The sequence below is a fragment of the Pseudobacteroides sp. genome (assembly GCF_036567765.1).
Taxonomy (GTDB): Bacteria; Bacillota; Clostridia; order Acetivibrionales; family DSM-2933; genus Pseudobacteroides.
In genome coordinates this window covers 1-51,682 of record NZ_DATCTU010000133.1, presented here as the reverse complement: position 1 = coordinate 51,682, position 51,682 = coordinate 1, and the positions used below count along the sequence as shown (strand labels likewise).

40 protein-coding genes and 3 pseudogenes are annotated in these 51,682 nt (G+C 37.2%); 30 read left to right on the top strand and 13 right to left on the bottom strand.

Translation table 11 applies throughout. From position 1 onward, the window contains the following. The 4 genes and pseudogenes from VIO64_RS22850 to VIO64_RS22835 form a co-directional block, all read right to left on the bottom strand. Positions 1 to 465, bottom strand: a pseudogene (locus VIO64_RS22850) (2-isopropylmalate synthase); the annotation flags it as partial. A gap of 360 nt (positions 466 to 825) precedes the next feature. After that, positions 826 to 1,116 carry a metal-sensitive transcriptional regulator gene (locus tag VIO64_RS22845; protein ID WP_331922061.1) on the bottom strand — a complete coding sequence of 97 codons (291 nt, stop codon included), beginning with the start codon at positions 1,114 to 1,116 and terminating at the stop codon, positions 826 to 828. An 87-nt stretch (positions 1,117 to 1,203) separates the two neighbouring features. Continuing rightward, complete coding sequence (locus VIO64_RS22840; RefSeq protein ID WP_331922060.1) at positions 1,204 to 1,671, bottom strand: GerW family sporulation protein; 468 nt, start codon at positions 1,669 to 1,671, stop codon at positions 1,204 to 1,206. A 159-nt stretch (positions 1,672 to 1,830) separates the two neighbouring features. Continuing rightward, positions 1,831 to 2,313, bottom strand: a complete 483-nt coding sequence (locus VIO64_RS22835) for a hypothetical protein (RefSeq protein ID WP_331922059.1) — start codon at positions 2,311 to 2,313, stop codon at positions 1,831 to 1,833. A 310-nt stretch (positions 2,314 to 2,623) separates the two neighbouring features. Between VIO64_RS22835 and bcp the strand changes: the two genes are divergently transcribed. From bcp to VIO64_RS22800, 7 genes and pseudogenes are all read left to right on the top strand, one after another. Continuing rightward, positions 2,624 to 3,085, top strand: coding sequence for a thioredoxin-dependent thiol peroxidase (gene bcp / locus VIO64_RS22830; protein WP_331922058.1), 462 nt, complete (start codon positions 2,624 to 2,626; stop codon positions 3,083 to 3,085). Between the two features lie 16 nt (positions 3,086 to 3,101). Next, on the top strand, positions 3,102 to 3,755 hold the full coding sequence (locus VIO64_RS22825) for a cobalamin B12-binding domain-containing protein (protein WP_331922057.1): 654 nt from the start codon (positions 3,102 to 3,104) through the stop codon (positions 3,753 to 3,755). Between the two features lies 1 nt (position 3,756). Next, positions 3,757 to 4,920 carry an ABC transporter permease gene (locus VIO64_RS22820; RefSeq protein WP_331922056.1) on the top strand — a complete coding sequence of 388 codons (1,164 nt, stop codon included), beginning with the start codon at positions 3,757 to 3,759 and terminating at the stop codon, positions 4,918 to 4,920. After that, on the top strand, positions 4,913 to 5,599 hold the full coding sequence (locus VIO64_RS22815; protein ID WP_331922055.1) for an ABC transporter ATP-binding protein: 687 nt from the start codon (positions 4,913 to 4,915) through the stop codon (positions 5,597 to 5,599). The genes VIO64_RS22820 and VIO64_RS22815 overlap by 8 nt, the downstream gene beginning before the upstream one ends. A gap of 524 nt (positions 5,600 to 6,123) precedes the next feature. Further along, positions 6,124 to 6,978, top strand: a complete 855-nt coding sequence (locus VIO64_RS22810) for an alpha/beta hydrolase (RefSeq protein ID WP_331922054.1) — start codon at positions 6,124 to 6,126, stop codon at positions 6,976 to 6,978. Between the two features lie 182 nt (positions 6,979 to 7,160). After that, positions 7,161 to 8,540: pseudogene (locus VIO64_RS22805) on the top strand (DUF6557 family protein). A gap of 361 nt (positions 8,541 to 8,901) precedes the next feature. Next, on the top strand, positions 8,902 to 9,189 hold the full coding sequence (locus VIO64_RS22800; protein ID WP_331922053.1) for a hypothetical protein: 288 nt from the start codon (positions 8,902 to 8,904) through the stop codon (positions 9,187 to 9,189). Between the two features lie 110 nt (positions 9,190 to 9,299). Here the strand turns inward: VIO64_RS22800 and VIO64_RS22795 are convergent, their stop codons facing one another. Then, positions 9,300 to 9,779: a hypothetical protein gene (locus VIO64_RS22795; RefSeq protein ID WP_331922052.1), complete on the bottom strand. Its 480-nt coding sequence runs from the start codon at positions 9,777 to 9,779 to the stop codon at positions 9,300 to 9,302. 275 nt (positions 9,780 to 10,054) lie between these two features. Between VIO64_RS22795 and VIO64_RS22790 the strand changes: the two genes are divergently transcribed. From VIO64_RS22790 to VIO64_RS22745, 10 genes are all read left to right on the top strand, one after another. Next, positions 10,055 to 11,632, top strand: a complete 1,578-nt coding sequence (locus tag VIO64_RS22790; protein ID WP_331922051.1) for a stalk domain-containing protein — start codon at positions 10,055 to 10,057, stop codon at positions 11,630 to 11,632. A gap of 73 nt (positions 11,633 to 11,705) precedes the next feature. Next, on the top strand, positions 11,706 to 12,083 hold the full coding sequence (locus VIO64_RS22785; RefSeq protein ID WP_331922050.1) for an iron chaperone: 378 nt from the start codon (positions 11,706 to 11,708) through the stop codon (positions 12,081 to 12,083). A 523-nt stretch (positions 12,084 to 12,606) separates the two neighbouring features. After that, positions 12,607 to 14,997, top strand: a complete 2,391-nt coding sequence (gene secA2 / locus VIO64_RS22780) for an accessory Sec system translocase SecA2 (protein WP_331922049.1) — start codon at positions 12,607 to 12,609, stop codon at positions 14,995 to 14,997. An 89-nt stretch (positions 14,998 to 15,086) separates the two neighbouring features. Then, entirely contained in the window at positions 15,087 to 15,563 is a 477-nt protein-coding gene (locus tag VIO64_RS22775; RefSeq protein WP_331922048.1) for an NAD(P)H-dependent oxidoreductase subunit E, read from the top strand. 23 nt (positions 15,564 to 15,586) lie between these two features. Then, positions 15,587 to 15,973, top strand: a complete 387-nt coding sequence (locus VIO64_RS22770; RefSeq protein WP_331922047.1) for a (2Fe-2S) ferredoxin domain-containing protein — start codon at positions 15,587 to 15,589, stop codon at positions 15,971 to 15,973. 45 nt (positions 15,974 to 16,018) lie between these two features. Then, positions 16,019 to 17,812 carry an NADH-quinone oxidoreductase subunit NuoF gene (locus VIO64_RS22765; protein WP_331922046.1) on the top strand — a complete coding sequence of 598 codons (1,794 nt, stop codon included), beginning with the start codon at positions 16,019 to 16,021 and terminating at the stop codon, positions 17,810 to 17,812. A gap of 22 nt (positions 17,813 to 17,834) precedes the next feature. Next, positions 17,835 to 19,577 (top strand): NADH-dependent [FeFe] hydrogenase, group A6, encoded by a 1,743-nt coding sequence (locus VIO64_RS22760; protein WP_331922045.1) that lies wholly within the window; start codon positions 17,835 to 17,837, stop codon positions 19,575 to 19,577. A gap of 355 nt (positions 19,578 to 19,932) precedes the next feature. Then, entirely contained in the window at positions 19,933 to 20,361 is a 429-nt protein-coding gene (locus VIO64_RS22755) for a hypothetical protein (protein ID WP_331922044.1), read from the top strand. Between the two features lie 272 nt (positions 20,362 to 20,633). Further along, positions 20,634 to 21,215 carry a DUF2179 domain-containing protein gene (locus VIO64_RS22750; RefSeq protein WP_331922043.1) on the top strand — a complete coding sequence of 194 codons (582 nt, stop codon included), beginning with the start codon at positions 20,634 to 20,636 and terminating at the stop codon, positions 21,213 to 21,215. Between the two features lie 224 nt (positions 21,216 to 21,439). Next, positions 21,440 to 22,201: a stalk domain-containing protein gene (locus VIO64_RS22745; protein WP_331922042.1), complete on the top strand. Its 762-nt coding sequence runs from the start codon at positions 21,440 to 21,442 to the stop codon at positions 22,199 to 22,201. Between the two features lie 80 nt (positions 22,202 to 22,281). Here the strand turns inward: VIO64_RS22745 and VIO64_RS22740 are convergent, their stop codons facing one another. The 3 genes and pseudogenes from VIO64_RS22740 to VIO64_RS23200 form a co-directional block, all read right to left on the bottom strand. After that, complete coding sequence (locus VIO64_RS22740; RefSeq protein WP_331922041.1) at positions 22,282 to 23,217, bottom strand: dockerin type I domain-containing protein; 936 nt, start codon at positions 23,215 to 23,217, stop codon at positions 22,282 to 22,284. A 180-nt stretch (positions 23,218 to 23,397) separates the two neighbouring features. Then, positions 23,398 to 24,258: a hypothetical protein gene (locus tag VIO64_RS22735; protein WP_331922040.1), complete on the bottom strand. Its 861-nt coding sequence runs from the start codon at positions 24,256 to 24,258 to the stop codon at positions 23,398 to 23,400. A 225-nt stretch (positions 24,259 to 24,483) separates the two neighbouring features. After that, positions 24,484 to 24,639 (bottom strand): annotated as a pseudogene (locus VIO64_RS23200) (DUF4352 domain-containing protein); the annotation flags it as partial. A 257-nt stretch (positions 24,640 to 24,896) separates the two neighbouring features. Between VIO64_RS23200 and VIO64_RS22730 the strand changes: the two are divergent. The 4 genes from VIO64_RS22730 (at position 24,897) to VIO64_RS22715 (ending at position 28,231) form a co-directional block, all read left to right on the top strand. Next, entirely contained in the window at positions 24,897 to 25,775 is an 879-nt protein-coding gene (locus VIO64_RS22730) for an SPL family radical SAM protein (RefSeq protein WP_331922039.1), read from the top strand. Between the two features lie 82 nt (positions 25,776 to 25,857). Beyond that, entirely contained in the window at positions 25,858 to 26,730 is an 873-nt protein-coding gene (locus VIO64_RS22725; protein WP_331922038.1) for an ABC transporter ATP-binding protein, read from the top strand. Between the two features lie 54 nt (positions 26,731 to 26,784). Next, positions 26,785 to 27,582 carry an ABC transporter permease subunit gene (locus tag VIO64_RS22720; RefSeq protein ID WP_331922037.1) on the top strand — a complete coding sequence of 266 codons (798 nt, stop codon included), beginning with the start codon at positions 26,785 to 26,787 and terminating at the stop codon, positions 27,580 to 27,582. A gap of 13 nt (positions 27,583 to 27,595) precedes the next feature. After that, on the top strand, positions 27,596 to 28,231 hold the full coding sequence (locus tag VIO64_RS22715; RefSeq protein ID WP_331922036.1) for a TetR/AcrR family transcriptional regulator: 636 nt from the start codon (positions 27,596 to 27,598) through the stop codon (positions 28,229 to 28,231). A gap of 16 nt (positions 28,232 to 28,247) precedes the next feature. On the opposite strand, the gene VIO64_RS22710 is transcribed toward VIO64_RS22715, so the two are convergent. Further along, positions 28,248 to 28,442, bottom strand: coding sequence for a hypothetical protein (locus VIO64_RS22710; RefSeq protein ID WP_331922035.1), 195 nt, complete (start codon positions 28,440 to 28,442; stop codon positions 28,248 to 28,250). A 7-nt stretch (positions 28,443 to 28,449) separates the two neighbouring features. Here VIO64_RS22710 and VIO64_RS22705 point away from each other — a divergent pair, with 7 nt between their 5' ends. From VIO64_RS22705 to wecB, 6 genes are all read left to right on the top strand, one after another. Continuing rightward, positions 28,450 to 29,778, top strand: coding sequence for a DUF5050 domain-containing protein (locus tag VIO64_RS22705; protein ID WP_331922034.1), 1,329 nt, complete (start codon positions 28,450 to 28,452; stop codon positions 29,776 to 29,778). 172 nt (positions 29,779 to 29,950) lie between these two features. Continuing rightward, positions 29,951 to 33,862: a carbohydrate-binding protein gene (locus tag VIO64_RS22700; RefSeq protein ID WP_331922033.1), complete on the top strand. Its 3,912-nt coding sequence runs from the start codon at positions 29,951 to 29,953 to the stop codon at positions 33,860 to 33,862. 237 nt (positions 33,863 to 34,099) lie between these two features. After that, complete coding sequence (locus tag VIO64_RS22695) at positions 34,100 to 35,371, top strand: GGDEF domain-containing protein (RefSeq protein WP_331922032.1); 1,272 nt, start codon at positions 34,100 to 34,102, stop codon at positions 35,369 to 35,371. A gap of 410 nt (positions 35,372 to 35,781) precedes the next feature. Continuing rightward, on the top strand, positions 35,782 to 38,001 hold the full coding sequence (gene glgB, locus VIO64_RS22690; RefSeq protein ID WP_331922031.1) for a 1,4-alpha-glucan branching protein GlgB: 2,220 nt from the start codon (positions 35,782 to 35,784) through the stop codon (positions 37,999 to 38,001). Positions 38,002 to 38,212: 211 nt separating this feature from the next. Beyond that, positions 38,213 to 39,328, top strand: coding sequence for an NAD-dependent epimerase/dehydratase family protein (locus VIO64_RS22685; protein ID WP_331922030.1), 1,116 nt, complete (start codon positions 38,213 to 38,215; stop codon positions 39,326 to 39,328). A gap of 5 nt (positions 39,329 to 39,333) precedes the next feature. After that, positions 39,334 to 40,464 (top strand): non-hydrolyzing UDP-N-acetylglucosamine 2-epimerase, encoded by a 1,131-nt coding sequence (gene wecB, locus VIO64_RS22680; RefSeq protein WP_331922029.1) that lies wholly within the window; start codon positions 39,334 to 39,336, stop codon positions 40,462 to 40,464. A 101-nt stretch (positions 40,465 to 40,565) separates the two neighbouring features. Here the strand turns inward: wecB and VIO64_RS22675 are convergent, their stop codons facing one another. The 3 genes from VIO64_RS22675 to sigI form a co-directional block, all read right to left on the bottom strand. Further along, positions 40,566 to 41,495 (bottom strand): copper amine oxidase N-terminal domain-containing protein, encoded by a 930-nt coding sequence (locus VIO64_RS22675; RefSeq protein ID WP_331922028.1) that lies wholly within the window; start codon positions 41,493 to 41,495, stop codon positions 40,566 to 40,568. 158 nt (positions 41,496 to 41,653) lie between these two features. Next, the gene (locus VIO64_RS22670) at positions 41,654 to 42,880 is read right to left on the bottom strand and encodes an anti-sigma factor domain-containing protein (RefSeq protein ID WP_331922027.1); all 1,227 of its coding nucleotides are present in this window, start codon (positions 42,878 to 42,880) and stop codon (positions 41,654 to 41,656) included. Beyond that, the gene (gene sigI, locus VIO64_RS22665) at positions 42,877 to 43,590 is read right to left on the bottom strand and encodes an RNA polymerase sigma factor SigI (RefSeq protein WP_331922026.1); all 714 of its coding nucleotides are present in this window, start codon (positions 43,588 to 43,590) and stop codon (positions 42,877 to 42,879) included. Before sigI ends, VIO64_RS22670 begins: the two co-directional genes overlap by 4 nt. A 262-nt stretch (positions 43,591 to 43,852) precedes the next feature. On the opposite strand from sigI, the gene VIO64_RS22660 reads away from it, so the two are divergent. Together VIO64_RS22660 and VIO64_RS22655 are read left to right on the top strand one after the other, a co-directional pair. Further along, entirely contained in the window at positions 43,853 to 44,569 is a 717-nt protein-coding gene (locus tag VIO64_RS22660) for an N-acetylmuramoyl-L-alanine amidase (RefSeq protein WP_331922025.1), read from the top strand. A 414-nt stretch (positions 44,570 to 44,983) separates the two neighbouring features. Further along, on the top strand, positions 44,984 to 47,218 hold the full coding sequence (locus tag VIO64_RS22655; RefSeq protein WP_331922024.1) for a glycoside hydrolase family 48 protein: 2,235 nt from the start codon (positions 44,984 to 44,986) through the stop codon (positions 47,216 to 47,218). Positions 47,219 to 47,451: 233 nt separating this feature from the next. Here the strand turns inward: VIO64_RS22655 and VIO64_RS22650 are convergent, their stop codons facing one another. Further along, positions 47,452 to 49,368, bottom strand: coding sequence for an ABC-F family ATP-binding cassette domain-containing protein (locus VIO64_RS22650; RefSeq protein ID WP_331922023.1), 1,917 nt, complete (start codon positions 49,366 to 49,368; stop codon positions 47,452 to 47,454). Between the two features lie 268 nt (positions 49,369 to 49,636). Between VIO64_RS22650 and VIO64_RS22645 the strand changes: the two genes are divergently transcribed. Further along, positions 49,637 to 50,314: a redox-sensing transcriptional repressor Rex gene (locus VIO64_RS22645; protein ID WP_331922022.1), complete on the top strand. Its 678-nt coding sequence runs from the start codon at positions 49,637 to 49,639 to the stop codon at positions 50,312 to 50,314. Positions 50,315 to 51,682 lie beyond the last annotated feature (1,368 nt).

Sequence of the window (51,682 nt, the reverse complement as noted above, 5' to 3'; positions counted from 1 at the left end):
AAAAACATAATCCGGTGAATTCATCATACCATTTGACCAATCTTCCAGATATACATTTACTTTTATATTTTTCTGGGCAGCGTAATCAATAACAAACTTGACGTCCTCTAGATGCTGCTCTGGTGCTTTGCGGAGCTGGTTGGTTACATGATTTAAAGAACCCTTGCATAAAAGGTTCATAACCCTTGCACCCGATGATACTATCCAATCGACAGATCTGGTCTTATCAGCGAAGCCAAGCACTTCTACCTTATCGAGGCAGCCCAACTTCTGACACATTGAAGATATGGCCTGTACAGAAGCCAATTCTCCTGTAGATACATTTGCTGAAGCTACTTCTATCCTGTCCACTTTGACATCTTCCAATAATGTCTTTGCTATGGTTAGCTTTTCGTGCTGAGTGTAGGCAAGGCCTGGGGTTTGCTCCCCATCTCTCAAGGTTGTATCCATAATTTCAATTCTCATACAATTCATACCTCCATTCAAATTTAAAAATCACAATTTATTTTTCATAAGTATTTTCAGAGAAATAAATAAAGGCCTTCGCCCTATAACAGGACGAAAGCCTAAAATTTCGTTAACCACCTGATACAACATACAAACATATGCGTTCCTTTTAACGGTAGAAAACCGTCAGCACCTACTAGTATTCGGCCTGAAGCTCAAGGAGGATATTCAATACTTACATACTAAGACTGGGCTCCCACCATTCCCAGTTCGCTGTGCTTTTTTGAAAGTATCTACTGTTCCTGTCATTGCTTTTTTAGAATATAATCATATACTTTAATGATAATATTAATAAAATTTTACTACAGCCATGATTAATTAGTCAACAAATTTTAAAAATTTTTGAACAGCATTCATAAGTTCGTTAAGTACTTTTTCCTTATCATCGGAGTTTACTGCATTTTCCATGCATTCACTGGAATACATCTCAAGAACCATACCACCAACCTTGTTTATTGCAGATCTTACGGCAGCTACTTGAGTCAATATATCAACACAATTTTTTTCCTCATCTATCATTCGCTGAATACCCTTAACCTGGCCTTCAATTCTATTTAGGCGTTTTCTAACATCTTCTTTAAAGCCATAGCACTTGTTGTTATCACTCATAAAAACCTCCTATACCCTTCTGGGGTATAGGAGTATTATACAACACTTATTTTAATGGTACAAGACTTTTACAGCTTATACTATAAATTACTGCTGCTGGTTCTGGGCTTGATCTTGCTGCTGGTTTTGCTGTCCCTGTTGCCCCTGCTGTCCCTGTTGCCCCTGCTGTCCTTGTTGGCCTTGTTTGTTCATTCCACTCAATATCTGAGGTATCTTGTCCATAAGCTGGCTGCCACCGGTAGCCGTATTTACAGGTATAACAGAAACATTGTCCTTATCTATAAGAAGAACAGCATCTGTACTGAGCCTTGCTCCAAGACCTAATGCACCACCTGCCATATTTGATGCCATGCCTGTTTGGGCATTGGCAGCGTTTGCCTGGTTCTTTCCTGCCGTATTACCGGTTCCGTACCCTAAAGTTACTGATATTACAGGTATAAATGTTTTGTCGCCATAGCTGACAGGCTTACCGATTAATCCTTCATTTTGAGTAAAGTTTTCCAAGTTTGAGAAAAGCGTATCTACATTCTGTGTTAATGATGAATTGATATCCATAAAATATCCTCCTGAAATTTAAATTTTTTTAATTTCTCATGACTACGATCAAGGTTGCAAAATAGCAAGCGATCTTCTACTATTTAAATGTTTAAATTCTTGCTTGTAATGAGTTGTATAATAATTATCACAAAATGGTCATACTTCAGGGCAGTGTTGTCAGGTCCGTAAAAGCTTTATAAGTGCATTGCCTAAGTTTATTTTTGCTGAGGCGTCTACATAAATGTAGTCCTTGGAGGCTGTAAAATCAGGGCAATGTCTTACTGTTGCAATATCAACCAAACTTGAGATGGCACCCAACAATCCTGTGGTAATACCTGTGGAAAATGGATCTCTAAAACCATAGTATGCATTAATAACAAACTCTTGTGGGTTGACTTTGTTAATTATCTGAGTATCAAAATGTTGTTTTTTGCTCTTTAATGTTTTTGAAAGCAATCTCTTGTTCAAAACAGTAACAGTTAGCACTGGCTTTGTATCAATAATTTCCATTACTGCTTTAAATAAGGGAGGAAGCCAAAACAGTGTCATATACATGTTAGATTTTTCCGTATCAAATATAAACCTTGCTCTTAGTGATATGGTGAATATCATAAATATAAAAAGAGCTAAAATGCCCAGAATAATGACTGTGATAATCATGTTTTACACTCCAATTCAAGCATCAGATTCGTCATAGTGTAATGAAAAGTGACCGATATAAGTAAATAGCACTTCTCACTATGATAAATGATAAATTTATCTATGATGTATCTATTGTTTACACAAGGCAAAAATTTTATTATTGAAAAATTTGCATTTATATGAAAAATCCAAGTTTAAAAAATCGATCTCTTTTAATATAAATTATTAACTGATGTTAATTTTTATTAAAATGTTGGGATAACTAATCATCACTCAATTTTAGTCATGAATTATAAAAATTTAAACTACTACAAATCAGGAGGGTATTATGATAGAAGCGGGAAATAAGGCACCGGATTTTAGGCTGAAGGATGAAGATGATAATGATGTAAGCTTATCGGATTTTAAAGGCAAAAAGGTAGTATTATATTTTTATCCCAGGGACAATACTTCGGGCTGTACAAAGCAGGCTTGTAGTTTCAGAGATGTTTATGACGATATTTTGGAAACGGGTGCAGTAGTCATTGGCATTAGCCCGGACAAGCCTTCGTCTCATAAGAAGTTCAAGGAAAAACTTAATCTGCCGTTTTATCTCTTATGCGATGAAGAACATAAGGTGGCCCAAGGCTTTGGAGCCTGGGGAGAAAAGAAGATGTACGGCAAGACATATATGGGAATAATAAGATCGACATTTATAATCGATGAAAACATGATTGTTTTAAAGGTTTATCCAAAGGTAATTCCTGTGGGACATGGAGATGAGATATTAAGGGCTTTAAAAGATATATGAAAAAGGTGATATTGAAATGAATAAATTCTATAATGAGTTTTTGGGGCATTTGGAAAAAGAGGACAGATTTGCTTGTGTAGAGTATGCAGTTTCCAAACTTTCTTCAGGTGAGTTGGATGTGGTCACTCTTTATGAAGATGTTGCAGGGCCGGCACTAAACAGTATAGATTGCAATATAAATGATAAAGGCTTATGCATATGGAGAGAGCATGTCAGAAGCTCAATTGTAAGAACGGTAATTGAAAACTGCTACACCTATGTAATCAAAGAACGGGAAAAAAGGAAAATCAGTGGTAAAGCAGGGACAGCAGTTGTTATTTGCCCTGATGGTGAATACCATGAAATCGGAGCAAGAATTGTAGCCGACTTTTTCACAATGTGTGGACTCAATGCAACATTTGTAGGAAGCAGCACCCCAAAGGAAGAGTTTATAAGTGTTTTGGAATATTTAAAGCCTGATTTTATTGCAGTAAGTGTTACAAATTATTATAATCTGGTATCGGCCGGAAAGGCTATTAAGGAGATAAGGTCCAGGTACAAAGGCAATTTGAAAATACTTGTAGGCGGAAACGCGTTTTTGAAAAACCCCAATACTTATAAGGAAATAGGTGCGGATACACATGTAAGAACTTTTAATGAAATTCGCAATTACATTGGGGGAGGATGGTAATATGGTATTTTCTGCAAAGGTAGCTATGAGGTTTTTAAAGTCAGGCAAAAGTCAGACAATTTTTATAGCTTTAGGAATAGCAATAGGTGTTTCGGTACAAATATTTATAGGCCTTTTGATACAAGGACTGCAGCAAAGTCTTATCAATCGAACCATAGGCAATTCGCCGCAGATAACAGTTACATCATTAATGGATAATAAGCTTATAGAGGACTGGGAAAGTCTATTTGACAGGGTCATGGATGAAAAAAGGGTGGAAAAGATATCCCCTGTTGCCGATTCTGCAGCCTTTATAAAATATAATAGTAAAAGTGAGCCTGTTGTGGTAAGAGGTTTTTTGCCCGACAAAGCTGACGAGATTTATAACATCAAGGAAAGGATTTTTGAGGGTGAGCTTTTTACAGGCGACAGGGAGGTGCTTGTGGGCAAGGAGCTCAGGGACAAGCTAGGCCTAATGCTTGGACAGGAAGTGGAAATAATTACTTATGATGGTAAAAAGGCAGGTCTTAAGGTAAAAGGATTTTATGACCTAAAAGTTTCATCCATAAACAAGAGTTGGTTGATGGTAAGTCTTAAAACATCACAGGATATTCTCGGATTTGATAATAGTATTACAGGCATTGAAATGCAGGTTGGATATTCGGATGTGTTTAATACAAAAGAGATTGCAAAATCCATTGACAACCTTTTAAATCACAGTAATTTGAAAACAGATGAGTGGCAGTCTCAGAACGCAGAACTGCTAAGCGGTCTCAATGGCCAAAGTGTATCTAGTATTATGATTCAGGTCTTTGTTTTGGTATCTGTGCTTCTTGGTATAGCCAGTGTTCTTGCAATTACCGTTATGCAGAAGTCAAAGCAGATAGGCATCCTTAAGGCAATGGGTGTTAAGGATAGGCAGTCAAGCATGATTTTTATGCTTCAGGGCTTTTTTCTTGGAATTTTAGGATCTGTACTGGGTGTTTCGTTAGGATTGGGTCTTATTGTTATGTTCACAAAATTTGCACTTAACCCGGATGGGACTCCTGTTGTGCCAATCTACATGAATTACGGGTTTATCACATTTTCTGGTGTGATAGCCGTAGCAGCATCTGTAGCAGCGTCCCTGATACCTGCAAGAAAGTCCTCAAAACTAAACCCGATTGAGGTGATAAGAAATGGCTAAATCTATTGAACTTATTAAAATAAACAAAATATATGGGGACAAGATAAAAACTCAGGTGCTTTTTGATATTGATCTGAGCTTTGATGAAGGCACTTTCACCTCCATAATCGGTTCATCAGGCAGTGGTAAAAGTACCTTGCTCAATATAATAGGAACCTTGGACAGGCCTTCAAACGGCCAGATTTTTGTTGATGGCATCAGCACTGAAAAGATGAATAAAAATCAGTTGGCGGAGCTGCGAAATGAAACAATAGGCTTCATTTTTCAGTTTCATCACCTTTTACCCGAGTTTACTGCTTTGGAGAACGTGCTGATGCCATATGTTATAAAGCATGGAAAGGCTTCAGGTGAGGCTGTGAAAAGGGCGGAGGAGCTTATGGAGATGGTAGGGCTTTCGGGTGTTAAGAAAAACCTTTCATCAAATATGTCGGGTGGACAGCAGCAAAGGACAGCTATAGCGAGAGCCCTTATAAACAATCCTAAACTTATCCTGGCTGATGAACCTACCGGTAACCTGGATTCTGAGTCAACAGAAAATATTTACAGAATTTTAAGGAATGTCAATGAGGCATTTAGGACCACTTTTATTGTTATTACGCATGATAGAAGAATAGCTGAAAAGGCAGACAGGGTTGTTGAAATAAAGGATGGAAGGATAAGTATGGATATTTATAAGTAGGTATTCAGCCATTAGAAAACAAATTAAAATAAACTCTAGAGGAATTAAAATAGTTAATATGAAAGGTAACTGGCTAAGACTCTTCCCAGCTTTATTTGTTATTGCGATTAACAGAAAAATATACAATAACACGATTTATATTTCCCTTCGTGCTGTAGTGGCAGCGAAGAGATAGTAAATTAAAAGGTTAGATACTATAATTCATATCTAACCTTTTAATTTACTACATTTAATTGGTATTGAATCTTTATCAACTACTAGTCCTCTTGCTTTCTATTACCTTTTATGGTTTTGTCCTAGTACATTGGACTCATTCCCTTCCTGGTAACTTTCTTACCAATCATTTATTGATTGTATTATATATATACCTCGTATAATTAATTCTCTAACAACATTTTTTAGAGATATATGGTTTATAGGCATGGCAGGACTACTTGACGCAAATGAAAATGTTACATATACTGAGGATAAATCCGTGTATTTGGCTATAAAAGGGTTTATAAATCTGAATGGAGTTGAGTTTTATGAAACTTGCAAATTGCATTTTATTTGTAAGTATATTTAGTATACTTTTGATTTCAGGATGTTCTTCTGAAAAACCCGTATTGAGTCATTCCGAAGTAGTTCAAAGTACGATTAACAGTAAGATAATTGGTGGTAATTTAAATATAACTGTGTATCTTCCAAAGGGGTATGGTAAGGGCGATAAATATCCAGTTTTGTATGCACTGCATGGTTCCTCAGGCAATGAATGGGTATGGTTCGAAGATCTTGATGCCAACAGTTGTGCAGATAGATTAATAAGCCAGAATAGGATCAAGCCCATGATTATTGTATGCACAAAGACATTGAACAGCTTTACTTTGACTGATTCAGACGGTCAAAATATTGGAAATATCCATAAGGATTTATTTGAGGAATATGTGTGCGAAGAACTGGTTCCATATATAGATTTACATTATGATACTATCAAATCCAAAGATTCCAGATACATCGGCGGTGTATCTATGGGTGGATTCATAGCACTTCAAATTGCACTTCATCACCCGCAGATATTCGGGAAAGCTGGAGGTCACAGTCCTGCGTCATGGATATATGACTATTCGGAAAACTCTTTTGATAATTGGTTGTATTCCGGTGACACAGAAAATAATAGTAGGGACCCGATCAAATTTGCCCGTGAAAGAGGACTTTCTGATATAAAAGTTTTCTTGGACTGCGGTAAAAATGATTATGGAATTGTAGATGATACAAAAAAGATACATGACGCATTGATAAAAAGAGGTATTAGTTCAACTTGTATTATAAATGAAGGAGAACACGCACTGGAGTACTGGGCGGCAAACATGGAAAAATATCTAGAGTTTTATAACAAGTAATCCACAAAGTCTGGATATATGAAAGACTGTGCCTGCTCTTGCATAAAAATATAAAAACATATTTCCTTACTTGGATGCAGGCGAGAATATCAGGTGCAGAAACGAAATAATTAACCAATTAATTAGATTGAGGATTTAAACAAAAAGGTGTGCAAATTAGCAAGTGGCATGCATTTTTGTGTATGATTTTTAATTACGGGGGATTAAGGATGGATAGCAGATATAAAGAGATTGTAGAAAGAATTTCTTTATTAAATAATGAAAGTCTTATTAAAATTGTTACAGAAAATTATGATGAATATGAAGCTGAGGCACTGGAAATTGCAAAACTTGAATTGGAAAGAAGGAATATTGATGTAGATAACAATATCAATAAGAAATGTTTTGGATATATTGTCGAGCATACTGATATTGCAGTTGAGGATTTGGTTTCATTTAAGGACGTATTACAACAAGTGAATTTTACATCGCTTGAAGAGGCTATTATAAATATTTATCCTGATGCACAGAAGCTTATTGAAGAGTACAAAAGCATTTATGATAAGATTTTGATCGAAGGGCCAGGTAAATCAAAAAGTGTGTTGATAATAATGGAAAATGAGCTTGAACATTATACTGATAGTGAAAAGTGGAAAATTTATGGCTGTGACACTCAAACAGGTTAAAAGATTAACATTGAGCAGTTTGACTGGAAAGAGTGGAGCTCATTCTACATAAATAATAATGATATTCGGAAGATAGGCAGGAAAAGCTATATAGCACATTGTTTTTACAAAATGGCAATGAATGGGTTTGATAAAAAAGCTATTAAAACAAATCTTAAAATAAAAGCTGAAGAAGATAATTGCAAGTATTTTTTTAACAAAGCCTCGAAATCAACTAACAGCATATTGGGCTCTGCGTTCGTTATGAAATTAGGCTGGACTTTTAAGAATATGGTTTCCTGTTATATGGCACTTATTGCTGTACTTGGATTGCAATTTTTTAGTGTATTTGCTCATACTAACAGATATACGTTTCAAGAGGTAATATCAGATGTCCAGAATTGTTTAGTGTTGGGGCTTGACATATCATTCATTACTCCAATCCTGTCAAAACTGTTGATGGAGCTGGGTTTCCTTGTTTTTGCTATATGCATATATTCTGGAATCCTTTTCTTATATAAGAAGGTACTTAATCATGAACTGATAAGTATAAATGATTTTCTACATGGAATTGGGAAAAATTTTGTAAATATATTTCTTGCAGGAATTTGTTTCAGCTTGACTATCAATATTATAATTTATATTGTTCAAATTCTAGTAACGAGACATAGCTTTAGTGATAATATGATGTTAATTTTTACTAAGTTATCAATTGCACAGGCACTGGGTCTATTTTTTAATGCTTTAGTGGTATATGGAACCTTGGTATTGGCAGAATTTGTCATTCTATTATTCTTTAGTTTTCTTTATGAGATAGTCGATATTATAAAAAGAAACTATATGTTTAATATCTATTCTAGGAATGGTTTGGATTTGTATACTTTCATGGATATTTTCATGATTGGTATACCTAGTTGACTGAAATTTCTTGAGATGCTTGCCAAAGCGTTTATTACTTGTTTTTTATTTCTTTATACAAGCCTGATTTTTTATTGGAATAAGAGGAGTAAGGGCTTTTTAAAAGTATAGAAATTTATATTGGGAGCAATTCCAACTTTCCTTATGCAATGTAAATAAATATTTGTATAATTTCCAATTTGAGATGCTTCCAGGCACTTCTTCTACAGCAGATATTGCCTATCAGATTGCTATCGTGCTGAAGTCTTAGCAAGTGTAGCACATTCTGCTATAATAATGCTGCAGCTAGGTTATCGCACTTTTAATAAACAACATCAAGTAGTTGATAAAAATAATCTAATTGATATGGGGATAAATTAATATGAATGGTATCTTTGAATTTATAGGAAATTTAAAAAGCACTTATATAGAGCTGTTTTTGTATCTGGTTGTACCTGCTTTTCTCATACTTTTTTTATGGAAATCCAAAAACAGAAGTAAATTTGGATTGTTAATTAAGACAGTTGGAATAGGTGCTTTTATTCTGGCTTTATTTTGGGTACCCTACAGGGAAACATCAGTTGGCTATTACACAAACTATATTCTGTTGGTACTTTTTTGGCTTCTGCAGTTAGGGCGTTTACGAAGGTCAGAGGGGTTAGATTTTTAAATGGTGTAACTATAAAAGGTATAGCTCTTGTTGTACCTGCAATTATTGCAATATTGCTTTTGGGATATGTTGGAAAGTTTATTTTGTAATTGGAAAACGGTGTAATAAAGTTATATTACATTACCTTTTTTCTTTGCATTGGAATCCTTTATTGTACCTATAAGGATGCCAATACTCATTCCAAAGCACATTCCCAAACTCATACCAATAGATTGAAATTCCCCCTTATTTGATATTAATCCAATAACCATTCCACATAACATGCCCAATGATGTTCCCATAGACATATATATTCCTATATAGTGACCTGCAGTAATCAGTTTATGCTTTTTATGCAAGTGGGATATTATTTTTTTCAAAGTAATCATGTAATTTTTTAAATGGGATTTATCAATACAATCTAAATTATTCAATAATTGACTTTCAAATATGCTTAGTAAATATTTGCACTCACTGCAGCCATCTGAATATTGAGTAAGCTTATTTAGGATATTCTCCAATCTGTATATTTGCAGTGCCTTAACCTTTTTTGCACCAAGGTTTGATTTTAACATATCTATCTTCTCAATAATTTTCTGATTAGTTTCCATTTAAGATATTTTCCTTTAATATATTTGCAACTATTATATTATATACCATTTAAAATATGCTTTTGGTATAACTGGAAATGATATGATAAAGGTATAATTTTTCCTGGGATGAATTTGTTTAGAATTCTCAATTATGAACTCAGTTAAAGACAATAGTGTTAAAAAATGTACTGGAATTAATGTGTCAAAGGGGTATAATAGTTTATGAATTGTAGTTATATCATTTCCAAGACTATAATTGTGTTGTTATATATAACTTTTATGGAGGATTGTTAATGAAAAAGAAATTACCAATACTTGTATTGTTTTTATTTATGTTACAGATATTATCTATAAGAATAAATGCAGCTGAAATGCAGGAAAATATATTATGGAAAACCGTACATAAAGATATCAATAAATATAAATTACTTGATGTAGCTTATAACGGAAAAACTTATGTAGCTGTAGGAATTGGAGGTTATTTAGCTACTTCATCTGATGCTGAAAACTGGATAGAACAAGATTTTGAAACAACAAGTGATTTCTGTAAAGTTATTTGGGATGGGAATTTATTTGCTGTTGAGGATATAAATAAAACTGTTATTTCGTCAGAAGACGGCGTCAATTGGAAAATACAAAATGACTATAAATTTGTAGAAAATAGCTTGGGGCAATCTATTTCGAAAAATGACTTGCAAGATCTTTTTGGTGAACTTAGAACAATCATATATAATGGTGAGCAATATGTCGCTTATAATTCCAATTTTGATATATTTGTTTCAAACGATGCCTTGAAGTGGGATAAACTCAAAACTAAAATGAAATTTTTTGAAGCTGGTATTGTATGGGGAAATAATAAATATATTGCTGTTGATTCTTTAAACGGGAAAGTATTTAGTTCCTTGAACGGAATCGGGTGGACAGAATCAGGTTCCGCTATAATCAATGAATGTCAAAAAGTTGTATGGACCGGTAACTTGTATATCGCATGTGGAAAAGGGGAAATATGGGCATCAGCTGATGGAGAAGAGTGGGAAAATCACAAACTTCCTGAGCCCGATGAAGTGGATGGCATAGCATGGAATGGGAATCAGTTTGTGCTCATAAACTCAAACAACACCATTTTGGCATCAAAAAATTTTAGCAATTGGAATGTACATCAAATGAAAGAATTGCATGATTTAAGTTCGGTATTTTGGGATGGAAAGGAGTTTGTTGTCTTAGGCAGTAAACTTACCAGAGGTATAATCACTGGGTGTACAGTTAAGTCAGTGAACGGGCTTCAATGGAAGCAATGGGATGCAAAAAATGTTCAGCGGTTTCTTCGTATGATATGGACCGGAGATCAATTCATAGGTACTGATGGATTTGGCAATATCGTAACATCAAGCGACGGGATTAATTGGAGCAGGCATAAAAATATGGCAGTATTGAACTACAGAGACTGTGGGGATTTGTGGGATGGTGAGAAAGTTGTAATGGTGGGATGGATTGGAACCATTATACTGGGCTATCCTATGGATATAATAAAAGTAAAAATCGATGGCAAGCCGATTGTTTTTGACGTTGCTCCTATAATTAAACAAGGAACTACTTTGGTACCTCTTCGTGCCATATTTGAAAAACTTGGGGCAGAGGTAAAATGGGATGCTAAAACCCGAACAATTACAGGAACAAAAGGTAGCAAAACAGTTATATTGAAACTTGACGATACTTTAGCCAGTGTTGACGGACAAAAAAAGATCCTTTCGGTCCCCGCAACTTCCATAAAAGGGAGGACAATGGTTCCAGCAAGGTTTATATCTGAAAGTTTGGGAGCGAATGTAGGATGGGATGGAATCACACGGACCTGCGAAATCTCTTCCATCTAAAAAATAGAAAAGATTTTTGGGAAAGCGATTAATTAATTCTTGAGTTAAAATTCGTATAATAAGGAGATTAAAAATGGATAAAAAACCGAAAAGAAACCCATCTGTAAATGTTCCGGAGGAAGTTGACAGGTATCTGGCTGAGTTGCCGGATGATATACGTCAGGAGCTTGAAAGGGTAAGAAAAACAGTTAAGGAGATAGTTCCAAATTTAACAGAGAGAGTAAGCTATCAGGTGCCAATATTAAGATTAAATAAGGACCTCGTTGGTTTTGCGGCACAAAAGAACCATTGTTCGTTTTATACCATGAGCAGAAGTATAATTGAGCAAATGAAAGAAGAACTGGCAGGTTATAAGATTTCGGGCACAACCATTCATTTTAGTCCGGAAAAACCTTTGTCCAGAGAATTAATAGAAAAAATAGTAAACAAGAGGTTAATTGAGTTGGGGTAAGAATTGGAGCATTGGTTTAGAACTGGGTATTTCATATAAAAGCTAACTGATTTTTAATTAATGATTGTATGACAGGCAGAAAAGAGATAGAATATTTGTATACAGCTTCCAAAAGCAGCAGTATACACAATAAACGGTTGGCAAAGGAATCTATATGTCATATATTATTTTAACAGGCATTTCAATAATGGTTGCCTGTTTAATCGAATCAATTGATAACAAAAAAACGAGGGCTGACAAAAGGTCCCGGCGATTTTTTCAAAAATGGCATGTTTATTTTCCATGGCTCGCAGAGTACAAGCTTGCTATACTTCTGGATGTCATATGTTTGCTGCCTATTAATCTTTTATGTGGCTTTTATGCTGCGTCCAACCATTTTGTAATATCACTTGAGATCATTTATTTATTCAGTATTTTGATTATTATTTTATTTAAAAATATGAAAATTCATAGAGCTCCTTTATTAAAAAATATTGCATTATGATTGTGTTATGTAAATTTAATTTATTAGGAGGGCTCTATTATGTTAAAGGGACTGTCAAGGTTAGGGAAAAAGCTTCAGGGAATGCATATTCCGGTTAGTTATAATGTTGACCAATACAATAAAATTGTTGAAGATATAAATATTGCAAACTTAAGCAATAAATCCGATAATGAACTTAAGGGGATGGCCGCTGGGATAAGAGCAAAAGTGAAAGACGGTACACCTTTGGAAGACGTTCTTGTAGAAGCATATGCATTAGGGCGGGAGGTGTCTCACAGAACCCTTGGTATGAGGCATTATGATGTGCAGCTTCTGGCAGGGGCAGCACTGCATGAAGGCAAGATAGTGGAGATGCAGACTGGAGAGGGCAAAACTCTTGCGGCTGTTCTTCCGGCATATCTGAATTCATTAACCGGAAAAGGTGTTCATATTTTGACCTTTAATGACTATCTTGTCCGAAGGGATGCAGAATGGATGAAGCCTATTTATGATTTTCTTGGGGTTTTGGTAGGATATGTCAAAGAGGGAATGAGCATTAAAGACAGGCAAAATGCTTACCGTATGGATATTACTTATGTTACTGCCAAGGAGGCGGGCTTTGATTACCTTAAGGACTTTCTTTGCACTAACAAGGACAACCTGGCTCATAGAGGGTTTAATTACGCAATTGTAGACGAAGCGGACTCAATACTTATTGATGAAGCAAGGATACCCCTCGTTATAGCAGGAAGCCAGGAAGCAGAAGAAAATGATCTTACCAGGCTGTCTGAATTGGCGAAACAGCTTATAAGAGGTACAGATTATGCTATAGATGAAAATGGGTCCAATGTTTTTCTGACAGATTTTGGACTTTGCAGGGTTGAAAGGCTTCTCGGATGCTCCAATTTATATGAAGAGCACAACCTTAAACTTTTGACGCAGGTAAACAGTGCACTTTTTGCAGAGGCACTTCTAAAAAGAGACAGGGATTATATAGTAAGGGATGGGAAAATTGAGCTGGTGGATGAGTTTACGGGCCGTGTTGCGGATAAGAGGCACTGGCCGGATAACATACAGGCGGCTGTAGAAGCAAAAGAAGCCCTTGATAAAAAATCCAGAGGCGTTATCATGTCTCAGATAGCACTTCAGCATTTCATTAATTTGTATCCTAGAATAGCGGGTATGACCGGCACAGCTAAGACATCTGCCAATGAGTTTCATGAGTTTTATGGTGCAGAAGTAGTTGTTGTGCCAACCAATAAGCCTTGTATAAGAAAAGACTTGCCGGACATGGTGTTTGCTGGCCAGGATGCAAAGAAAAACGCTATTATTTCAGAAATCAAGAAGGCACACAATAAAGGACAACCGGTTTTGATTGGAACAGGCAGTGTTGAAGAATCGGAAAGGCTGGCGGCTGATCTTCATAATGTCGGTATTCACGCAAATGTGCTAAATGCCAAGAATGACGAAATGGAGGCAGAAATTATTGCCAAATCAGGTATGTACGGAGCTGTTACAGTTTCTACCAATATGGCGGGACGCGGCGTTGATATCAAGCTTGGCGGAGAGAATGGAGAAAGAAGAGACGAAATAATTGCAGCCGGCGGGCTTTATGTTATAGGCACCAATAAAAATGAAAGCAGAAGAATCGATAATCAGCTAAAGGGCAGAGCAGGGCGGCAGGGAGACCCTGGAAAGAGCCGCTTGATTATAAGCCTGGAAGATGATATTGTGCTCAAATACGATATAGCGAAGCTTGTACCCGCACAGTTCTATCCTGAAGACAGGAATAAACCTTTCAATAGTTCGGCAGTAAATAGTGAACTAAACAGAGGGCAGAGGATAATAGAAGGCTATAACTCCGACGTGAGAAGGAAACTTTTAAAGTATTCTTTTATAATAGAAGAGCAAAGAAAGATAGTTTGCAGCAAAAGGCAGGATATTCTTCAGGATAAGGCACAGCTTAAAATTCTTAGAGAAAAAGCCTCTGACAAGTATGGCGAGGTATTAGGCAAATATGGGGAAAAGACCGTGTATGAGGTGGAAAAGCAGCTTACACTATTCTTTATCAACAAGCACTGGTCAGAGTATCTTGAGTATATGAATTACACAAAAGAGAGCATACATCTGGTAGTTATGGGAAGAAAAAATCCAATAGATGAATTTCATAAAATTGCAATTGAGGCCTTCAGAGAAATGCTTGGGGATGTGGAGAATGACATAATAAACGTCTTTGAAAATATCGAGATAACAAAAGACGGTATCGATATGGAGAAGGAAGGCCTTTTGGGACCGTCCTCCACATGGACATACCTTATTAACGACAGCCCTGATCAGTTCAGCAATTTACCAAATTTGATGAAGGCTACTTCAACGATGATCACCGGACCATTGTTCACCCTAAAATCAATTTACAAAAAAATATTTGCAAGAAACAAATCAGATAAGTGATTTTTGTTTATTGCTCTTTGTTTTATGTGGTATATATATTGTATAATTATTGTGAATTAATTAACAGAAAGGAAAGGTAATTTAATATTATGTGTAAAAATTTGCTTGCTGAAGAAATGTTCAAGGAACTCGATGAATATATCGGCAGCCTTGAAAACAAGGGGGGAAGCCTCATTACAGTGCTTCATAAGGCTCAGGAAATCTTCGGTTACCTTCCTAAGGAAGTGCAGCTCCATGTGGCAAGAAGGCTTGATACTACAGCAGCCAAGGTTAATGGAGTAGTTACTTTCTATTCCTATTTTACTGAAGAGCCAAAAGGAGAGCATGTGATTAATGTATGTCTTGGTACTGCATGTTATGTAAGGGGCGCTGAGTCAATACTCAAGGAAATTGAGAAAACGCTAAAAATTCGTGCAGGAGGAATAACCGAGGATGGTAAATTCAGCCTAGACGGATTAAGATGTGTAGGTGCATGCGGTTTGGCACCCGTAGTAATAGTTGACGGTAAGGTGTTTGGAAGAGTAAAAATTGAAGAGGTTGAAGGTATTCTGGAAAACTATAAATAAAATTATTAAGGCGGGTGGAAAAAATGGCAGCAATTAAATCTCTTGATGAGCTTAAGGCTATAAGGGATAGACTTAAGGATCAGGTGCAGGTTCGTGATGACAGTACTGAAAAAATAAAGGTTTTTGTAGGTATGGCTACTTGCGGTATTGCAGCAGGTGCAAGGACTACAATGAACGCAATGCTTGATGAAGTACATAAGCTGGGAATTACAAATGTTGCAATAATACAATCCGGATGTATGGGCTCTTGCTTCGCGGAACCTACTGTCGAGGTAAGGGTTCCGGGACAGGAAGGAATACTTTACGGAAATGTTGATGAAGAAAAGGGAAGAGAAATAATCAGAAAACATATCAAAGACGGGGAATTGCTCAATAATCTTATAATAGGCAAGCCCTTCGAAAATGTATAAATGCATTCAAACAAAAATAGCATGTTTTAATTTGGAGGGAATCAAATGGGAAAATATAGAATGCACCTGCTGGTATGCGGCGGGACCGGATGTCAGGCATCCGAGAGCCAGCTGATTGTTAAGAATCTTGAAGCCGGGTTGGCTGCTGTGGGCATGGAAAATGAGGTTCAGGTAGTGCTTACAGGATGTTTTGGATTCTGCGAAAAAGGGCCTATTGTGAAGGTTTTGCCTGACAGCGTGTTTTATGTAGAGGTTAAGCCCTCAGATGCTGAGGAAATTGTTAAGGAACATGTAGTCAAGGGAAGAAAGGTTGAAAGGCTTCTTTATGTTGAACCGACTCAGAGGCAAAAGATTGAAGAACATAAAGAAATGCCCTTTTATAAAAAGCAGCTTCGTGTTGCGTTAAGGAACTGCGGTTTTATTGACCCGGAGGATATAAATGATTATATTGCCGTTGAGGGATACATGGCACTGGGGAAAATCCTCACTGAAATGAGTCCTCAAGATGTTATAGATATTATGAAAAAGAGCGGCCTTAGAGGAAGAGGCGGGGCTGGCTTCCCTACAGGAATAAAATGGGAGACTGCCAACAGGAGTCAGGCGGATCAGAAATATGTTGTGTGTAATGCCGACGAGGGAGACCCTGGGGCATTTATGGACAGAAGCGTTTTAGAGGGAGATCCTCACAGTGTGCTGGAAGCCATGGCTATAGCAGGATATGCAATAGGAGCCAGTAAAGGCTACATATATGTCCGTGCTGAGTACCCATTAGCTGTGCAGAGGCTTGAGATTGCCATTAAGCAGGCTAAAGAACTGGGGCTTATGGGAGAGAACATTTTAGGCACAGGCTTTTCATTTGACATTTCATTAAAGCTTGGTGCGGGAGCCTTTGTATGCGGAGAGGAAACCTCTCTTTTAAGGTCTGTGGAAGGAAATCGTGGTGAGCCCACAAACAAGCCGCCATTCCCGGCACAAAAAGGGCTATGGATGAAGCCTACGGTAGTTAATAATGTTGAAACATTGGCCAACATTCCTCCCATATTTTTAAAGGGTGCAGAATGGTTTGCTACAATAGGTACTGAAAAGAGCAAGGGGACAAAAGTATTTGCCCTTGCTGGTAAAATAAACAATGTTGGACTTATTGAAGTGCCTATGGGTACTACATTGAAAGAGATTATTCACGGAATAGGCGGAGGAATAAAGGATGGCAAGGCCTTTAAAGCTGTTCAGACAGGGGGGCCTTCAGGAGGATGTATTCCTAGCCAATTTATTGATACGCCTATTGATTATGAGTCATTATCCTCACTTGGATCAATGATGGGATCCGGTGGTATGATTGTTTTAGATGAAGATGATTGTATGGTAAATATAGCGAAGTACTACCTTGAATTTACGGTTGATGAATCCTGCGGTAAATGTACACCATGCAGGGTTGGAACCAAGAGACTTTATGAAATTCTTACAAAGATAACCGAAGGTAAGGGGGAAGAGCAGGATTTATATGACCTTAAGGAGCTTGGACAAATAATCAGAGATACAGCTCTTTGCGGTCTTGGACAGACAGCACCAAACCCTATTTTGAGTACCCTTAATTATTTCTGGGATGAATATTTGGCACATGTAAGAGATAAAAAATGTCCTGCAGGTGCATGTACATCGCTTCTCAATTATTACATAATTCCGGAAAAATGTATCGGATGCAGGGCTTGTACCAAGGTATGTCCGGTAAACTGTATTTCAGGTGAGCTAAAGCAGGTCCATCTGATAGACAATAGCAAATGCATCAAGTGCGGTGCTTGTATGAGTACATGTAAATTTGCTGCTATCGAGAGAAGATAATTGGAAGGGAGTAAATAACAATATGGATAATGTAAAAGTAAAGCTTAATGATATTGAAATATCTGTTCCAATTGGCAGCACTATACTGGATGCGGCTAAATTGGCTGATGTTAGTATACCTACCTTGTGCCACTTAAACCTCCATGACCTAAAGGCGGTTAATCAGGTTGCCTCATGTAGGGTGTGTATGGTGGAGGTTGAGGGAAGAAGGAACCTGGCTCCTGCCTGTGCTACATATGTCTCTGAGGGCATGAGCATTAAGACCCATACCCCAAAGGTTGTAAAGGCGAGAAGAACCATTGTGGAGCTTCTGCTGTCGGATCACCCTACCGACTGTCTTATTTGTGAAAAGAACCAGAAGTGTGATCTTCAGAAGCTTGCAGCAGATTTGGGAGTGAGGAAGCTCAAGTACCAAGGAGAAATGTCCACTTATGAAAAGGACTCATCAAGCAAATCAATATACAGAAATCTGGACAAATGTATTCTTTGCAGACGTTGTGAAACCATGTGCAACGATGTTCAGACCTGCGGAATACTCTCAGCTGTGGACAGAGGTTTTGAAACTGTAGTGGCCCCAGCTTTCGGGCTTCCAATGTCCGAAACAATGTGTACATTCTGCGGCCAGTGTGTGGCGGTATGTCCTACTGCGGCATTGACTGAAATCAATAACATCGGAGAAGTGTGGGATGCTCTTAATGATCCAGAGAAGTATGTTGTTGTGCAGACTGCTCCTGCTGTAAGGGTTGCACTTGGTGAAGAATTCGGAATGGAACCGGGAACCATAGTAACTGGCAAAATGGTAACAGCACTGAGAAACCTTGGATTTGATAGAGTTTTTGACACTGACTTTGCAGCCGACCTTACAATAATAGAAGAGGCTTCGGAATTTGTACATAGACTTCAGCACGGAGGAACACTACCAATACTGACCAGCTGCTGTCCAGCTTGGGTTAAATTCTTTGAACATCAGTTCCCTGATCTTTTGGACATTCCTTCTACATGTAAATCACCTCACGAAATGTTTGGTGCTGTGGCCAAAACCTACTACGCAAAGAAGTTTAACATAGATCCCAAAAAGATGGTTGTTGTATCTGTAATGCCTTGTCTTGCCAAAAAATATGAGGCTGCAAGGCAGGAGCTTGGAAACGATGGCATAATTAACGTGGACTATGTTATTTCCACCCGTGAATTAGGGCTCATGCTCAAGGAAGCGGGCATAAACTTTGCAACCCTTAATGACGGTGAATTTGACAATCCTCTCGGGGAATCTACAGGAGCAGGGGTAATATTCGGTACTACAGGCGGAGTTATTGAAGCAGCCCTACGTACAGCTTATGAATGGCTTACAGGTGAGACCCTTGAATCTGTTGACTTTGTTCAGTTAAGAGGACTGGATGGCATAAGGGAGGCTACTGTCAGGATAAATGATCTTGACGTGAAGATTGGCGTGGCCCACGGTCTTGGGAATGCCAGAAAACTTTTGGAAGCCATCAGGGAAGGGAAAGCCCAATATCATGCAATTGAGATAATGGCATGCCCCGGAGGGTGTGTGGGTGGAGGCGGCCAGCCTTATCACCACGGTGATGCAGAGATTATTAAGAAAAGGGCGGAAGCCATTTATCGTGAAGACAAGGGAAAAACAAGAAGAAAATCCCATGAGAATCAGGATGTGCTAAAGGTATATAATGAGTTCCTTGGCGAGTTTTATGGTGAAAAAGCACATGAGCTGCTGCATACCCACTATACAAAGAGGGAAAAGATTTAAAGCGGATATGAGTAGATATGAGGATACCTGGATCAAGTGAGTTTGATCCAGGTATTTTTTGATGTCTAGGAAATTATGATGGTTGGAAAATTGAAAGACATTTGATATTTAGGTTTCCAGCTTTAGTGGTGTTTAATTCCCTGATTAGAAAATGTTACAGCTTTATAACTGATTTTTATTGGATTATGATAAATATTAGTAGGCTTATCATGTTAATAGAAATTGAAATGGAGGTCGAAAATTTGTTGCAGTTGGAAGCTTAGGCAGAATCTATACTTCAGCAGACGGCGTTACATGGAATCAAGCTGATTCGGAAAGCAGCAGAGATTTAAAAAGTGTTGCATGGAATGGAAAAATGTTTGCAGCAGTGGGGGATAAAGGAACGCTTTTAACTTCAGAGGATGGAGTGACATGGGCAGCAAGGCCGTTGGAAAGGGCTTATTCAATATCCCGCATTATAAGCGGCAATGGGAAATTCATTGCAACAATTTCCGATACATTTAATATACCAAATGAGAACGGATACATTTCGGATTTAAGAGTTATGGCAACAAGCAGTGACATGAAAAAATGGAACATCATCAAAACTGAAAATACTGCACCCTTAAACTCAGTTATCTGGACAAATGGAATGTTTACCACTGTTGGAGACGGTGGAACTATACTCAATTCAACAGATGGTTCCTCATGGTCGAAGGTGGATTCAAGCACCTCAAATAATTTGCTCAATGTAATAAGGGACGGTCAGAGGTATATAGCTTCAGGAGATGCCCCAGAAAGGTGAATGGTATTTTGACAGTATCTATGCAGCATACAACAATGGTATAATTAAAGGGTTATTGATAAAGATAAAATCAGTAAATGGGCTAAGGAGTATGCTGCAATATGTATCAAAAGTAATATAACAAACGGTGATGCCGGGTTTATAAAACTGGTTGATAATATCACAAGGGCGGAAACAGTAACAGTAGTATTCAGGCTGCTGCAAAGAGAATTGTAGGTTGGTGTTATTTGATTGATGATACCTAAGACAAAATAGCCCTGATTGGAGGATTTATGAGTATATTACCGTCAATAGACCCTGAGTTGTTCTCGTGGGTGGTGCTGCCACTTCTCATTTTTGTTTCCAGGATATTTGATGTATCGATTGGAACGATGCGTATCATATTTGTATCCAGGGGAAAAAAGATGATTGCACCACTCCTGGGATTTTTTGAGGTGTTTATATGGTTAATCGCCATAAGCCAGATTATGCAAAACCTTAGTAATATTTTTTGTTACCTTGCTTATGCAGGTGGTTTTGCAATGGGAACTTTTGTTGGACTTATTATAGAGGAAAAGCTTGCTATAGGAATTCTTGTGGTGCGAGTAATCCTTGTAAAAGATGAATGCAAGCTGGTAGAGAGATTGTCATCTTCCGGCTATGGAGTAACTGTAGTAGATGCCAAAGGCGTAACCGGAAGTGTCAAGGTTGTATACACTATCGTACGCCGTAAGGACAAAGATAATGTTTTATCCATTATAAACCAGTGTCATTCTAATGCATTTTACTCAATTGAAGATGCAAAGTCGGCTAATCAAGGAGTTTTTCCTATACACAGTAAGGTAAATGGCCTTTTCAGTATGCTGAGTAAATGATGAGTATATGATTCACTGCAATATAAGCCGGAGGATTAGAATTTATACTCTAATCTTCCGGTTTTTATTTTATATACTAATGTAGATTACTAATGTACATGGTAACAAAAATTTGCTGTCAGCCAGCTATTTTGAACACGTTTCAGGCTTTTAGGTATGGCCATAAGCCTGTTCGTATGATATAATTAATTCCATATTTAAACAATAGCATAGGAGGAGTATAGATGTTTTCTAAGGAAAAATTTAAAGGTATTGTAATAGGGGCGGTAGGAGCAACATTAATAACAACAACCGTGTTTGCAGCCCCTGTTGCTAAAAATGCACAATTATTTTTTAATAACATCAAAATATTTGTGGATGATGTCAGTGTGACGCCAAAGGATGCACAGGGAAATGTAGTGGAACCATTTATTTATAATGGAACTACTTATCTGCCTGTCAGGGCAGTTTCCAATGCCTTGGGAAAGAGTGTTGAGTGGGACGGTAAAACGTCAAGCGTTTACATAGGCAAACATAATAATTCAAATTCCAGTACTCAGCCAAGCAGTATGTGGCTGGAACAATTGGACTACTTTAATTATCAGGAAACTAGATCATCAAACAATTGGGGTTTATGGGATAGCAGCAAGGATAAGGATTCCACTGGTGCCAGCTACTCACATGGTATAAAATATAATCTGTATAGTATATGGGATACAGGCTCTTTGTTTACAGAGTACTTGATTAATCAAAAATATAAGAAATTATCGGGGAAATTCATATTACATTATGATTCAAGAAATGTTAATAGAGAGACATACTTAAAAGTATATGGAGATGATAAGCTCTTATATACTTCAGAAGTCATGACAGCGGGCAAAATGCCAATAGATGTCAATGTTGATGTGACTGGAGTAATAAAGCTAAAGGTAATGATAGACCAGCCGGATAAAAGTGGTTCAGGTGATATGTATTTTGGCTTCGTTGATGCGTTGCTGTCAGAATAAAAATTTCATATTCATAAAATGCCGGGTTTACAACTATCCCGGCGTTTTTATTGTAAAATATGCGTTTTGCTTTATTGAGCCTATAATTTTATAAAATATGGGTCCAGACCCTCGTAATCCAATGGGGTTTTATTAAAATTTGAAGCAATAATTACAACATCAGCAATATTAATGACCCTATCATTATTTAAATCACAAACTCCATTATATATTTCATCACCCTCAACAGCTTTAAATGTCTTAGCCATTTCAACAATATCCGTCATGTTTATTGCATCATCCTGATTGATGTCTCCAGCTATCATCTTTATTGGATCTTTCGTATTCTCGGTAGATGAAGTCAGGAAATTATGCAGCATTACTTCTCTGGAAAGGTAGCCGGGCTTGCTTATTTCAAGCTTACTCTCAGAGTATCTAATAGACGGCTGATTCAAATCAACCCTAAAGTTAAAAACTCCAGTATCATCTGTTTTTGAATAATAGGGAGTATCTATTATTTTTACATCAAAGCCTGAATTTAGGATGGTATCTTCAGAGCTATTCTTTACAACTGAAACCTGGCCGATAACATTATAATACATTGGCGGTCCTGTATCGTAGCATCTTAATGTGATGGCACTAGTGGTAGGCTCATAGAGTTCATCTCCTGCAAATTGTATTGTTATATCAGCAGAGTATGTAATGTTCTTATCCTGGTGGAACACTGTAACAGGATTTATGGATACACCTTGTGTGTCTGTTACGGTTGTGTTTGAAACACCAACTGATGTTGAAGTCCATGAAATATTTTTGCATTGAAGAGGATTATTATTTGCATCGGTTAATGTTACCGATATGGAATAGTTTCCTCCAAGCATATTGGGCTTCAACAACTCTGTAGTAGGATTGTTCCAGACAATCTTAGTGGGAACTTTTGCTGGTTCTGCCTCAGCTGCCGAATACACAGGCATTAACATTATTGTAGTTAAAAACAATAGAATAAATGCGGTTTGCCTAAAAGCATTGTTTAGATACATATATACCTGACCTCCTGTTATATATTTTTATAAGTAGTGAGTGTAATGTATGATTTACTGCATAATTAAATTATACATAAGTCTTCTTGAAGTGTCAAGTATGATTTACTAAGGGGAATTTATAGCAGAAGGTTTTTTGATTGTACCTTTAAGGAAGGAAAATGGAGTTTCCCATAAGGGTTAGTTTATCTTGATCTTATGAACAACTTTTGTTTCTGCAATTCCGTACTCCAACTCAAGTAATACATCACCGGATAAATCAAAAATCTTTCCGCCTGTATTAAAATTAACCACATACCTTTTATGGTTTGTAACTGCTGTCTCTCCTTTATCCAAATGATCGGAAAAATTATCAGCATAATACTTTTTTCCATTGATTGTTAGATAAAACATGTTAACGCGTGTCATCTTTTCTTTACTCTCAAAATGGTCCTGTATTTCTATTTGCGTTTGACTAATGGTTGATTTTATAGAATCTATGATGACTTTGTTCTTACCAAACCAGTATTCCTTTTGTAAGCTATATACCATTTCATAAGGTGCTGTTTCAACCGGAAAGGTTATGACCCAGGGACCTTCAATATGGCTGATTTTACCGACTTTTAGTGTGAATATTTCCTCTTTACTATTTGGTTTAACATCATAAAAGTCAAATACACATCGATGCTCTCCTTTACTGATAATGGGTATCTTTAATGGCTGGCAACCCTCTGGTTTGCTGTTTGTGAGGTATACGTCTTCAAAGCTGATGTTTTTGCCGCTAACATTATCACCCTTAACTGAAACTTGAATCGATGTTTTTATGGTATCGGATAAAGTTTCTTCAACACATAGTGTTATGCCATTATGTTCAATAGAATGATTTCTTTTATCTATAAATTCTTCCTTTGTGGTAAGTCCAAAACCTGTATCCGATGCAGGCTTTGGGCTGGAAGTTTTGCTTGTATTAGAGCAGGAGGAAATGGCAAATAGGAAAAATAATGTTGCAGCCGAGGCGGCAAGGAGTTTGAAGTAGCTGTAATTTGAGTGTTTGTATGTCATTTTTAGTGCTCCTTTAATGTAATGATAATATATCTAATTAGGTGACACAAGCAGGTCAACAGGCATTTTGCACTTGTTTTCTGAACCTACAGGTGCATAAACCAAATTTACTTTTCTTTTTCCTAGCAATTCATCTTTTGACATTTCAAATACCAGCCCTATTTTGTTGTATTCTTGAGAATAAAGTATTACGGTTGACAGATATTCATCAACGGGAGATGAAATAAAGTCAAATCGTTTTCCATCAAGGGTTTCAATGTAAAAATCATTCCTTTTGAAATTTGTAAGATCTTTTCCGATATTTCTTACCTTTACATGAAGTGTTAAAAATGAATTGCCTCCTTTTGGTTTAAAGTTGTCGCTAAATTGGGCAGCCTGGATGCGTGTACCTCATATGCTGAATGAAAGCGAACCGAATCTATAAATCTTAAAACTATCTTCAGCTGCCTTGCCCAAGGATAAATCCCATTATAATTTTCTTCATATTACATATCTCTCTCTATCGTATTAACATAAGTATTATTTATATCTATAATTATACATTAATTGGTATGGAATTTGACTATAATTTGTTGCAATTTATTATTAATCTTATGTATGTTAGAATGGAAATAATAATTTAAATTGGCAGGTAAAATATGATAAAGGAAATTCAGGCAAAAACCATATTATCAACTTGTAAGAATCCTAGTGGTTGGTTCGGTACCCTCTATTCCATGAATATTTACAGGGGGTGTACCTTTAAGTGCATATATTGTGATTCCAGGAGTGAGTGTTACCGAATTGAAAATTTTGATGACATATATGTCAAGGTCAACGCCGTGGAGCTTCTTAAAAGGGAGCTTCGAAGAAAAAGGAAAAAGGGGACTATCGGGACAGGTGCAATGAGCGATCCATATAATCCTGTTGAAAAGGAATACAGGCTTACAAGGAAAGCCCTTGAGACAATAGCTGAAGCCAGATATCCGGTGCATATAACAACAAAAAGTACTTTAGTTACCAGAGATGTGGATGTGCTCATGGAAATCGGCAAAATATATGCATCGGTTGCAATAACCATAACCACAACGGATGATTCTCTTGCTGCTAAGATTGAGCCTAACGCACCGCCGCCCTCCGAGAGGCTTAAGGCCATAGGCATCTTATCGGCTCTTGGTATTACAACTGGAATAACAATGATGCCAATACTTCCTTTTATTGAGGACAGTGAGGAAAACATTAAAGCAATTGTAAAAGCTGCAAAGGAATTTGGTGCATCCTATATATACCCATGTATTGGTGTGACGCTGCGAGACAGGCAGAGGGACTATTTTTACAGTGAACTTGATAAGAACTTTCCGGGTATTAGAAGCAAGTATGAAAAACGTTTCGGGATAAGATACAGTTGTTTTCCTTCAAACAGCAAGAAGCTGATGGAGTGCTTTCGTGAAGCCTGCAAAAATAATGGGGTTTCAACGGATATACCCACATATGGCAGTAAAATTTCCGGGTATCAACTGAGTTTGTTTGATATATAAAACACCCTATTGACTAGGTGGTCAACAGGGTGTATAATTTAAATATGGATTGACCACCTAGTCAATGTAAGGAGGGAATAGCATGAACGCAATCGAAATAAATAATTTAACAAAATACTACGGAAGATCAAGGGGCATAATCGATGTAAATTTGGAAGTAAAAGAAGGTGAAATATTTGGATTCATCGGGCCTAACGGGGCTGGGAAGTCTACCACCATTAGGACGCTTCTGGCTTTTATATTTCCTGACAGCGGAAATGCCAGAATCCTTGGTATGGACTGCTTCAAAGATCAGGCCAGGATTAAGATGAATATAGGATATTTGCCGTCTGAAGTAAGCTATTATGACGACATGAGTGTGAGAGATTTGCTTTTTTACTCCGCTAAATTTTATAAAAAGGATTGCAGCAAAAGGATTAACGAGCTTAGTCAAACTCTTGAATTAGACCTTAACAAAAGAATTGATTCCCTGTCATATGGAAACAAAAAGAAGGTAGCTGTTGTACAGTCACTTCTTCATGAGCCAAAGCTTCTGATTCTGGATGAGCCAACCGGCGGGCTGGATCCTTTGATGCAAAACAGATTCTTTGAAATATTGAAGGAAGAAAATAAAAAGGGTGTTACAATATTCTTTTCATCCCACATTCTAAGTGAGGTTCAGAAGATGTGTAACAGAGTGGCTATAGTGAAAGAAGGCAAGATACTGAAGGTTGAGACAATAGACAAATTAAGGGGAGAAAAGCACAGAAAGGTCATAGTTGAATTTAAGAGTGAAGGGAATAATCTGTCTATTCCCGGAATGAGAAACGTGGAGCGGAAGGAAAGGAATACTCAATTTCTTTACAGCGGAGATATCAATGACCTTTTAAAGAAGCTTGCAACTTTGGAGGTTGATAACCTTTGGCTTGAAGAACCCTCACTTGAAGAAATATTTATGCACTACTATGAGTCGTGATTATGGAACCTATATATTGATTTTGATACAACCTAATTAAAGGAGTGAATGGATATGACCATATTTTTAAGGGAGCTTAAAAGGTATAGGAAAGGGTTTATTATTTGGACCACATGCCTTGTTTCATCTAATGTAGGAATGATGCTGATGTATCCCACCTTTGCAAATTCGCCTGACCAGCTTCAAGGATATATGAAAAGCTTGCCAAAAGGAATGCTTCGGGGACTTGGTATTGAAACATTGAATCTTGGACAAATACTGGATTTTTTTGCCTATGTTTTTTTGTATATTATTCTCTTTGGAGCAGCATATGCAATGCTTTTAGGCTCAAGCATAATTTCCAGGGAAGAAAGCGAAAAAACCATTGAGTTTTTGCTTGCAAAGCCAGTAACCAGGAATGGCGTTATAACTCAAAAGGCGATGGCAGTATTTTTCTACATTACCTTGTTTAATATAATATTTGTCGTGGTGGATTATTTCACATTTGAGGGAATAAAGCAATCAGACTATTCAATTTCAGCATTTTTACTTATTCATGTAGGGTTATATCTTTTGCAATTGACGTTTGCTGCAGCGGGTTTCTTTATTTCTATATTTGTAACTAAAGCAAAAACAATATATCCCGTTACATTTGGGGTCGTATTGGGAGCTTTTTTCATTAACATTGTCTCTGCAATATCGGATAAACTTGAGAATCTTAAGTACATTACACCATTTAATTATGTAAACCCGTCAAATATTGTAGTCAACAAAACTATTGAGCCTGTTTATATAATCATAATGCTTGGGATTATCGTGCTATCCACCATACTGACTTATGTGGCGTACAACAGAAAAAACATCTCTGTCTAAGGAGTGATCCACTTTGAATAATACTTTTGAAAGTCTTCCGGAGGAAAAAAGAAAGCTTATAATTGATGTGAGCATGGAGGAGTTTGCACGAAACGGCTATGAAAAGGCTTCAACCAATGTTATTGTGAAAAAAGCAGGCATATCCAAGGGAATACTATTCCACTACTTCGGCAATAAAAAAAATCTGTTCCTATATATAATTGATTATGCTATGGATGTGTTTTTGGAGAAGTTTTATAGCATGGATGAACAGGTGCCTTCAGATTTGTTCGATAAAATTATACACTGGGGGCTTAAGAAGCTGAAACTGTATTATGAGCTTCCTCTGGTATCCAAGCTAATAATGAAAGCCTATATCAATATTCCAGATGAGTTAAAGGAAGAGATGTCAGTCAGGTACCGGAAAATTTATAATGAGAATCTTCCCTTGTTCCTCAATGATATAGACACCACAAAATTCAGAGAAGGTGTAGACAAGGAAAAAGCTGTTGAACTTATAATGCTGTGTCTTGAAGGCCTAAACGGCAAGTATATCCAGAAATTCAGAAGCGATCCTGAGGCCGGCATACCTCAAATGGATGAAATATTTAATCAAATGAAGGAATACTTTGAGATACTAAAAGGCGGGCTGTATGGAAGCCCGCAGTAACTGTGAGTATATACAATCAGTTTTCAACCGAAAGAATCTGGCGTCTCTTCAACACTATAAAGGTTGGATCGTTTTCGGCAACATCACTGAAGAAACTTTTAAAAAGATTGGTTTTAAACTTATAAGCGGTAGTTACTTCTATCTCACATTCATCTTCACTTATTTTTTCTATATGGACTGTAAAATTGTTGTACTTTTCGTCAATGGACACTAAAGTATTGAGATTGACTGGAGGTGAAATATTAAACCTGCCTCAGCTGGCAGGGCAGGCCTTTGGTGAAGTTATACTTAAAGCTTGCTCTTTTAACATGGATGACAGGTTTGAATCTTCAATTGAAATGAGAAAGGCATTAGAAAGTGTACTTGAAGGGATGAAGGATGAAGAAAAGAATGAGGCAATACTATTTCCAAAGGCTGACGGAGGCAGCGAGGAATCAAAAAATGACGGAAGCAACGAAGAACTAAAAGCTGATGCAGACAACGAGGAATCAAAAGCTGACGCATACAATGAAGAACCAAAAATTGATACAGAAAATGAGAAGTCAAAATCTGACGGAGGCAATGAAAAATTACGCAATGATTTTGAAGAGGAACTTGATAAAAACCCTCTAAGCAGAACCATAAACCTGTTCGGGCCTGCATTGATCACTAATAAGTTTTTAAACGAAAGAGGCAATTCACTGGGCAATATTGTTAATGGAGGTATAGCGGCACAGCAGGGATTGTGGGTATACTATTCCAATGTGGGAAGAGGTCTTTATAGGTCAAAGCTGGATGGAAGTGACTTGGGAATGCTGTGTGAGGACAGTGCCTGGTTTATAAATGTTATTGGAAACTGGATTTACTACAGCAACGCTTCTGATGAGGACAGACTGTATAAAATCAGTATCGATGGACTGGAGAGAACAAGGCTTAACGATGATAAAACCTGGGATATTAACGTTTTAGGGGACTGGATTTATTACTGCAATGAGAGTGACGGGTTTAAAATTTACAAAATAAAGACCGATGGGACATGCAGGATTAAACTTAATAATGATTCTTCCTACAGTCTTAACGTCGAGCATAATTGGATCTATTATTCCAACAAGAGCGATAAGGGAAAAATCTATAAAATCAGGACTGATGGTGCCAACAGGACTAAAATAAACAATAATGAGTCGGACTTTTTAAATGTATATAATGACTGGATTTATTACAGTAACAAAGGTGACGGCTTTAAGCTTTACCGGGTTGGGACTTTCGGCGGAAGTGATGAAATGCTGAATACCGGTATGTGCCGCAACATAAATGTTCACGGAGATTGGGTGTACTATACAAATAAGTCTGAGGGTGGTAAAATGTGCAGACTAAGAGCAGACGGGGGTATCCAGGAGACAGTTGCAGTGTATAAAGGTGACTTTTTAAACATGGTGGATGAATTTGTCTTTTTCTGCAATAAGAATGACGGGGAGAAACTATATAGGATTGGTACAGACGGGAGTATGCCGGAAGAAGTGGAAGTCCATGATTTGCCTTCCTCCGATGATGATTGGTTTTCTCTATAAATTTGCGGCAAACAAATATAATGGATTTGTCTCTTTTAATACTTTTAATATACTAATAAAAAAATCTACTTTCATTAATCTTCCTTATTTGATAGAATGTTTAGACACAGGTTTTTTATCAATCAGCCTATGGCTTAATATATTTATTTATCAATAAGGGAGGTTATTATTAATGAGTAGTACGGGGGTAAAAAAAGTCATTTCATTGATCACGCTGGCTGTCTTACTAATCACGAGCATGCCTGCTTTAAGCTTTGCGGATACAGTAGCAACAAAAGTCAGTCCCTATTGTACAAGGACTACGACTCCGCTTATGAGTATCAATCTGGCGGGATCGGATGATGTTTTCTTTGATGGTACCACTTTTACAAGACAAAATTCTATAAGCAATTTTTCGGTAATGGCTAAGGAACCGCAGTTTTCTACTTCTGAGCAGGGAACCAGACCAAATGCATTGGACAGAATTGAAGCTGAGACCCTTACAGTAAATAATGGACTTACCGTAGAAAACAGTCAGGACACAGATGGCGGTCAAAACTTGGCGTACATAGGTAACGGCGATTATGCGGGATATGATTTTATATACTTTCCTAAAGGAACAAAAGGGTTTGTTGCTCGTGTAGCTACTGAAACAGAAGGCGGAAATATAGAAATCAGACTTGATCACCCGGGTGGAGAGCTTGTTGGAAAGTGCAGTGTAAAGAATACAGGCGGATACCAGAAATATATCGATGTTTCATGCGGTCTTACTGGAAGTATTGAAGGACTGCATAAGGTTTTTCTGATATTTACAGGTGAGAGGGATAATGGGATATGCAATATAAACTGGTTTAAATTCACCAAAGGTGTGTTTGATCCCATTAAAGCAAAGGCCTTTGACAGTTCAAGCTCCAATTATTACTTATATAAGTCCATGGATTTTGGCATTGAAGGACCTACAAAGTTTAAAGTCCGCTTTATAAACAGCATCAGCGGCACCGTAGATGTAAAGTTAGACAGTCCTACCGGAACAACAATCTGTACCCTTAACTCAACCGGGATGACAAATGAAATAGGCTGTGTGGAGAGCCCTCTAAGCTATAGAGTTACAGGGATTCACGATTTATATTTGGTTGACAACTCAAATGGAAGCGTGCTGAACGGCGTTGACTGGTTTGCATTTGATTCTTTGGAAGAGCAGGTGCCTCAGTTGGATGACAATCTGTCAAATCTTATAAACACTGGTATAAAAGGTTATAACATAGAATTTTCCATGAATGCAGACAGAAATAGTGTTTATGAAGTTTATTTGTACACTTCAGATATTCTCAAGGAGAACAAGCAGGTATTTGACGTGGTTTTTAACGGAACGACCGCTGATACCGTTGACAGTCAGAAATCGGGGCTTAGATGGGAAAAGAAAGGTCCATACCTTATAAAGGTTTTAGACGACGGAAAGCTCCAGTTAAACTGTGTTGCAAAACGTGGCATGGCTTCTATCTCCGGAATACGCATAAGCAAGGTAAGCTACTCAAAACCTTTCAAGGATGTAAAGATATCCGACTGGTTTTACATACAGGTTATGGAGCTTGCAAGCAAGGGTGTTATATTCGGAAAAGGAAATGATACCTACAAGCCAAAAGAATCAATTATCGGTGAACATGTGGCATACATGACGTTTAATGTAATGAAATACTCAATTTCCGAGAATGATGCTGTATTCAGACCTGATAATTACACCAAAATGAACGATATACCTACGGACTTTTGGGCGTATCAATACATGAAATCCTATTATAACTATTTCTTCAAGGAGAAAATGTCAAAATACGACTTGAATACGCGTAAAGCTTTTAGCAGCAAGGATTTTGAAGCTAATAAAAAGGTAAGGCGTGAAGAGTTCGCTATGGCTATTATAGGTGCGAGGCGTCTTGACTATAACAAAGACGGAAAGGTTTTTGTTCTTGATCCTGACCTTGAGCCGGGTGCTAAGCTCAACAACTACAGGGATAAGGATTACGATAAGATCACCGGTTCCTTCAGATATTTTGTGGAGCTTGCACTGGAAAAGTCCCTAATGAAGGGGGATCAGAAGGGATACTTAAACCCTAAAAACCCCGTTACCAGAGCTGAGGCTGCATCATTCATATACAACGCATTAAACCAGAAGGAAAACAATTTTATAAAGCCTGAAACAGGAAAGGCAACCCAGGTGCCAAGAATTACAATGAAGAAAAGAAAAGTCAATGTAGGAATACTGACACTTCCTGCACCGGCATGGGATTCCATAAACAACAAGCAGGTTAATGACTCTAATCCTGACTTTTCCATTATGGAGCTTTTAGACAGAAATATTAACAAGCCAATGGACTGGGAGCTTAACAATCCATACCCGCCGGCTTACAACAAGTATGAATTTGCCGATACTGCAAAGTATAACAGTGCAAAAATGCCGAATGCACCGGTTCAGGGCTCATCAACCCAGATATATTGGGATCCTTCCACGTATTTTAAGGATTTGAGGAGCATTGCCAAGGCACAGACTGACCTTGAGGCTGATATAACCTATACAGGGGTTGTAGGAAATTCTGAAAACATAACAAAGTCCAAGCTGTTTAAGTATTGGGAGGTTTCACTTGACGATCCTAATCTTACTCCGGAAAAGATAGCAAAGAGCTACGATATATTGTTCCAAACATCTCACGGTAAGATAACATACTCTCAAGATGTACAAAACAAGGTAAAAGCTTTCCTAAATGCAGGAGGTCAGCTGTGGTGGGAAAACTGTCTCGGACTGGAGATCAAGTCAGGAGATGGATTTACAGACGAAGTTGGTTTTGTATCGGTGCGTCCTGGAAACAACTATAAATATGCACAAATTCCTGTTGTAAACAATGGAAAAATGCATCCGCTGTTTGACAACATATTTACAATAGATCCTGAGAAGTCAAGCCGTTCTGTTGCACCGGGGCTAATGAATAAAAACAGTGAGATATCAATGCTCGGTGATGGGGAAGAATGGTTAAATGATGACAATAGGTATATATCCGGGCTGCTGCCTACAGATGAAGTAATATTAAATGTTCAAGAGCCTAACAACGGCAAATTATATCCTAACATGGCAGTAAGAAATGTTGCAGGAGCAAATGGGCCTGCTGGAAGAATAGTTATAACCACTAACGATGTTGGGTGCGGAATCTCAAAGCATGTTACAAGATCAGGAGGAAAGGCTGTTGAAGACTACAAGTTCTGCTACAACCTGTTTGGATGGATGTCAAGGGTATCGGTAAACTTTGATGATACTAATGACAGTGATTGGAACGGAAAAGATAATATAATTGTTAAAGCAACAGTAGCAAACAACGGTTCCAAGACTCAAACATATGATCTTACACCAACATATAATTCCAGCCTTTGGGATGTCCAATTCACAACAGAGTATAAGAATATAAAAGCTAGGGAGCCGTGGATATTAAGTCTTGATGCCAAAGGATACCCCAATAAAATCAGGCTTGAACCCAATCAATCAGAGGAAATCGCTTTCAGAATGGACTTTAAGACATTGGACAGTCCTAAATTTGAGTTTACATTGCGTGCAATTGAATCCGGAGCTGTAAATACTCGTGATATGGATGAAAATACATTTGCACTTCACAATGTAAAGATTATTAAACCATCATTAAATGTTACAAATAGCAGCCAGGATGGCAAAAGCTTCAGCGTATTCATAGGTACCGATAATCTAAAGCTGAACGATATAAGACCTGTAAACTATGATTTGACATTAAAGTTTAAGAAGGGTAATACATTTGTTGATCCGCAAAACACTATTGACCGTATAGAGATGGACTCGGGTAATTATACCAACCCAGCCATGGAAGACATGACAATTAGCTATACAGATGCAGGCGGAAAACCATCGGTTGACATAACATTAAATAATGTGAAGTTTGATACAATGGAACAAAGGATAAAAGTTAATGTATACCTAAAAGACAGTGCAAGTAAGGCAAATTATGTGGTAACAGGCAAGCTGGAAGCTTTTGATCCAATAACAAAGAAAAGACTCGGGTATTCCGATGAGGCGGTTATGAGCCTCAAATAATCTTTCATTTGTCACTTGTAATATAAGGTGTGCTAAGGCTTGGCAAATTGGGCCTTAGCATATCTGTAAAAATATACTTGTAGCATTTAGGTATAAAACAAACTAACATTATTTCCGATATAAATATGGTATAGAAATAAATTGCTTTCTGAAGCTATTTATCTGGTATAGGTTGTGGTTTCTCATATACCATATTATGCATTTTGATAGTAATCGGGAAAGAAAGGATGAATATTATTGGCAAAGAACAGGGCACCTGAAAAGGGCAAAATAGGCTTTGTGGCAATATTTTTTGTCTCTCTTGCTTTATGTTTAACAATAGGTACAGCAGCTTTTTTACTAACGGGTGACTACTTTACGCAAAATAAGGATAACCCCTTGGCTTTGCATGCTCCATTTGCAGCCTTTTCAGCTGTTGCAGCTTTTATAATATTCATTTTATTCGGATTGCTTCTTAACCGGATTACCATTGAAAGGACTTATATCAGAGAGCTTAAGAATTTTAAGGACTTTACTGACTCCATTCATAATGCACAAACAGAGAGAGAAGTATATGAAAGAATGTACGAGTTTATATGCCGTACTGTTATGGTTAACAATATAACCCTATTTTACAAAAATACCATTCCTGTGGAAGGGGTGGATGACAGTGTTGAAAACCCCTGGCAGAGAATAGGCTACGAGAAAGTGCCTCTTTGCAATATGTCACCAAGAAGCTGTCCGGTCATAAGGACAGGAAGGGAATGCAGGATTGTTAGCATACAGAATGGAATTAAATGTGCATACCAGCTTAATGAGTACAAGCAGGGAAGTTATGTTTGTCTCACAATAGTTAGCATTGACTCGCCCCAAAGTATTTTGCAGCTATATAGCCAATATGAAAACGCTTTTAATGACGAGTTGATCCATAAAATAAAGTCGTATACCGAAATAGCAAAAACTCTAATTAAAAGTAGGCGTAAGATGTCAACCCTAGATAAAAGCTCAAAATATGACAACCTTACAAAGGTGTATAACAGAGGATACTTTACAGAATATTTGAGAAAACAGGTTGAAATAGCTTTGTATTCTAAAGAAAATCTAAGCATTATGATACTTGATATAGACTTCTTCAAAAAAATCAACGATAATTATGGACACTTTGCAGGAGACCACGTATTGGCACTGTTTGCGAAGCTGGTTGTAAAGGAAGTAAGGGTAACTGATTTGGTGGCAAGATATGGCGGAGAAGAGTTTGTTGTAGTTTTGCCTTCAACTGATATTGTAACTGCATATGATGTTGCGGAAAGAGTTAGAGAAACAGTTGAAAAGGCATATATGCCGCCTTATGGAGATATTGACATTCCTTCAATAAGCTGCAGTATAGGCGTGTCTGCCCTCCCGCTATACAGTAATAATAAAGATGATCTTATTAAAACAGCAGATTTGGCGTTATATCAAGCAAAAAGGGATGGAAGGAACAGAACTAAGGTATACGATAAATCCATGGCAATGATAAAGAAAGAATAGGATAGGTAAAGAAAGGGGCACCCTAACCGGTAAGCCCCTTTTATTTTTGCAAAATTGGCGATTAAGCTGCAATATCACTCGTGATTTTTTCGGGAAATTTTGTTGTTAATGTGATTTTTGTTGGTATAAGTGATGTATCATATTATGTGCTGCTACAATTGTTTTGCTTTGCTAAGCATGAATTAATTATAATAAAAATGGGAAATATAACACACTGGATAAATAATATAGAGGACAGTTAAATATAATAATGATAAAATGTTATAAGCCTTACCGATATTTATGCTAATTTCCTAGACATAAATAAAGGATTTTGAATTTTTTTGGCGAAATAAGGTTAGGATAAAAAAGAATTGGATCAGACACTCGTATGAATGAAAGATAAACTGTAGAAAAAGGTGGTATTGTCCATGAATATTGCAGCTGATACAGAAAAGATTTTTGAGATTATTAATGCGGAATCAAGAGATCCCTATTGGTTATTGGGGATCCATAAGGTGGAGGACACTTCCAAAAAAGCAAAGGGGTTAGCCATAAGGACGTTCATTCCCAATGCTGATAGTGTCAAGGTTATTGATGAAGAAACAAATGGTAGTTACCTGATGGAAAAGATTCATGAGAGTGGGCTTTACGAAGTAAAAGTTTGGGATAAGAATGACTTTTTTTTATACAAGTATGAGGTAGTGGACAATTGCGGGAACACATACTTTATGCATGATCCCTACAAGTTTTTGCCTGTTATATCGGATTTTGATCTTTACCTTTTTAATGAAGGCAATCACCATAAGGTATATGAAAAGCTTGGAGCACATGTTCTTACAATTGATGGAATTAAGGGAACTTTATTCGCGGTGTGGGCTCCCTGTGCAAAAAGGGTTAGTGTTGTAGGTAATTTCAACCAGTGGGACGGAAGAAGGAATCAAATGAGATGCAGGGGAGCATCGGGAGTATGGGAGATCTTTATACCGGGTATCGCAACCGATGAGATCTATAAATACGAAATCAAGACTCCTCACGGTGAAATATATGTGAAAGCTGACCCATATGCTTTTTATTCTGAATTAAGACCTGGAACAGCATCCGTGGTACATGATATTGATGAATACAAGTGGAATGATGATAAATGGATAAAAGAACGCAGCAATAATGGCACCTTTGATAAGCCTGTATCCATTTATGAACTGCATTTTGGATCTTGGGCAAAAGTTCCAGAAGATAGTGAGCGGTTTCTTACATACACTGAAATGGCGGATTCTCTAATTAAGTATGTTAAGGATATGGGCTTTACACACATAGAACTGCTTCCAATTTCAGAGTATCCTTTTGATGGTTCATGGGGATATCAAATAACCGGTTATTATTCGGTAACAAGTAGATATGGAAGACCTGAAGAATTCATGTATTTTGTTGACAAATGCCATGAAAATGGTATTGGGGTTATACTTGATTGGGTTCCTGCACATTTTCCAAAGGATGGACATGGACTTGCACGCTTTGACGGGACTGCATTATATGAGCACTATGATCAAAGGCAGGGTGAACATCCTGATTGGGGAACACATATATTCAATTATTCAAGACATGAGGTCCGTAACTTCCTTGTATCCAATGCAGTTTTCTGGTTTGAAAAATACCATATAGACGGTCTCAGAATTGATGCAGTTGCATCTATGCTTTATCTGGATTATGCAAAGAAAGAAGGAGAATGGGTGCCAAATCAATGGGGTGGAAAAGAGAATGTCGACGCCATAGATTTTATGAGGCAGCTAAATACAACGGTTTATAAGTATTTCCCTAATGTAATGATGATTGCAGAGGAATCAACCTCATGGGCACTTGTATCGAAGCCTCCTCATGTGGGCGGTTTAGGGTTTTCATACAAATGGAATATGGGATGGATGAATGACTTCTTAAGATATGTAAGCAAAGACCCAATTTATCGAAAGTTTCATCAGGGGGAACTTACATTTTCCTCAGTATATGCCTTTTCTGAAAACTTCATACTGGTGTTATCACATGATGAGGTGGTTCACGGCAAGTGTTCAATGATTAATAAAATGCCGGGAGATTATTGGCAAAAGTTTGCAGGTCTTAGGGGAAGCTACGGTTATATGTTTGCTCATCCCGGTAAGAAGCTTCTGTTCATGGGAAATGAGTTTGCACAGTTTATTGAATGGGATTATAAACGAAGCTTGGATTGGCATCTCTTAGATTATGACATGCATAAAAAAATGAAGGATTATGTCAGAGACTTAAACCACATTTATCAAAGGGAAGCGGCCCTCCATGAAGTTGACTTCAGCAATGAAGGTTTTGAATGGATTGATTGTAATGACGCTGATAACAGTATAATCAGCTTTGCCCGCAAAGCAAAGGATTGGAAGAACATGATTATAGTGGTTTGCAACTTTACACCGGTACTCCATACGGGATACAGAATCGGGGTTCCTGTGGCAGGTTATTATGAAGAAATATTCAACAGTGATTCTGAAATATACGGCGGAAGCAATCAGGGGAATAAAGGAGGCATGTATTCAGAAAAAATTGAATGTCAGGGCAAACAGAATTCCATGCTGATTACGGTACCGCCTCTAGGTGTTGTTTACTTTAAGCTTAAGGAGCTGCTGTAAAATAGTGTGAGCATCTAAAATATCACGAGAGATTTGTAAAAGCTGCCTGTCTTCTAACGGAAAATTTGAAGGCCGGCAGTTTTGTTATGTATAGGAAACTGTGGTGTATCCTACACCGCAATTGAATTTTGAATGGCAAATAAATATATGCCTGCATATTATGATTTGTAGTACATTCATAAGCAATCAATTGACGGATTGGAGAGCAGGTATGAGAAATGTTTTAATTACAGGTGCAGGCGGTTTTATAGGAAAAAACCTGAAGGCTGCCCTGGAAACCTATAAAGATATAAGGGTTTACTCATATGATGTTGAAAATTCTATGGGTGAGATGGATGAGTACATTGAAAACATTGATTTCGTTTTTCATTTGGCAGGCATTAACAGGCCTGATGACGTGAAGGGGTTTGAAACTGGAAACTGCGGATTTACTGAAAAGCTGCTTGGGATGCTGTACTTAAAAGGCAAAAAGGTTCCTGTACTGTTATCGTCTTCTATACAGGCAGAAAAGGATAACCCTTACGGAATCAGTAAGAAGAAGGCGGAAGATTTCGTATTTGAATATGGAGAAAAAAGCGGCAGCAAAGTGTTGGTATACCGTTTGCCCAATGTGTTCGGCAAGTTTTGCAGACCAAACTATAACTCGGTAGTTGCCACGTGGTGCTACAACATAGCCAGGGGCATTCCTGTACAGATAAATGATCCTGATACCTTGTTAAACCTTGTTTATATAGATGATGTTATTGAAGAGTTTGTTAATGCATTAAATGGAGCGGAAAACAGGTCTATTGGGGGCTATTGCACTATAAGGAGGGTATTTACAGTAACTTTGGGGCAGTTGGCTGACCAAATCTATTTATTTAAAGAAACAGAAGGAACTATTAAAATCCCAAGCTTTGAAAAGGATTTTGATAGATTCTTGTATGCAACCTATACTTCTTATATACCCAAAGAGGATATGGCCTATGCCCTTGATATGAAGTGTGACAATAGAGGATGGCTGGCAGAGTTCATGAAATCAAAACAAACGGGGCAGATATTTATATCTCGAACAAAGCCAGGTATTACAAGAGGGAACCACTGGCATCATACCAAGGTAGAAAAGTTTCTTGTTATTGAAGGGGAAGCAGTTGTAAGGCTAAGGGGAATAAATGATACAGAGGTAATAGAATACAAGGTTTCAGGCGATAAGCTGAAAGTGATAGACATTCCTGTTGGTTACACTCATTCTATTTCAAACACAGGTGATAAGGACCTTATCACAGTGTTCTGGGCAAATGAGATTTTTAACCCGGATGTACCGGATACATATTTCATGGAGGTTTAGCGTCAATGAATAAACTGAGGGTAATGACCATAATTGGTACTCGTCCGGAAATAATAAGACTTTCAGAGTGCATAAAGGCATGTGACAAGTATTTTTCACATGTGCTTGTTCATACCGGACAAAACTGGGACTATCATCTCAATGAGATTTTCTTCAAGGACCTATCCCTGAGAAAGCCCGATCATTTTCTTAATGTTTCCGGAGGTCATCTGGGTGAGACCATGGGAAACATAATTTCCAAGTCTTATGAGGTTCTTAAATCCGAAAGGCCTGATGCACTCTTAATACTGGGAGATACAAACTCCGCTTTAAGTGCCATACCTGCAAAGAGGCTTAAGATACCAATATTTCACATGGAAGCCGGCAACAGGTGCTTTGATCAGAACGTTCCTGAAGAGATCAATAGAAAAATTGTTGATCATATAAGCGATATAAATATGCCTTATACCGAACACAGCCGCAGGTACCTTTTGACAGAAGGAGTCAGAAAGGATTTTATATTTGTGACAGGTTCTCCAATGACTGAAGTGCTTAGTAAAAATATTGAGAAGATTCATAAAAGTAATATATTGAATGAACTTGGGTTGGAGGAAGGTAAGTATTTTATTGTGTCTGTCCACCGTGAAGAAAATATTGATAATGAGAAGAACTTCATTTCTCTTATGAACTCCTTGAACTATCTGGCTCAAAAGTATAATATCCCTGTTGTCTATTCAGTTCACCCAAGGAGCCTGGGACAAATTGAAAAAAGAGGATTTAAATTTCATAGCCTGGTAAGGCAGCTAAAGCCCTTCGGTTTTTTTGACTATAACAAGCTGCAGCTAAGTTCTTTTTGCGTTCTGTCGGACAGTGGGACACTGTCGGAGGAATCGGCTATTTTGGAATTTCCGGCAGTGCTGCTGCGTACTTCAACAGAGAGGCCCGAGGTTCTTGATAAGGGCTCGGTTGCGATCGGAGGGGTGAAGGAAAGTGATATCGAGCAGGCTGTAATGCTTTGTACTGACATGTGGAAGGATAAAGCGGAAACAGTAGTTGCCGGAGATTATAAGGATCCCAACGTTTCCATGAAGGTAGTGAAAATTATACAGAGCTACACAAAGATAATAAATAGGTTTGTCTGGAGTAAGGATAGGTGAATAACCTTTGTAACATAACAAAAGCCGGTGTGTCCGGCTTTTGTTATGTTTAGGGAATTGACTTTATATGTTTAGGAGAGAAAATGCGATTAAATTTAAAATTATGCTGCAGTTGTAGGTGTAGGTGTAGGTGTAGGTGTAGGTGTAGCAACTGGTGTACTTGTAGGAGTTGCAGTGGCCGTAGGTATCGGGGTAACAGTGGCTGTTGGTGTAACTACAGCTGTCGGAGTAGGAGTAACAGTAGCAGTTGATGAGGGTGTCACTGTTGGAGTGCTGGTAGCTGTGCTACTTGGAGTAGGTGTGGCAATCGGTGCTTTTGAAACAGTAATCACTGTTTGGTTTTCTATTATTATAACTGTCTTAGATTCACTGTCCCAGTCAAATTTCATTTTAAATATTTCACCTATAAGTCTGATAGGCACGAAAGTCCTGTTGTTTATTACAGTAGCCGGAACCTCAATTCCTACATTTGCACCATCAACCTTTATTGTGCTTGCACCGACAACTATTTCAACGGTCATGTCTTTTTTTCCATACACTTCACTGTATACAGATTTTGTTACAGTTACGGTTTTTGTGTCTGCATTCCATGTAACATTTGCCTTTAAGCCGTTAGATATAGCTCTTATAGGAACCAGAGTTCTTCCGAATTTAATAACCGGTGGTGCATCTGTTTCAATCTCTTCGCCATTAATGAATATCATTGTATTGCCCTTGTTGTGCTTCTTTTTGAAGGATTGAAGGTCTTTTAAAAGTTTTTTCATGCTTTCAAGGTTTTTGGATGCTTTTTTGATCTCATCCTTTAAGAATTTTTCAGTTTCTTCAATACTTTTAATATCTGATTTGTCTTTCTTTTCGTCTTTTTTCTTTATTTCTGTATGCTTGCTATTTCCTTTTTCATTGTCTTTGACCGAGTGTTCAATTTTTTTCTGGTTCTTGCTGTTGCCTTTGTCATTTCCTTTTGCGTATGTAAGGATTCCACTCGTCAATACAAGTGTTACAGATAATAAAATACATAAAACTTTTCTCATAAAAAACTCCTCCTGTGTTTGTTGTTATTGTTCTTGCTATATACATTCGAAGATTGTATATAACATTTTGGGGTAGGTGAAAAAAATAATGCCGAATATAAATTATCTTTATATATTTCGGCATCTTATGCGTATTATATCTATATGTTTTTCCAAAATTATTTCGGACGATTGTTTGTTCCATTCTTTTGATCAGTATTATTGGTCTTGGATTTATCCTTCAAATTTTCATTATCAATTTCATCATTATTGTTTTTTGGTGAATTAGTACTATCTTTCTTGTTTTTGTCTGCCAAATCTATACTTTTTTTATTCTTATCGTTTTCATATTTGTTAGATTTGTCGGTAGCTTGTTTTGGATTGGTTTCAAGCTTGGTCTTGCTGCCATTGTCCTTGCTCAAATTGCTCTTGCCCCAATCTTTTTTATCTTTATCTTTATCCTTATTTTTATTGCTATCCAGATTTTTAACTTTCTCCCTATCGTTGCCTTTAACCTTATCCTTATCTTTTGAGGGTAAGGGCGTGAATGTATTTTTAGGTGTTGAGCCTGATTTAGGGGAATTGACTCTCTCTGAATTTTTCCTGTTTTCTTTTGTATTATTATTATTATTATTATTATTATTATTATTATTAGACTTACCGGGATTATTAGTCTTACCAGGTTTCTGGTGTTTGGTGTTTTCCCTGATTGATTTTAAAATTTCTTTAACAGGCTTGTTTTTAAGGTCATCGGTTTTTAAATCTGGTTTAAGCTCTATAAGCTTCTGAACCAGCTTAAGCTTTCCGGGAGATATACCTTGCTTAATGGCTTCGCTTCGATTCTTTTCAGTTGCCTCATCAACTACAACTTCAGAACTGATTTTTTCCGATTTAAACTTTTTTTCTACTGTCACTGTAACCTTTTCCTGCAGTTTTTTGTTTTTGCTGTCACTGGAGCTCGTAACTGTCAGCATTATAGCATTGGTAGTTTCATTCTTGAGATAACCGTTTTTAACCGCACTTCCAATTACTTGCTCAACTCCCTGATCAAGTGTTTTATTTTTTATGGATAATTCATCTGCGATTTTTTGTGCATCTACATTTAAAGCCGTGACATCAATAACCCTATCAAAAATATTTGCTGTTATCTGGAGGCTTGGATTAATGTCAATATTTATGTAACTGTGAGGATTGTTGTAAAGGAATAACCCCAGACCTACAACCAGAAGAAGTAAAGCTGCAGAAGCTGCACTTGCCATTAATCTGAAGCTAACAAATATCCTTGGCGGTAACTCAGCTTCACAGCCGACAGTATATTTGCCGTTATTTTTTAATTTAATAAAAGTACCTTCTTTTGTCATTGCTACTGCATATTTTCCTTCAATATCGACTATGAGTGCCTTCATTTTACCACCTCCAAATTTATGTAATCTTTCACATATTGATAATCACCGGTTAATATTATTATAACGGCTAATATATATTTTCGTGACCTTTCAATGGTTTTTCGGGGTATCTTCGTATTTTTTTCTATCTCAGCTATTGGAAGAAGTTTTTTCTTTTTGATGTGGTCCAATAGCTCGGGGTGCTTTATGAGATATTGAATAATATCTTTATATGTTTTGCGTGTCTTCTCGGACTTGGGAGATGCACTTGTCAATTCTAAAAATGAAATATCCCATGACAAAAGCTCCTTCTTCAATTCTTGCAATTCCAAACGTCTGTATTCACTGATTCTATCTTGGGAATACTTGCCCAGGGCCTCTCCTGCACTTAAGTCCTGCTCATTGTCCTCATCGTCATTCATATAAGCATTAATTGAGACAATTTTATTGTGCTTGCTTTCTTTTCTGAAGTAATCAATCAGCCTTCGCTTGATAACGTTTTGTGAAAATGAAAGAAAATTACCTTTAGAAATATCAAATGACTTAATGGCTTCAACAAAAGCTAAAAGTGCAATGCTCAGCTCATCATCCTCTCCATATCGTACATATCGGCCTGTTGCCTTCTCAACACATGATGCTATAAACGGCTTATATTCCTCAACGAGCTTATTAATTTCGTTATCAAAGTTTTTAATTCTCTGAACTCTTTCGTTAAGCGAGTTATCATTCATATTAATTCTCCTGACGAGGAATTTTTAGATATGCTATTTGACATAGAAATTATAACACTACTGTTTTAATTATACAAACCCAATCTCTGAAAATTCAATTTTGGGTTTTATATGTCAAGGAAAATATGATAATACACCACAATTTCTCACGACAATGACCAAGGTTGCAAAATCACAAGAGATTTTGTTCAAATAAAATGAATATGACAAACAGTATGCCGAATATTTTTATACTGAAAATACATTTACAGGTGGTAAATATATGATAGTAATAATGAAAAGAAACAATATCTTGCTCATTGGAATGATATTTGTGCTTGCAATTGCTTTATACACCCTAAACCCGGGGCGTGGGAAGGCATCTCCGGCAAACTCCAATAACACACAAAAGACAGTTCTTCTTGATGCGGGACACGGAGGTGAGGACCCCGGGGCAGTAAGCGACTATAGCCAAATAAAGGAGAAGGATATTAACCTCAATATTGTATTTGAAATTAAAAGGCTTCTGGAAGCAGAAAATTATAAGGTTATTCTTACCAGAGAAGAAGATAAGCTTCAATACCAGGAAGATACAACAAACATAGTTCAAAAAAGAAAGCAGGATCTTTTAAGAAGAAAGAAAATGATGGATGAGGCAGGTGCTGATATTGTAGTAAGTATTCATTTAAATAAATTTCCTCAAACAAAGTATTTCGGTGCCCAGACATTTTTTCCGCCAGATATGCCCCAAAGCCAGAAACTGGCCATGAGCATACAGAAGTCCATTAGAGAAAATCTCGACCCATCAAACAAGAGAGAAGCTCTGGTCAAAAAGGAACCAATAATTATATTGAAGGATTGTAAAACTACATCGGTAGTTGTTGAGTGTGGCTTCCTTTCAAATCAGGAAGAGGAGCAGAAGCTCCAAACTAAGGAGTACCAGGATAAAACTGCCTTTGCTGTGAAAGAGGGTATAAAAGCTTATTTTGCAAAAAACTAACTTGTATTTGATTAGAAAACCTTATTTATTCAATAAATATCCATTTGTTCAGGAGCCGCAAAAGACACACCTTATGCGGCTTTTAATGCTGTGGTGCTAAACGATATGAAAAATAAATAACAACATAATACAATTTTAAACAAGATAGTCTATTTTGAATAAAAAAATATTATTTTATAATTGAATAAGGATATATTATTTTTTTATTAAATTATGATATTTGGAAGTGCAAAATAATAATATCCTATTCTAACATAATTTTTTCTTGCGAGTGTGACCTGTTAATTCAGAAATGGTTAATTTTAGGTTGCTTTAATATTCATTTCACGAGAAAGGAGGGACAACCTTAAATCTAAAAGGTTAATCTAATACTACACAAATCAGTTAATATTATTAATTAGGAGGGAAGTACAAGTGTTAAAAAAGACAAAAAAGTATGTATCAATTACATTATGTACGTTCATGACAGTTAGTGCTTTGGCTACTTCATTTGCGGCTGCACCGAAGGTAGGGACCACATACAAAGATGCGTTCATGGATCTGCATGAAAAGATCAACAATCCAGCAAACGGATATTTCAGTCAGGAAGGTATTCCTTACCACTCAATCGAAACCATGATGGTTGAAGCTCCTGACTATGGACATGAGACTTCATCAGAAACTGCCAGCTACTATGTTTGGGTAGAAGCTATGTACGGTAAGCTTTCAGGCGACTGGACAATGTACAACAAGGCTTGGGATGTTACTGAAAAGTATTATATTCCTTCAGATACCGATCAACCAAACTTAAAGGATTATGACCCGAGCAAGTGTGCTTCATTTGTACCTGGTGGTGCTTTACCTGAAGATTATCCAGGACAGTTGAACCTCAATGCTCCTACTGGTAAGGATGCATTGCATGCACAGCTCAAATCTGCATACGGAAAAGACAGCATGTATCTTATGCATTGGATTTTCGACGTAGACAACTGGTACAAATACGGTAACAAAGGTGACGGAACAAGCAGAATGTCCCAGATAAACACTTACCAGAGAGGTGAGCAGGAATCATGTTGGGAAACAGTTCCATTCCCATGCTGGGAGACATATAAATGGGGTAATACTTCAAAGGGTGGTTTCGGATCACTGTTCGTAGCACAGGATACATACGCACAGCAATGGCGTTATTCTGTTGCGGGTGATGCTGATGCTCGTTCAGTACAAGCTGCTTACTGGGCTGTTAAATGGGCAAAAGAGCAAGGCAAATCAAGCCAGATCACTACTCAAAATGCAAGAGCTGCTAAAATGGGTGACTACTTAAGATATGTAATGTATGACAAATACATGAAGCCTATTGCTAAGAATACCAGCATAACCAGTACTGCCGGAGACGGTACAAACTCAATGCACTACCTCATTTCATGGTACACTGCATGGGGTGCTCCTACAACTTCTCAAGGTTGGGCATGGAAAGAAGGAAGCAGTGCGAGCCATCAGGGATATCAGAATCCTATGACTGCATACGCTTTATCAACAGTATCCGAGTTAAAGCCAAAGTCTTCAAATGGTGCTTCAGACTGGGCAAAGAGTTTGGACAGACAGCTAGAACTCTTACAGTGGTTACAGTCAGCTGAAGGTGCTATAGCCGGCGGATGTAACAACTCATGGAATGACAAGTATGATCCATATCCAGCAGGTATCTCGACATTCTATGAAATGGCATATGACTGGCAGCCAGTATGGCACGATCCGCCAAGTAACAGATGGTACGGTTTCCAGGCTTGGGGTCTGCAGCGTACGGCTGAGTACTACTATGAAACTGGTGATGAAAGAGCATACAAGATAATGAAGAAATGGGTTGATTGGGTAAAACCAAACATAAGGGTTACTGGTCCAGGCGAATTTGAAATTCCTTCAGATATTGAATGGGAAGGTCAGCCAGATACATGGACTGGTACATACACAGGAAATCCAAATCTCCATGCTACAATTACTTCATATGGTTCTGACATAGGTATTGCTGGTTCAACAGCTAACTTGCTTGCTTTTTACGCAGCAGGTACCAAGAAGCACCATACATATGACCAGGAAGCACATGATATAGCTAAGAAACTTCTTGACAGCGTAATATTGGGATGTCAGGATAATATTGGATATACCAAGGAAGAGCAAAGAGGAGACTACTCACGTTTCTTTGACCAGGTTGTTTATATCCCACAAGGATGGACTGGTAAGAATGCACAGGGTGCAGAACTCAAAAACGGTATGAAGTTCATAGATATGCGTCCGGCATATAGGCAGGATGCAAACTGGAGTAACTTGGAAACCTCATACAAAGCAGGTGTTGGTCCTAAGTTCAAATATCACCGTTACTGGCACCAGGTTGATATAGCTATGGCTATGGGTTCATTTGCAATGCTGTTCCCAGATGATAAAGTTACTGATGTTGGCGGTACTACTTCACCAACTCCAACTGGTTCAGGATTAAAAGGTGATGTAAACGGCGATAAAGTTGTTAACATGGCTGATGCTATAGTTATAGCTGGAGCTTTTGGTAAAACTTCTAATGATGCAGGCTTCAAAGCTAATGCTGACTTAAATAATGACGGAGTTATAAACATGGCAGACGTTATAATCGTTGCTAACAACTTCGGTAAAACAGCACAATAATTTGAGTTAATAATTAAATAGCATAATTGACCTAGGTCAATTATGCTATTTTTTATGTCTGGAAAAAGCTACAGAAGCTATTATAAAAAATTGAGTAGATTACATGCCTGCATTATTAGGCAAAAACAAAGCCAGGCGATATGGCCACTACAGACCTATATGCTTGGCTGCTGTTTATCTGCTAGATTTGCCATCTGCTATTATTACTAGGTGCTTTAGCAGTAAATCAATCTTTACAATCCCAGCTCTGTTGAAATGCTTTCCCACTCACTGTAAAGCTCTTCAAGCAGATTATTAAGGCTTGTTTGCTCACTGAGAAGCTCGGTTAACTTGGAGTGGTCCGATGCTATATTTTCATCGAACATTTCCTCCTCAATAACTTTTAGCCTGTTTTCAGTCTCAGCAATCTTATTCTCAATATCGGAATATCTTTTTTCCAGCTTTCTGACCCTGGCTCTCTCTTCTTTTTCTGCTATATAATCAAGTTTTGACTGGGATACCTGAGCCTGATTGGATGCATCCTCAGTTGTCTTTTTAAGCCTGTTTTTATAATCTATAAAAAAGTCATAATTACCTTCACAGTCTAGTAGAGAGCAGCCATCCAGGTCCAAAATCCTTGAAGCAAGCTTGTTTATAAAATACCTGTCATGGGATATGGAAAGGATTGTACCCTCATAATTCATCAATGCTTCCTCAAGGACTTCTCTTGAATTTATATCAAGGTGGTTTGTCGGCTCATCTAAAATGAGGAAGTTGGATGTTGACAATATTAGCTTGGCTAATGCAACCCTGCTTTTCTCACCTCCGCTTAATGCAGAGATGGGCTTTAAAACATCTTCTCCCTTAAAAAGAAATGATGATAGTAATGTCCTGATTTGAGCCAGTGTAAGGTCGTTATTTGATTCAATCAGTTCCTCCAAAATTGTCTTGCTTTCATCAAGGTCCTGGAGCTCTTGATCATAATAACCTACTTTTACCTTGTGTCCGAACTCTACCATACCCCCATCAGCCGGAAGCTTTGATACAAGAATCTTTACTAAAGTTGACTTTCCGCATCCGTTGGGACCTAGCAAAAATACCCGTTCATTCTTTCGAAGTTTAAAGCTGATATCAGAAAAAAGCTTTTTTCCAGGGTAGGACTTGGACAAATTTTCAACAAACATGACATCGTTTCCGCTAATTATGCTTTTTCTGAATTTAATATTAATTTTTCCGGGCAGATCTGTGGGCTTTTCGATTTTTTCCATGCGATCTATAGCCTTTTGCCTGCTTTCAGCGGCTATTATATTTCTTTCCCTGTTCCACTGCTTTTGTTGGGCGATAAAGGCTTCCATTTTTTCGATTTCACGCTGCTGATTTTCATAGTGCCGCTGCTGTATTTCCCTGTCAATTTCCTTTTGCTTTATATATTGTGTATAATTTCCGTTATATAACTTTGCGGAGTTGTTTTCAAGCTCCAGGGTCTTAGTGGTAACAGAATCAAGAAAATATCTATCATGGGAAACAATGAGAACCGTTTTTTTCATATTTTTAAGAAAGCCTTCAAGCCACATTATTGCCTCAATATCAAGATGGTTTGTAGGCTCATCCAGCAGCATGATATCAGGCTCCGAAAGCAGTAATTTGGCCAAGGCAAGCCTGGTTTTCTGACCCCCACTTAAAATATGAATCTTTGCATCAAATTGTTCCTCGCTAAATCCAAGTCCCTTAAGAACTCCCTTAACTCTGCTTCTATACTCATATCCTCCTTTAAGAGAATACTCATCCGAGATCCTTGCATATTCCTTCACTAGAATATCCAGCTCTTCTCCCGGTGCTTTGCTACTTATTGCTTTCTCAAGATATTTAAGACGTACCTCTTTATTTATGAGCTCTTCATAAACTGAAAGCATCTCATCAAAAATATTATTATCAGTATCAAGTCCTGTATTTTGATGCAGGAACCCAATTTTGTAGTTTTTGGATATATTTATAGTGCCGCTGTCGTACTGCAGCTCGCCGTTAATTATATTAAGAAGGGTTGATTTACCTGCACCATTGACCCCTACTATTCCCACTTTATCTCCATCCTGCACACTAAAGGAAATGTTTTTTAATACCGTATTTATGCCGTAAGAGTGGCATATATCGTTACAATTTAATATTATCATATTGACACCCTGTTTCTATTAGTTTGATATTTTGATAAATTAAACATCATTCTGCTAGTAAGATTACGGACCTTAAAATGTCCCATATTGAATTGTACCAAAATTCACTCCCGACAGCAATTTACTTTTTTAAACTTGTCTATATTAAAAGTACAAGCCAACCACCATCATCTGCTGCCAACAATATTGACAAAAAAATAACAAAGAGATATAATCATATTAAGATGAGGTTAAATTCCAATATTTATTAAAACTTTGGGGTGTAAAGATGAACTTAAAGAAAAAAGTTTCTCTTGCAGTTGTGAAACGATTACCGCGATATTACAGGTATTTGGCGGATTTGTTAAAAATGGATATAAAGAGGATTTCTTCGCAGGAGTTAAGCAGCAGGATGGGTATAACTGCATCTCAAATAAGGCAGGATCTTAATTGCTTTGGAGGATTTGGTCAACAGGGCTATGGTTATAATGTAGAGTATCTGTTTAATGAGATCGGAAATATTCTTGGGATGAGTAACAACTATAATGCTATTATTATCGGAGCAGGTAATATGGGGCAGGCACTTGCCAACTATACCAATTTTGAAAAGAGAGGTTTCAAGATAGTTGGTATTTTTGATGTAGATGCCAGTCTGGTTGGTACAGAAATAAGAGGTATACTTATAAGACATTTGGATGATTTGGAAAGCTTTGTTGAAAAGAACTATGTTGATGTCGCAATGCTGGCAGTACCCTTCGAGCAGACGCCAATTGTTGCTGAAAGAGTAGCGAAGCTGGGGGTTAAAGGGCTTTGGAACTTCTCTCCAATGGATCTTAAGCTGCCCTATGATGTTATTATAGAGAATGTTCACTTGAGTGACGGGCTCATGGTGTTGGGATACAAGCTTAATGAGAAGTATGAATTCAATAGGGTTGCCGGCAATAAGAGTGATGACTGGGATTGTTAGTTAAGTATATTTTAGGTTGCTAAAAATTATATTTATTTGAACTTATATCATTAATTATTGATTATAAAGGACTATTATAAAGTAAAAAGTAGCCAGTTGATAATAAATCTTACTTATGAATTATTTCAACTGGTTACTTTTTTATGCTTTTCAAGTTATATTCTTAACGACTGGTTAGATCTATCTTAGTAGTGTATTTAGCGTAAGCTCAATAATTTCTAGCATAGATTATAGATCACTTTGATTGAGGAGAGTCTAGATGAATAAAATAAAAAATACATACGCAAAAATATTATTACGGTTGCTTATTGTAAATTAAAATTATGTCACTTTATAGAAAGTAATATTGAGATGATTGACAAAGGGTTACATGGGTGTTATAATTAAAATGTAACCAATGAGTTATGAATTCGATAAATGTGATACTTTAACGTTGCGGAGATTGAGTAAATACAGTACATAAACCGCCAAAGTTTATGCTAGGAAAAGTAGAATGATGGTTTAAAAAGAGAGTTACTTTCAAGAACCATTAGTCCCTAAAACTGTGAAAATTATGTAGAAAAATATATTGACAAAATATACTTTAATTGATAAAATTCTTACAAAACAACAAGAACATTTACATAAAAGGTAATTGATAGTATCGTAATAGCTTTCTATTATAGAAAGTTCAATTCAAATTACTATAAAAATTTTTTTAAGAGCTTTCAAGTATTGGCTCAAGGTCATCCCTAAAAGATTATAATAATAGGTTTTTGTCTATTAATGGATGAAAGGTACACTTTAGATTCTTTTATAGTTCAAGAATGAAAGATTTGATAAAGCGTTTTAAATATTGTAACTCGATATTGTTATCAAAGTTCAAAATGGAAAACTTACTTCCGTATGTGAATTAATATTTCTCATTAATAATTTTATAGCTTTATTTTAAAAATTATGAAACAAAGCAGTATGGGTTTATATACCCTCAGTTTTGATTTGTGTGCTTTCGTTTGTATTTATGTTTGCAAAAATTTCAATTCTTAGTGATTTTCCGTGTATAGTTAACAATGCTCATGAAAACCACTAAATAAATAGATATAAGTTTACGAAAAACACAATTAATTATAGGAGGTGAAGATGTGTCTTGATAAGAGAGCCGCCCAAAATAAACAGCAATTGTAAATATTGGTAGATTGAATGTTGTTAATAAAATTATATTATGGAGGTTAATATGGCAAAAAAATTAGAGTAAGTCCCGAATTTCGTAGAAATTGAAGGTGGCAGTCCAGACGGTAGTTTGATAAACTATTGTTTGGGAAAACAAAAAATGAAAGGAGCTGCCACATATGAAATTATATCAGATCGGGTCAAAAAAGGGAAAGGAAT

Coding starts and splice junctions, on each gene's coding strand:
- VIO64_RS22790 (WP_331922051.1), top strand. CDS start 10,055: ATGAAAAAGAAATTACCAATACTTGTATTGTTTTTATTTATGTTACAG.
- VIO64_RS22735 (WP_331922040.1), bottom strand. CDS start 24,258: ATGACATACAAACACTCAAATTACAGCTACTTCAAACTCCTTGCCGCC.
- VIO64_RS22795 (WP_331922052.1), bottom strand. CDS start 9,779: ATGGAAACTAATCAGAAAATTATTGAGAAGATAGATATGTTAAAATCA.
- glgB (WP_331922031.1), top strand. CDS start 35,782: ATGAATATTGCAGCTGATACAGAAAAGATTTTTGAGATTATTAATGCG.
- VIO64_RS22840 (WP_331922060.1), bottom strand. CDS start 1,671: ATGGATATCAATTCATCATTAACACAGAATGTAGATACGCTTTTCTCA.
- VIO64_RS22750 (WP_331922043.1), top strand. CDS start 20,634: ATGAGTATATTACCGTCAATAGACCCTGAGTTGTTCTCGTGGGTGGTG.
- VIO64_RS22810 (WP_331922054.1), top strand. CDS start 6,124: ATGAAACTTGCAAATTGCATTTTATTTGTAAGTATATTTAGTATACTT.
- VIO64_RS22820 (WP_331922056.1), top strand. CDS start 3,757: ATGGTATTTTCTGCAAAGGTAGCTATGAGGTTTTTAAAGTCAGGCAAA.
- secA2 (WP_331922049.1), top strand. CDS start 12,607: ATGTTAAAGGGACTGTCAAGGTTAGGGAAAAAGCTTCAGGGAATGCAT.
- VIO64_RS22775 (WP_331922048.1), top strand. CDS start 15,087: ATGTGTAAAAATTTGCTTGCTGAAGAAATGTTCAAGGAACTCGATGAA.
- VIO64_RS22785 (WP_331922050.1), top strand. CDS start 11,706: ATGGATAAAAAACCGAAAAGAAACCCATCTGTAAATGTTCCGGAGGAA.
- VIO64_RS22720 (WP_331922037.1), top strand. CDS start 26,785: ATGACCATATTTTTAAGGGAGCTTAAAAGGTATAGGAAAGGGTTTATT.
- bcp (WP_331922058.1), top strand. CDS start 2,624: ATGATAGAAGCGGGAAATAAGGCACCGGATTTTAGGCTGAAGGATGAA.
- VIO64_RS22650 (WP_331922023.1), bottom strand. CDS start 49,368: ATGATAATATTAAATTGTAACGATATATGCCACTCTTACGGCATAAAT.
- VIO64_RS22745 (WP_331922042.1), top strand. CDS start 21,440: ATGTTTTCTAAGGAAAAATTTAAAGGTATTGTAATAGGGGCGGTAGGA.
- VIO64_RS22765 (WP_331922046.1), top strand. CDS start 16,019: ATGGGAAAATATAGAATGCACCTGCTGGTATGCGGCGGGACCGGATGT.
- VIO64_RS22685 (WP_331922030.1), top strand. CDS start 38,213: ATGAGAAATGTTTTAATTACAGGTGCAGGCGGTTTTATAGGAAAAAAC.
- VIO64_RS22660 (WP_331922025.1), top strand. CDS start 43,853: ATGATAGTAATAATGAAAAGAAACAATATCTTGCTCATTGGAATGATA.
- VIO64_RS22675 (WP_331922028.1), bottom strand. CDS start 41,495: ATGAGAAAAGTTTTATGTATTTTATTATCTGTAACACTTGTATTGACG.
- VIO64_RS22800 (WP_331922053.1), top strand. CDS start 8,902: ATGAATGGTATCTTTGAATTTATAGGAAATTTAAAAAGCACTTATATA.
- VIO64_RS22730 (WP_331922039.1), top strand. CDS start 24,897: ATGATAAAGGAAATTCAGGCAAAAACCATATTATCAACTTGTAAGAAT.
- VIO64_RS22760 (WP_331922045.1), top strand. CDS start 17,835: ATGGATAATGTAAAAGTAAAGCTTAATGATATTGAAATATCTGTTCCA.
- sigI (WP_331922026.1), bottom strand. CDS start 43,590: ATGAATGATAACTCGCTTAACGAAAGAGTTCAGAGAATTAAAAACTTT.
- VIO64_RS22670 (WP_331922027.1), bottom strand. CDS start 42,880: ATGAAGGCACTCATAGTCGATATTGAAGGAAAATATGCAGTAGCAATG.
- VIO64_RS22740 (WP_331922041.1), bottom strand. CDS start 23,217: ATGTATCTAAACAATGCTTTTAGGCAAACCGCATTTATTCTATTGTTT.
- VIO64_RS22770 (WP_331922047.1), top strand. CDS start 15,587: ATGGCAGCAATTAAATCTCTTGATGAGCTTAAGGCTATAAGGGATAGA.
- VIO64_RS22845 (WP_331922061.1), bottom strand. CDS start 1,116: ATGAGTGATAACAACAAGTGCTATGGCTTTAAAGAAGATGTTAGAAAA.
- VIO64_RS22815 (WP_331922055.1), top strand. CDS start 4,913: ATGGCTAAATCTATTGAACTTATTAAAATAAACAAAATATATGGGGAC.
- VIO64_RS22835 (WP_331922059.1), bottom strand. CDS start 2,313: ATGATTATCACAGTCATTATTCTGGGCATTTTAGCTCTTTTTATATTT.
- VIO64_RS22825 (WP_331922057.1), top strand. CDS start 3,102: ATGAATAAATTCTATAATGAGTTTTTGGGGCATTTGGAAAAAGAGGAC.
- VIO64_RS22755 (WP_331922044.1), top strand. CDS start 19,933: ATGTTTGCAGCAGTGGGGGATAAAGGAACGCTTTTAACTTCAGAGGAT.
- VIO64_RS22725 (WP_331922038.1), top strand. CDS start 25,858: ATGAACGCAATCGAAATAAATAATTTAACAAAATACTACGGAAGATCA.
- VIO64_RS22700 (WP_331922033.1), top strand. CDS start 29,951: ATGAGTAGTACGGGGGTAAAAAAAGTCATTTCATTGATCACGCTGGCT.
- wecB (WP_331922029.1), top strand. CDS start 39,334: ATGAATAAACTGAGGGTAATGACCATAATTGGTACTCGTCCGGAAATA.
- VIO64_RS22645 (WP_331922022.1), top strand. CDS start 49,637: ATGAACTTAAAGAAAAAAGTTTCTCTTGCAGTTGTGAAACGATTACCG.